The 57,671-nt window shown below is 60.2% G+C and carries 43 protein-coding genes and 5 tRNA genes (1 of these 48 running past the window's edge); 6 read left to right on the forward strand and 42 right to left on the reverse strand.

What is annotated here, in order from left to right; all coding sequences use genetic code 11:
• Window positions 1-398: 398 nt before the first annotated feature.
• Both DWZ01_RS06870 and DWZ01_RS06875 read right to left on the reverse strand, forming a co-directional pair.
• Window positions 399-7,001 carry a leucine-rich repeat protein gene (locus DWZ01_RS06870; RefSeq protein ID WP_117769749.1) on the reverse strand — a complete coding sequence of 2,201 codons (6,603 nt, stop codon included), beginning with the start codon at window positions 6,999-7,001 and terminating at the stop codon, window positions 399-401.
• Between the two features lie 336 nt (window positions 7,002-7,337).
• Window positions 7,338-9,731 (reverse strand): LPXTG cell wall anchor domain-containing protein, encoded by a 2,394-nt coding sequence (locus DWZ01_RS06875; protein ID WP_117769748.1) that lies wholly within the window; start codon window positions 9,729-9,731, stop codon window positions 7,338-7,340.
• Window positions 9,732-9,955: 224 nt separating this feature from the next.
• Between DWZ01_RS06875 and DWZ01_RS06880 the strand changes: the two genes are divergently transcribed.
• A complete protein-coding gene (locus DWZ01_RS06880; protein WP_117848437.1) occupies window positions 9,956-11,359 on the forward strand; it encodes a helix-turn-helix transcriptional regulator in 1,404 nt (467 codons plus the stop codon).
• 165 nt (window positions 11,360-11,524) lie between these two features.
• Here the strand turns inward: DWZ01_RS06880 and DWZ01_RS06885 are convergent, their stop codons facing one another.
• From DWZ01_RS06885 to DWZ01_RS06940, 12 genes are all read right to left on the reverse strand, one after another.
• Window positions 11,525-12,640: an AAA family ATPase gene (locus DWZ01_RS06885; protein ID WP_117769786.1), complete on the reverse strand. Its 1,116-nt coding sequence runs from the start codon at window positions 12,638-12,640 to the stop codon at window positions 11,525-11,527.
• 190 nt (window positions 12,641-12,830) lie between these two features.
• Window positions 12,831-13,454 carry an AAA family ATPase gene (locus DWZ01_RS06890; RefSeq protein ID WP_022094991.1) on the reverse strand — a complete coding sequence of 208 codons (624 nt, stop codon included), beginning with the start codon at window positions 13,452-13,454 and terminating at the stop codon, window positions 12,831-12,833.
• 171 nt (window positions 13,455-13,625) lie between these two features.
• Window positions 13,626-14,264, reverse strand: coding sequence for an amino acid ABC transporter permease (locus tag DWZ01_RS06895; protein ID WP_055285379.1), 639 nt, complete (start codon window positions 14,262-14,264; stop codon window positions 13,626-13,628).
• Window positions 14,265-14,267: 3 nt separating this feature from the next.
• Window positions 14,268-15,014: an amino acid ABC transporter permease gene (locus tag DWZ01_RS06900; RefSeq protein WP_035136546.1), complete on the reverse strand. Its 747-nt coding sequence runs from the start codon at window positions 15,012-15,014 to the stop codon at window positions 14,268-14,270.
• A gap of 25 nt (window positions 15,015-15,039) precedes the next feature.
• Window positions 15,040-15,909, reverse strand: coding sequence for a transporter substrate-binding domain-containing protein (locus tag DWZ01_RS06905; RefSeq protein WP_233506190.1), 870 nt, complete (start codon window positions 15,907-15,909; stop codon window positions 15,040-15,042).
• A 14-nt stretch (window positions 15,910-15,923) separates the two neighbouring features.
• Window positions 15,924-16,655 carry an amino acid ABC transporter ATP-binding protein gene (locus tag DWZ01_RS06910; RefSeq protein WP_022094215.1) on the reverse strand — a complete coding sequence of 244 codons (732 nt, stop codon included), beginning with the start codon at window positions 16,653-16,655 and terminating at the stop codon, window positions 15,924-15,926.
• 247 nt (window positions 16,656-16,902) lie between these two features.
• Complete coding sequence (locus DWZ01_RS06915) at window positions 16,903-17,346, reverse strand: GatB/YqeY domain-containing protein (protein WP_006235801.1); 444 nt, start codon at window positions 17,344-17,346, stop codon at window positions 16,903-16,905.
• Window positions 17,347-17,400: 54 nt separating this feature from the next.
• Window positions 17,401-18,621 carry a peptidylprolyl isomerase gene (locus tag DWZ01_RS06920; RefSeq protein WP_117848439.1) on the reverse strand — a complete coding sequence of 407 codons (1,221 nt, stop codon included), beginning with the start codon at window positions 18,619-18,621 and terminating at the stop codon, window positions 17,401-17,403.
• A 217-nt stretch (window positions 18,622-18,838) separates the two neighbouring features.
• Complete coding sequence (locus DWZ01_RS06925; protein WP_022094213.1) at window positions 18,839-19,303, reverse strand: PTS sugar transporter subunit IIA; 465 nt, start codon at window positions 19,301-19,303, stop codon at window positions 18,839-18,841.
• 152 nt (window positions 19,304-19,455) lie between these two features.
• The gene (gene purN, locus DWZ01_RS06930; protein WP_117848440.1) at window positions 19,456-20,157 is read right to left on the reverse strand and encodes a phosphoribosylglycinamide formyltransferase; all 702 of its coding nucleotides are present in this window, start codon (window positions 20,155-20,157) and stop codon (window positions 19,456-19,458) included.
• Window positions 20,147-21,250, reverse strand: a complete 1,104-nt coding sequence (gene purM / locus DWZ01_RS06935) for a phosphoribosylformylglycinamidine cyclo-ligase (protein ID WP_117848441.1) — start codon at window positions 21,248-21,250, stop codon at window positions 20,147-20,149. Before purM ends, purN begins: the two co-directional genes overlap by 11 nt.
• Before the next feature lie 157 nt (window positions 21,251-21,407).
• Window positions 21,408-23,078, reverse strand: coding sequence for an amidophosphoribosyltransferase (locus DWZ01_RS06940; protein ID WP_117848442.1), 1,671 nt, complete (start codon window positions 23,076-23,078; stop codon window positions 21,408-21,410).
• 294 nt (window positions 23,079-23,372) lie between these two features.
• Between DWZ01_RS06940 and DWZ01_RS06945 the strand changes: the two genes are divergently transcribed.
• The gene (locus DWZ01_RS06945; RefSeq protein WP_117848443.1) at window positions 23,373-24,602 is read left to right on the forward strand and encodes a putative ABC transporter permease; all 1,230 of its coding nucleotides are present in this window, start codon (window positions 23,373-23,375) and stop codon (window positions 24,600-24,602) included.
• A 90-nt stretch (window positions 24,603-24,692) separates the two neighbouring features.
• On the opposite strand, the gene DWZ01_RS06950 is transcribed toward DWZ01_RS06945, so the two are convergent.
• From DWZ01_RS06950 to rpsF, 15 genes are all read right to left on the reverse strand, one after another.
• Window positions 24,693-25,112, reverse strand: coding sequence for a molybdenum cofactor biosynthesis protein MoaE (locus DWZ01_RS06950; protein WP_117848444.1), 420 nt, complete (start codon window positions 25,110-25,112; stop codon window positions 24,693-24,695).
• Between the two features lie 64 nt (window positions 25,113-25,176).
• Window positions 25,177-26,175: a class B sortase gene (locus DWZ01_RS06955; protein ID WP_117848445.1), complete on the reverse strand. Its 999-nt coding sequence runs from the start codon at window positions 26,173-26,175 to the stop codon at window positions 25,177-25,179.
• Between the two features lie 35 nt (window positions 26,176-26,210).
• Window positions 26,211-26,675 carry a 5-(carboxyamino)imidazole ribonucleotide mutase gene (gene purE, locus DWZ01_RS06960; protein ID WP_117848446.1) on the reverse strand — a complete coding sequence of 155 codons (465 nt, stop codon included), beginning with the start codon at window positions 26,673-26,675 and terminating at the stop codon, window positions 26,211-26,213.
• A gap of 362 nt (window positions 26,676-27,037) precedes the next feature.
• Window positions 27,038-30,352, reverse strand: coding sequence for a carbamoyl-phosphate synthase large subunit (gene carB, locus DWZ01_RS06965; protein ID WP_117817449.1), 3,315 nt, complete (start codon window positions 30,350-30,352; stop codon window positions 27,038-27,040).
• Window position 30,353: 1 nt separating this feature from the next.
• Window positions 30,354-31,793, reverse strand: coding sequence for a glutamine-hydrolyzing carbamoyl-phosphate synthase small subunit (gene carA / locus DWZ01_RS06970; protein WP_117817447.1), 1,440 nt, complete (start codon window positions 31,791-31,793; stop codon window positions 30,354-30,356).
• A 206-nt stretch (window positions 31,794-31,999) separates the two neighbouring features.
• Window positions 32,000-32,965 carry a hypothetical protein gene (locus tag DWZ01_RS06975; RefSeq protein WP_117817445.1) on the reverse strand — a complete coding sequence of 322 codons (966 nt, stop codon included), beginning with the start codon at window positions 32,963-32,965 and terminating at the stop codon, window positions 32,000-32,002.
• Window positions 32,966-32,984: 19 nt separating this feature from the next.
• Window positions 32,985-34,757: an ABC transporter ATP-binding protein gene (locus tag DWZ01_RS06980; protein ID WP_117817443.1), complete on the reverse strand. Its 1,773-nt coding sequence runs from the start codon at window positions 34,755-34,757 to the stop codon at window positions 32,985-32,987.
• An 82-nt stretch (window positions 34,758-34,839) separates the two neighbouring features.
• Complete coding sequence (locus DWZ01_RS06985; protein ID WP_195568396.1) at window positions 34,840-35,535, reverse strand: NUDIX domain-containing protein; 696 nt, start codon at window positions 35,533-35,535, stop codon at window positions 34,840-34,842.
• Window positions 35,536-35,556: 21 nt separating this feature from the next.
• Window positions 35,557-36,861, reverse strand: a complete 1,305-nt coding sequence (purD, locus tag DWZ01_RS06990) for a phosphoribosylamine--glycine ligase (RefSeq protein ID WP_117817441.1) — start codon at window positions 36,859-36,861, stop codon at window positions 35,557-35,559.
• A gap of 118 nt (window positions 36,862-36,979) precedes the next feature.
• The gene (locus DWZ01_RS06995; RefSeq protein ID WP_117848447.1) at window positions 36,980-38,266 is read right to left on the reverse strand and encodes an adenylosuccinate synthase; all 1,287 of its coding nucleotides are present in this window, start codon (window positions 38,264-38,266) and stop codon (window positions 36,980-36,982) included.
• A 93-nt stretch (window positions 38,267-38,359) separates the two neighbouring features.
• Entirely contained in the window at window positions 38,360-39,757 is a 1,398-nt protein-coding gene (gene dnaB, locus DWZ01_RS07000; RefSeq protein WP_006235827.1) for a replicative DNA helicase, read from the reverse strand.
• Window positions 39,758-39,975: 218 nt separating this feature from the next.
• Window positions 39,976-40,515, reverse strand: coding sequence for a 50S ribosomal protein L9 (gene rplI, locus DWZ01_RS07005; protein ID WP_022094073.1), 540 nt, complete (start codon window positions 40,513-40,515; stop codon window positions 39,976-39,978).
• A 15-nt stretch (window positions 40,516-40,530) separates the two neighbouring features.
• On the reverse strand, window positions 40,531-40,797 hold the full coding sequence (gene rpsR / locus DWZ01_RS07010) for a 30S ribosomal protein S18 (RefSeq protein WP_006235829.1): 267 nt from the start codon (window positions 40,795-40,797) through the stop codon (window positions 40,531-40,533).
• A 71-nt stretch (window positions 40,798-40,868) separates the two neighbouring features.
• On the reverse strand, window positions 40,869-41,321 hold the full coding sequence (locus DWZ01_RS07015) for a single-stranded DNA-binding protein (protein ID WP_006235830.1): 453 nt from the start codon (window positions 41,319-41,321) through the stop codon (window positions 40,869-40,871).
• Between the two features lie 48 nt (window positions 41,322-41,369).
• Window positions 41,370-41,663, reverse strand: coding sequence for a 30S ribosomal protein S6 (rpsF, locus tag DWZ01_RS07020; RefSeq protein WP_006235831.1), 294 nt, complete (start codon window positions 41,661-41,663; stop codon window positions 41,370-41,372).
• A 504-nt stretch (window positions 41,664-42,167) separates the two neighbouring features.
• Between rpsF and DWZ01_RS07025 the strand changes: the two genes are divergently transcribed.
• The 4 genes from DWZ01_RS07025 to DWZ01_RS07040 all read left to right on the forward strand — a co-directional run bounded on the left by DWZ01_RS07025 (window position 42,168) and on the right by DWZ01_RS07040 (window position 44,768).
• Window positions 42,168-42,258, forward strand: a tRNA-Ser gene (locus DWZ01_RS07025).
• Between the two features lie 48 nt (window positions 42,259-42,306).
• A tRNA-Ser gene (locus DWZ01_RS07030) sits at window positions 42,307-42,397 on the forward strand.
• Between the two features lie 426 nt (window positions 42,398-42,823).
• Window positions 42,824-43,513: a trimeric intracellular cation channel family protein gene (locus DWZ01_RS07035; RefSeq protein ID WP_233506191.1), complete on the forward strand. Its 690-nt coding sequence runs from the start codon at window positions 42,824-42,826 to the stop codon at window positions 43,511-43,513.
• Between the two features lie 106 nt (window positions 43,514-43,619).
• On the forward strand, window positions 43,620-44,768 hold the full coding sequence (locus DWZ01_RS07040; protein WP_117848448.1) for a polymer-forming cytoskeletal protein: 1,149 nt from the start codon (window positions 43,620-43,622) through the stop codon (window positions 44,766-44,768).
• A gap of 129 nt (window positions 44,769-44,897) precedes the next feature.
• On the opposite strand, the gene typA is transcribed toward DWZ01_RS07040, so the two are convergent.
• From typA to DWZ01_RS07105, 13 genes are all read right to left on the reverse strand, one after another.
• Window positions 44,898-46,736 (reverse strand): translational GTPase TypA, encoded by a 1,839-nt coding sequence (typA, locus tag DWZ01_RS07045; RefSeq protein ID WP_117848449.1) that lies wholly within the window; start codon window positions 46,734-46,736, stop codon window positions 44,898-44,900.
• A 117-nt stretch (window positions 46,737-46,853) separates the two neighbouring features.
• Window positions 46,854-47,303 (reverse strand): hypothetical protein, encoded by a 450-nt coding sequence (locus DWZ01_RS07050; protein ID WP_089572580.1) that lies wholly within the window; start codon window positions 47,301-47,303, stop codon window positions 46,854-46,856.
• 30 nt (window positions 47,304-47,333) lie between these two features.
• Window positions 47,334-47,678: a hypothetical protein gene (locus DWZ01_RS07055; protein ID WP_147356438.1), complete on the reverse strand. Its 345-nt coding sequence runs from the start codon at window positions 47,676-47,678 to the stop codon at window positions 47,334-47,336.
• Between the two features lie 45 nt (window positions 47,679-47,723).
• A complete protein-coding gene (locus DWZ01_RS07060; protein WP_117848451.1) occupies window positions 47,724-48,224 on the reverse strand; it encodes a bifunctional nuclease family protein in 501 nt (166 codons plus the stop codon).
• Between the two features lie 158 nt (window positions 48,225-48,382).
• Window positions 48,383-48,459, reverse strand: a tRNA-Ile gene (locus tag DWZ01_RS07065).
• A gap of 4 nt (window positions 48,460-48,463) precedes the next feature.
• Window positions 48,464-48,539: transfer RNA gene (locus DWZ01_RS07070), tRNA-Ala, on the reverse strand.
• Window positions 48,540-48,606: 67 nt separating this feature from the next.
• Window positions 48,607-48,683: transfer RNA gene (locus DWZ01_RS07075), tRNA-Ile, on the reverse strand.
• A 298-nt stretch (window positions 48,684-48,981) separates the two neighbouring features.
• Window positions 48,982-51,690 (reverse strand): DNA gyrase subunit A, encoded by a 2,709-nt coding sequence (gyrA, locus tag DWZ01_RS07080; RefSeq protein ID WP_117848473.1) that lies wholly within the window; start codon window positions 51,688-51,690, stop codon window positions 48,982-48,984.
• A gap of 186 nt (window positions 51,691-51,876) precedes the next feature.
• On the reverse strand, window positions 51,877-53,907 hold the full coding sequence (gene gyrB, locus DWZ01_RS07085; RefSeq protein ID WP_117769723.1) for a DNA topoisomerase (ATP-hydrolyzing) subunit B: 2,031 nt from the start codon (window positions 53,905-53,907) through the stop codon (window positions 51,877-51,879).
• A gap of 105 nt (window positions 53,908-54,012) precedes the next feature.
• Complete coding sequence (locus DWZ01_RS07090; RefSeq protein ID WP_117848452.1) at window positions 54,013-54,576, reverse strand: DciA family protein; 564 nt, start codon at window positions 54,574-54,576, stop codon at window positions 54,013-54,015.
• Complete coding sequence (locus DWZ01_RS07095; protein ID WP_117848453.1) at window positions 54,563-55,669, reverse strand: DNA replication/repair protein RecF; 1,107 nt, start codon at window positions 55,667-55,669, stop codon at window positions 54,563-54,565. The genes DWZ01_RS07090 and DWZ01_RS07095 overlap by 14 nt, the downstream gene beginning before the upstream one ends.
• Before the next feature lie 9 nt (window positions 55,670-55,678).
• On the reverse strand, window positions 55,679-56,782 hold the full coding sequence (gene dnaN, locus DWZ01_RS07100; protein ID WP_117848454.1) for a DNA polymerase III subunit beta: 1,104 nt from the start codon (window positions 56,780-56,782) through the stop codon (window positions 55,679-55,681).
• A gap of 238 nt (window positions 56,783-57,020) precedes the next feature.
• On the reverse strand, window positions 57,021-57,671 hold the 3' end of the coding sequence (locus DWZ01_RS07105) for a DnaA ATPase domain-containing protein (protein WP_117848455.1). It continues 1,074 nt past the right edge of the window; the window shows 651 of its 1,725 coding nt (coding positions 1,075-1,725); the start codon falls outside the window, past its right edge — the gene reads right to left on this strand; the stop codon is at window positions 57,021-57,023.

Raw genomic sequence — 57,671 nt, forward strand, 5'->3', positions numbered from 1 at the left:
ATGTGCGGCGTAGGCCGCTTATTAGCCCGTCCAAGAATTGGGGCGCAGTTCAGCCCGGCGGGGACTTTTTTTATGCCGGCCGCCCGATCACCACGATGGGGACAGGCACCTTTGTGGTGGTTGGGGACTTGCCCGGTCGTTTTGTCTCAATCTGTAACAGTTAGGCCCTGTTGAGCCTTGTAGTTGTTACAGATCGAGATATTTCTCCAGCCGCCCCCCGCTTTGTCTCAATCTGTAACAGTTGGAGGCCAAATTCCTCGCTACGTGTTACAGATCGAGACGTTAGGTTGGCGGCCGAACAGTTTGTCTCAATCTGTAACACCTGGAACCCAAATATCTGGCTTGGTGTTACAGATTGAGATCTTGCAAAAGCCGAGAATGGGCGTTGTCGCCAAAACCTAACGCTTGCGACGCTTGGTCGCGGCGATGCCGGCCGCGGCAACGGTTGCGCCGGCGATGCCCAAGGCGGCGACCGTCATCGCGGTGGAGTCACCCGTGCTGGCGAGCTCCGTGCCGCCGGACTTCTTGTCGTTCTCGCCCTTACCCTTGGACTTGTTCGTCGTCACCGTGGTCGTCGTCGAAGTCGAACCGCCCGCAGGTACCCCGGTGCCGCCAGAGCCATCCGCACCGCCGCCCTGCTCGCCGTCGCCAGGCGTCGGGTCCGGATCGGGCGTCGGATCAGGCGCCGCCTCATCGGTCACCGTAATCGTAATGTTCAGACGCTCGGAATACTCGCTGTACGACATGCCAGGGCGCTGTGCCGCAATGCGCACATACATGTTGCTATCGAGCGCAATGGGCTCGGTGTACTTTACACGGCCTTCGTCACGGCAGGGGCAGGTGTCGTTGGTGGTGTACCAAATCGTCGCGCCATCCTCGGCAGAAAGCTCCAGCTTCGTGCCCTTGGGCACCGTAATGTAGTTCTCCTTGGGCGACCATGCACCAAACGTCGTCGCACCAATCGTCGCCACCGGTCGCGCCGGTCGCACTGCCTCGGCAGACACGCGAACGTCGACCTGCTTGGACAGCGCCGTGCCGCCCACCGCCGCCGTCAACGTCGTCAAACCGGGCAGAGCACCATGCAGCACAAACGTCGCCGCACCGTCCTCGCCCGTCACGGCCTGGGTGGCATCGACAGAGCAGATAGCCGAGGACTCCAGCCCAACACTAACCTTGGCGCCCGCAAACGGCTTGCCCGCCTTATCGGTCACGTGCGCCACCAGCTCAAAGTCACTGCCATCAAGCATGGTCACGGCCTGCTCCACGTTGAGTTTGAGTTTGTCGGCACGAACGCCCACGACAAGCTCGCCACTTGCCCAGCGCGCCATGGCCGTGCCGGCGTAGTTGCGAGCACCGTCGAGCTCAAACGCCACCGTCGAGCCCGCCTCACGCGCATCGGCATAGCGAATACGCAGCACGCGTGACAGCGGCTTGCCATTGGGATCGTCCTGCTTGTCGAGCCACGTATACGTCACGTCGCCCAAGCCCTGCGCGCACAATGCGACCAGGGCATCGTCGCTCGCATCCATATACTGCGCAAACTCAACCTCGATGCAATCGGTATAGGCATGGGCCGAAGCTACCTCGGGCGCCGCCGTCGACACCAAGCCAATGTTCACCTCAGTCTGAATCGGCGGCACGCGCAGCCAAGCCGAACGCGCCTCCTCATACCCGTCCTTGGTCACGCGCACTTGATACCAGCCGGTCGGCGTATTCCAGTTGTACGCACCGTCCGCACCCGTTGCAAGCGGATTGTCCTGCTCATACCCCTCGGCATCCCAACGCACCGCATTGGTACCGGCCGCATCGTCGGCGCTCCACAGCTCAACCGCCGCGCCTTCAACCGTATTGGACAGCAGGCCCTCGTACACCACGCCCGCAGGGTCGGGTGCTGCCTTGGCAGGCACATTGCGATAACGCGCCTCGAAGATCGACTGCATCTTCTCGTCCGAGATCAAGCCGTCCTTGTTGGCCTTGTAGACCTCGGCATCGGTCAGCTCGCCCCAGTTGACCGTAATGCGATTCTGGCACGCGCGCTCCACCTGCTCGCAGGCAACATCGTAGGCGCATTCGGCATTGGTCAGCTTAATCGCGCGCTCCGAACCTACGCTGGTCGAAGCTGCATCATAGGCGGCGCCCACCACGGTACCCGCCGAACCGGCCGTCAGCACGCCGGCGATTGTCATAATGGAGCCCACCGCCACATCGGTGCTGTCGTGGCAGAGCTGGCGATACAGCAGATCCTCAAACGCACGCGCCTTCTCCATGGCGTCACGCAGCGCGTAAATGCACTTCCAGTCGTCCTCGGTCTTCTCGGGCTTGGCAAGCAAGCGCGTATGCTGAAGCTCATAGCCCTCGCGCTCGCCCTTCACCTTCTGCATACGGACGTTCACGTTCTCCCAGTTCTTGCTGGCATCGTTCACGCCGTAAATGCCGGTAAAGATGCCGATACCCTGGGTCGCCGCGGGAAACGCCTGGCCGGCCGCCTTCCACGCATCGGTCTTAAAGACCTGTCCGAACATCTCGCACTCGATCTTATAGCTCTTGAGCGAACGGATCGTGCGGATGAGCTTCATATGGGCGCTCACGTCGCCGTTGAGCTTCCAGGCCATGAGCCATCCGCGCACCTTGGAGTTGTTGAGGCTATGGACCACATTCCAGTTGTCGTACAGGTCGTCCAGAATGTCGCACTGCATGGCGATCGAGTTAAACAGAAGCGCCTGGTTCTTGTTGTTATTGGAGTTCTCGATAAATTCCGACTCGATATAGGCCGTCTGCTCGCCATCGGGCGCGGCGACCTTAAAGCCCTTGACGGTATCGTCGTCAGCCGCCTTGTAGCTCAGCGAGCTGCCGAGCGCCTGGCCCAAATCGTTAAACCCGCTCGTCGACTGGCCGTTGTACTCGCTGGCCTTAATGCCCGCACACTTGTTGAGCGCCGCAGCGGTTGCGTCATTCCAGCTTCCGTATTGGTTGAGCTGGCCGATACCCATCGACTGGCCCACCAGATCCTCGGCCTGCTGGGCAATAAACTCCGCTCGCGATGCATGGTCGACGAGCTCCTTGATGGCGGCCGCATCCGCAGCGTTCGCGCCCTGGGCCGCCGCGAGTTCCTGATACCAATCCTCGCTGGTGCCGTAAGCATCCTCAAAGATCATCTTGTCCACATTGACGCCATAGCTGTCGCCCTGCTGGGTCAGCAGCGCCGCCGACCCGCCGACCGCGGCCTTGAGCTCAGCCGCAAACTGCGCGGCCTCGTCGTTGCCAGCACCATCACCCTCGCCGTCGCTGGCGGCAGGGGCGCGACGAGCCTTACGGGCAGCTCCACCTTGGGCTTCGTCCTCTTTACCGTTCTCGTCCTCCTCGGCAAACGCATCAGCGACCATCTGGTCAATCGCGTCGTTAAAGGCCTCGTCGACATCATTAAACGAGTTATCCATCATATACTCGTGCCACTGCTGCACGGCATTCGAGAACTCCTGCTGGCGCTCCTCGGCCGCGGCGGAATGCTTTTTGGCCGAAGCGTTGGCGTCAAAACTCAGCATGGTCATAAGCTGAGCATTGGAGATGCGGTAGGTCTGCGGCATAAAGATCTGCTCAAAGTTGCCGCAGTTCACATAGGTCGAGTCATTCGCCTTGTTAAACTCGTCGAGCAGCTTAAGGTAACCCTCGTCCACATACTCCGCCACATAGCGCACATGGGTGCCCTCGCGCGACTTTTGAGTCAGAGGAATCGTCACCGTCTTGCCATCCACGCAGTCCACGTACAGGTCGAGCGTGTCGGCGGCCTCTTCGTTTCCCACCTCGAGCGTGATATCGAACGTCCAGTAGGCGTTCTTCTTTTGCGGCAGATGGTGGAAGGTCCACAGACTCTTGCCGGTGTCCTTGCCGTCCTTGACCAGGCTTTGCGTACCGCCACGATACGTCACATCAAAGTTCCAGACCGAAGCGCCCGGAACATAGCGCACATAATTGCGAGCCGTTACCTCGGCAGCAGCGGCGGCAGCAGCGGTCGAGCCCACGCGCGCTTCGAGCGTCACACGCTCGGCGGCAAGCGTATCCTGCGGCAGGTCGTATTCAATCTTGGCACGGCCGAGTTTATTGGTCTTGCCGGTGTACTTTGCGGCCGAGGCGCCCACGCCCACGGTAAGCTGCACGCTTTTTCCGGGCGCTGCGTATACGTAGGCCACATTGCCCAGTAGGCTGTGAACGTCGGTGCTGTCGACCTCGATGCGCGATCCGCTAACCTCGAGTGTGGTGCTTCCCAGCGGCAACGTCACCTCGCCCAGCGTAATAAGCGGCGAGATGGCATAGATGCCCGCGGCCTTAGGCTTAAAGCGCACAAACACATCGGCGCCCATGCCCTTATTCATATTGAGAACGAGGTTGTCGCCCTCCCAAGTTGTGTCAGCCCACATGGCCTCGGAGCTGGCGCCGGCTTCGCGAGAGCCTGCGGACACATCCCCGACGGCATCCTTGGCCAGCGGAATCTCAATCTTGGCAGCCTGGCTGTCCTTGAGCTCGTAATGAATGCGCAGCTCGGTCTCCACGCCAACGACCGCGGACGAATCAGCGATAACCGAGCCCGCCGTCAGCCCGCGCTCGGCACGATACGTCTCCACGTCAAACGTGGGGACGTCGAGCGTCACGTCGAGCTGTTTGCCGTCCTCAATCTTCACCTGCTTTTGCGCGATATGCTTACCCACGGTCAGCCCTAGGCGGCTAAACGTGGAATAGCTCGTCGCTTGGATGTCGTAGCTCGTCTTGTTAAAGGCGACGATGGTGTACGAACCGGCCTTAAGGCGCGGCGTCTCGGCCTTCATGATAGGCGTGGTGCCATCGTCTTCGTAACCCATCAGATAGGTGACGCCGTCGGCGACCAGCTTGCCGTCGGACGTACGGAACACCAGCACGCGGTTAGCGCCCTGGTAGTCGCCCTTGGTCGCGACCGTCGCCGTGCCCCAGGGCTTCAAGTCGATATCGACCTTGCCGGCCGAGGGCTTCACCGTCGCCGTCGTCCCACCCAGCTTGAGGCTGTCTTTGGGCTCGAGCGTTATCTCCAGATCCTGGTCCGCGTCGGCAATGGCCTGCGACACCACGAGCGCTGTGCCCTGGATACGGAAGTCGTTTTCCTTGTCACCCTTGGCAGGCTTAAGCGTCTTGCCGCCGTTCTTCACCGTCAGATCGATGTTATCGAGACTATCGAGCTCAATGCGTTCGGTCTTATCCTGGCCCATAATCGGTTCAAGATAGCCCACGTTGAGCTCAATCGCGCGCGAAGCCGGAATCTTGGTAAAGTCCTCCGCCTTAATCTCTCCGATATTCCATGTGCCCGTCATCTGGTCGCCCGGGCGCGCCAGCACCATGTCATAGTAACCGCTGAGCGAAATGCGCAGCGTTGCTGCCGTCTTGGAGAGGACGTTGGCAGCAACGGAGCCGTCGTCGCCAACCGTCAACGGCGTGGACTGCCCCGCCTGCAAGAGCACGGCCGCCGCGCTCTGGGGAAGTTTGCCCGTCACCTGGGCCGCCTCGCCCATCCACTCAAACGTGTAGGCAGGCTTCGAGGAATCGACGGAGTCCTTGCGATCGGCCACGGCATCGGCAAGCTTTTTGACCATCGAGGGGTTGCCAGCCGAATCGGTCGCATAGGCATAGATGGTCTGGCCTTCACCAAAGGGAATCGTATACGTTACGCCATCGATTGTCACGCGCTCATTATAGTCGCCCGGATAGCCCGCCTCACCAAACTGAAGATCGGGGTTCATCACGCGCAGGGCAACGGCATTATGGTTCGTCTCGTTTCCGTATCTCGTGTTCTCAAAAGCTCCCCACTCTATCATTTCCACGCTTTTGGGTAGCACAATCTCTTTGCCGGCAATCGCAGGATCAAGAGAGGCGAACGCGAGCGCCCCGATAGATTTGACACCATCGCCGATCGTCACCGATGACACGTGCGAGCACCCGTCAAAGGCATAGCGCTCAATCCGCTCCACCGTGCCCGGCACGTTGATCTGCGTAAAGGTGAGTACCGTTGTGTCCGAGACATAGAACTGCGGTACGCCGCAATTGGCGAAGGCGCGATAGTCGATAGTCTTAACCGAAGGTGGCAGCGTTGCCACCACATTGTCGTCAAGCTGTTCGCAGCCCTCAAAGGCCTGCTCGGGAATCGTGGTAAAGGCCGCGTTGTTGGGCCAGGTCACCGTGTGAAGTGTCTTGCTTCCAGTAAACGCATTCCAGCCCAGTTCCTCAACCGAATCGGGCAGTGCGATTTCCTTGATGCTGCTGCCGCCCAAACCGCCCACAGAGCGGATATGCGAATCGGGGGCAAACGTAATTGATGTGAGCGCAACGTTTCCCATGCCCTTAAGACTCACGACATTTTTGCCGTCGATGGTCGAGGGCACCTCCAACGTGGTAATGCCCGCGTCGCCATACTCGATAGAAATTTCGTTGGTGAGGCTATCGATCGAGAAGTAGTACTGCGCGGGAGTCTGCTCGCCGGCCACGTAGCCATCATCGTATTCGCCTTTTACGCCCGTAGCGCCCTTCGAGGTCATCCAGAGCCCAAGATCCTCATTCCAGGTTGCTTCGGCTTCGGCGGTCTCCTCCTGCTTCTGCTGCTCGGCGAGTTCCTTGCCCTCGACAAGATCAGTGGCGAGCGTACCCGCAGGTGTGCTCTCGGTCTGCCCGGCGCCCGTTAGGCCCGCCGCCGATGCAATCTCGGAGGGCGGGGGCGTAGGGGTATCACCGCTATCGAGCACTGTGGGGTCGGCGGCGCCGGCATCGGGCGCGGGGTCGGCGGAAGCAGAGTCTGACGTTTGGGCGTCAGCCGAATCGGCGGGAGCGGCGTCGGCTGCTTGGCCGTTATCCGTCTGCACAAAAGTGCCGTCGGTGTTGAGGGCCTCAGCAAACGCGCCCGCGGGAAACGAACCCGTCACCATCGCGAGGGTCACCGTGGCAACCGTCAGCCGTCGGCAAAGCGCTCGAGCAGTAGTCCACCTCATGGTCGTTCCTTTCCTGCAAACCAAAAGTCATCCAGCGTAATCGTTGTCCAAAAACAAAGCGAACGGTAGGTTCATATATACGAACCTACCGTTCTACCTGCGCAAACCACCACAAAGGGGACAGGCACCTTTACGGTGGTTCTGGACTCGGCCGGTCGGTTTGTCTCGATCTGTAACAGCTAGAGGTCAAATTCCCCGCTTGGTGTTACAGATCGAGACATTAGATTGGCGGCCATTCGGTTCATCTCAATCTGTAACATCTAGAGCCGTTTTGGGCAGTTTGGTGTTACAGATCGAGATTTTGCTGAAGCCGAGGATAGGCGCCGTCACCAAAACCTAGCGCTTGCGGCGCTTGGTCGCGGCGATGCCTGCGGCGGCAACGGTTGCGCCGGCGATGCCCAGGGCGGTGACCGTCATCGCGGTGGTGTCGCCCGTGGCGGCCAGGACGGCGGCGGACTTTTTGGCCGGCGTGGCTTTCTCAACCGTCTTGCTCACCGTGGTGGTCGTAGCCGGCTTGGCCGCGGGTTTGGTCTCGGGCTTCACTTCGGGCTTGGTCTCGGGCTTAACCTCAGGCTGCGGTGTCGGCTTGGGATCCGGCGTAGGTTGCGGATCGGGAGTCGGCGTGGCTTCAGGCGTAAAGGTCAGATCGGTGTTGAGCCACAGGGTGTAGATCCAGCCGCTGTCCTCATCGGATACGCTATCCGCGACCTGGTAGCCGCACTCCTGGCCGTTGATCATCAGCTTGGTGTCGGGCGTGAAGTAGAAGCCGCGCGCGGACTTGAGGTAGATGCCGTAGCGATAGGTCACGCCAGGCTTAAAGGCGTCGATGTGATTCGTAATGTTCTGATCCCAGAACTTCTGAGAGTTCACTTCGCTGCCATCGCTGCCCGTCCAGAACTCACACTGAGGAAGGGAGTTGGAGGCCGTCGGAACATTCGCCGTAAAGACCGGCTTGTCGCCCGCCTTAAAGATAGTCGTGGCGCCGTTGATCTCGATAACGTCGATTGCCCGCCATTCATCAATCGGCTGCTCGCACAGCATATTGTCAGTGTGTGGCGCGAAGACGCCGTTGGCGGTCTTGATGTGGTGCGCCCAATGACCGTTGACGTTCATTTCGCAGTCATCAGCCACGGTATTGTCGCCCTTGAGCCTCAGCTCAACGGAATACATGTAGAACTTGCCCTCTTCGAAGTGGTCGATCTTCTTCATGCCCGGCGTGTACATTGCGGGATCGGAATACCAGAAGGCAACGGGCTTGAGCTCCGCAGGGTCGCTGCCATCCATCTCTTCCCAGCACTCATAGGCGATCTCATACTTATCGGCATCGGCGGCAGGAATCGTCGCGGTCGCACGCGGCGCCTCGCCGGGCGCATAGTCGGTTTTCACATCGTTGACGTTTAGATTCTCAAGAGCTTCGTTTTCCGACGAAGCAGGCATCGTAATTGTTTTAATAGCAGGGACATACAGGAATTCTCCGCTTAGACTCGACTTTACGGTTTCCCCGTTTACGGTAACAACGGTTTCATCGCTGAAGGAATATCCGTCTTTTGGCTTCAGCATAAGAGAATACACGTACTCTTTCCCGCTTTTAAACTTTGTAATAGTCGGCAGGGAACCATGTGAGCCGTTATCGGAATACCAGGCAGCAACGGGTTCGTTGTTTTCAAATTCCTGCCAGCATTCATAAGCGATTTCGTATTTATCTGCATCGTAGTTAGGGACACCTGCCGTCGCCTGCGGACCAGTATCCAGCTGCCAATTGAAGTTCGTATTCTGAACATTGGCAAAGGAGATGGATTCCGATTCTGATTCCGCTGCCGGGATAACAAGGCACGCCCTCTCGTAGACATGGGTGCGGGTGTAGTAGTCATCCCGGATCTCGTTAATAGTGGGTTTCCCGGTCGCCTCGGTATCTCCTTTAAAGGCGTCGTCCGGATCACCGATGATGATATTCCCGGGCTCTGTACCCGTATACGTAAGCTTGGATCCATCATAGGTGGTCGTCATCTTGGACTTATTCTCCTTGTACTCCGTAAAGTACTTCTGCTCCTCCTTCTGTCTCTGAATCTTGCTGATATCCAGGGTAAGCGTTGTTTTATTGCTCGCACTGTCATACGCCGCATGGACGATCAAGTCCCCCAGGCCGATAAAAGTCAAAGCGCTACCATCGAGAGCAGACTGGTCTCCATCTACAAGGGCAATCCCCTTCACATACTCAATCGTTTCTTCTTTCTTGATGTCGGTGTAATTGTTCCGCACCGTAATATTGACCCTAACGCCGCTGCCGCCAACAACATCGGTCACACCGCAGGGCATGATGGCGTCATTCGCCGGCGTGGCGGCGTTGTCGCTGGGAGTATTTTGTTCAGCGGGTGCCGCATCGTTGGATTCATCGGTGGCGCCAGTCGGGGCCGTCTGCTGAGGCTCAGCGGTGGCTTGCGCCGCCGGAGCAGCATCGGCTGCAGGCACGGTCGAAGCGGCTGGTGCGGTCGTTGCGGCCGTATCCTCCGCAACCGTCGGCGTCACCGGAGCCGCGGCAACTTCATCCGTCCCAGCGGCGGGATCGGCGCATTCCGTCGCCAGCGCCACGCTCGGCAGCAGCAGCTGGCCGACCATAAGCGCACACGCGCCGGCGCAAGCTATTTTGGCACCCACACAACACCGGGTACCGTGAACCAGCGAGCAGGTGCGCTCACGCTGAGTTTGCTTATCAAAGTGGCTTCCGCACATAACGCCCTCCTTGGTCGTAGGGACACCACCACAAAGGTGCCTGTCCCCTTTGTGGTGGTCCTGTACCACCAAGATGTGTCAAATGACTCCGTATGCCTAGGTTCGTAGATGTGAACCTAGGCCTCTACCTGCGGTTTAATTCAATATGATTTCACCATCGCCACACTCGTCCCGGGAACGCTACAATCGAGGACACGATCATTCGTCCACCCAAAGGACTGTCCTTGAACCTGAGCAAGCCTAAAATTAACGCGCTTTTGGCACTCGCGCTCTTTACCTTCGTCTTCCTTGCCGCCGAGTTTCGCTTCGATATCAATATCGGGCTACTCGCCGGCGGCGAGCGCGTTGTGCTCGCACAGGGCCTTATCCTTGGCGCCAGCGTGATCGGCTTTATCGGATACGCTCCGTTGCTTGATCATGCGCAGCGCAAAGGCCAGCCTCAGGCAGTTGTCAGTGCCGCCGTCCCTATCGCCATCTTGGGGCTGATTCAGATCCAGTCCCCCACGGCCCCGCTTGCCCTCGAGATTCTGGGCTGCCTCGCATTCCTCGGACTCGGCCTGTTAGGCGCCGCAGCGCACCACGCCTTTTCGTTGGCATTCCAAGATGATCCCAAGCTCGCCACCGGTGCGGGAGCGGCCTATGCCGCGGGCATCCTGATGCAGTTCGCCGTCAACCTGCTCAATTGCGGTGGCATCGTCGAGCTCATCGTCCTTGGCGCAGCGACTATCGCCATCTCCGCCCTCAGCGTCGTTCCCCAAAAGGCCGCCGAGAGCTCCAACTCCGCCATCAATCCCTTTATTGAGCCCTCTCATGCCCTCGCCAAACAGTCATGCTGGAGCATCGCGCTCGTCATGATTCTTGCCTGCTTGTTCTCGACCCTCGACAACGTGGTCACACTCTCCAACGCCCACGGCACCATTGCCGTGCAAACCTGGCCGCGCCTCTTTTTGGCGGCAAGCGGCCTTGCCGCCGGTCTTATCTTTGACCTTGCCGAGCGCCGCTACATGGGACTTGTCATGCTCGGCATCGCCGTGCTCTCGACCATTTCCATCCTGGCCGTGGAGGCCGGCGCCGATCCCAACCTGGGCCTTGTCGTCTTTTATCTGAGTTCGGGCTTTTTTGTCACGTTCTTTACCGCCACCTTTACACAGCTGGCACCGCGCATGCATGCGCCCGCCCTCTGGGCCGGCATGGGACGCGCCGCCAACAATGTATGCGCATTCACTACATCGGGCCTCTCGCTGGCGCTCGTAACCTCGGACAACGTTGCCCTCATTATGATCGGCGCGCTCGTTTTGCTCGTCGCCGCCTGCGCGGCATTCGTGGCAGCCGGCCTGTTTCGCCTGCCCCAAACCGAGCAGGAGCGCGAGCGCGAGCAACTGGCAAAAGAAGCACTCACCGCCCCCACCATCGAAGAGCAACGCCAGGCCTTCATCGCCGACCACGCTCTCACCCCGCGCGAAGTCGACGTGCTCATAGCCGTGACCCAGGATGAACGCCCGCTCAAGCAGGTCGCCGAGGAACTCGGCATCTCGATGCGCATGGTACAGCGCCACCTGAGCTCTATCTACCAAAAGACCGACACGCAGACGCGCGCCGGTCTCGCCAAAGCCTTCCCCTCTGCCTAAAACAAAAACCACCACAAAGGCCCCCTTTGCGGTGGTTTGAGCGGAGCAGAAGGCCACTCTGCCAGTTTGTCTCAGTCTGTAACAGATAGGCCCCTAAAAGCAGGCTTATTGTTACAGATCGAGACAGTAAAGGGACACGAAGCGATCCTTCGCAGCAACGACCCTCTAGTAAAGCGATGCGACATATCGGCCAAAGCCTGGCAATGCAAACTCAAAACGTCCTTGTAGAGGCTCTTCAATTACCCCAGCCTCTACCAGACGCTTTTTATACGTTGAAATCGAACCGGAACTCTTCTTAAGCCTCGCTGCCAGCTCTTGCCTGGTCGTCGTCCCAACCGGATTCATTGCACGAAGAAATTCAAGGTCCCCTCGTGAAAGTTCCGCCGCTGTTGAAGCGAAAACTCGCGATTCCAGCTCCTCTTGCGCAAGTTTCGCGCCTCGTTCGACATCCTCAATAGAAACCTCGGAGGCTTGGCGCGAAGCATTCCATGCCCGATACCCCACCAACTGGAACATAAATGGAAAGCCATCGATCGCCTTGGCAGCGAGGTCAATCGCCTCATCAGAAATCGTCTTGCCGCCGTCCTCAATCGTTAGTCGAAACGCTTCTTTTACCTCAGTCGGTGAAATTGATCCCAGCGAATGTTGAGCCGCGCGACGAAGAAACGATGTCGATTTCCCCGTCAGCAGCGCCAGCACGCGAAACGGCAGCCCCGCCATAAGCAAAGCTACCTTTTTATTCTCGCTTACAAAGTGCTGGTAGGTAGTAACAAGCTCCGTCATTTGCGCAAACGATACATCCACTTCGTCAACGGCGATAAGCACCCCGGTGTCAGTCGCTTCAAGCTGAGCAAACAAAGCGTTCATCTTAGTACGCCAGTTAGCGCCCTCAAATTCAACATCGATGTTTTCCCAGCTCATGCTTCCTACGTGGGCAATGCCGACACTGTTCACACGCCTAGAAGCGGGCTTTTCGATCAGATGGGCGGCTGATTCGTTGAGGCGCTGCAAAATGTCTTCGAGCATCCCCTCCGAGGCCGTCACATTCGCTGTAATCCAGCCCTCTTGCTGGGCGCGGTACGACAGATATGCCAAAAGCGCCGTTTTACCTGTACCACGTGCACCATAGAAAACCGAGCAAAGATTGGGATCGGAGTCGTCATTTTCAAACGCCAGCACCATATCATCGATGATTTGCTCACGGCCGGCCATATACGCCGGTACACGTCCGAACATCGGCGTGAATGGATTTGCCTGCCTGTACGCCGTCGGTGCCGCCATAAAGCCTCCCTTGAACTCATACAACTTAATTATGCCCCTACAATCTTTAAGTATTTTGAGCATCTTTGAGTTTTTTGAGCATCTTTGAGTTCTTTGAGTGATCGGCCCCCGCAGAACCAGTTGACTTTCTCCGCCTAAAACAAAAACCACCACAAAGGTGCCTGTCCCCTTTGTGGTGGTTTTTGATCGATTAGCCTTCGAGCTGCGCCACTTTGTAGCGGTAGGCGGCGGCGATGACGTCTTTACAACCCTCGCGGCCCAGCTTGGCGCGGTTGACGACGATGTCCTTGCCGCTCGTCATCTTCCACTTGCCGGCGCTGTAGCGCTTGTAGAATGCCTCGCGCGCCTTCTGCTGCTGTTTAACTAGCTTGGCGCCCTTCTTTTTGTTGAGGCCGCGCTTTTTGCGCACGATCTCGACGCGGTCCTCAAAGGGAGCGGTCACCAATACGGCAATGTGGTTGGGGTTGTTACGCAGCAGGTAATCGGACAGGCGGCCTTCGATAATGCAGCTCTCGGTCTCACCCAGATCCAAAATCACCTGGCTCATCTTTTGGAACAACTTGTCCGAGTACGAACGCGCATCGTAACGGTCGGGCAGAAAAGCCATGTTCTCCACGGCCAGGCGCTCGTCGTAAGCGGCCATCTTGTCGAGCGACTCGCCCGCGCGCAGCGAAGCACGCACCAGCAGCTCGTTATCGTACAGCGGAATCCCCAACTCGTTGGCGAGGATGCGTCCGATCTCGTGGCCCTCGGCACCAAAGTCGCGCGCGATGGTAATGACCACGGGGCTCTTTTTGTTCTCCAGATCGCTCATCGCGATTCCTTTCTAACAAATGAGAAATAGGCGATTCCTGATTCTCATTTTGTCACTTACGACCGTCCTGGTTTCCCAAGTGCGGCAGATTGCCCCGAAAGAGGAGCGCCGCGTACTAAATGTACGCAAGCGACGATTGAGGGGCAAGATGCCGTGCTTGGGGAAGCAGGACTACGCTGCCACAATACGGCGTTGATATGCTCGGACCAGCAACGAGATACCAAAGTTGAGCACAAAGTACATCGCAAACACCAGGCCGTAGAGCATAAGCACCTGCGACAGGTCGATCGCGTGAGCCATCACAACGTTTGCCGTGTACATGAGCTCGGCCACGTTAATGCCCGAAAGATACGAGCTGTCCTTAATGACGGTCGTGCACTGGCTAAACAGCGCCGGAATGATCGTCTTAAACGTCTGCGGCAGAATGATATAGCGCATGGTGGCAAAGAAGCCGAAGCCCTGGCTCTGCGCCGCCTCAAACTGGCCGCGCGGAATCGAGTTGAGGCCGCCACGCACAATCTCGGCCATAACAGCGCTGGTAAACAGCGTAAAGGCGATGGTCGAAATCACAATGTCCAAACCCTGCACCGTAAAGTAGATAAACAGAATCCACAGCAGGTTTGGCGTACAGCGGAACAGCTCGATATAGGCGCTCACCAAAATACGGAACGGGCGGGGCGCATAGCTTTTAACGAGCGCCAGCACCGTGCCAAAGATGAGCGAGAAAAAGATCGACAGCGCCGAGATCTCGATCGTCTTAACAAAGCCGCCCCAAATGTAGAGCAGGTTGGTCGCGTTGAAGATTTCCATGCGCTAGGCCTCCTCTACGTTGTCGAGTCCCAGCTCGGCCAGGCTCACGCCGCGCGGACGCTCCTTGGAGCGGCGCTCGAGCCACTGCACCAGCATGGCGAGCGGAAAGCAGATGATGAAGTACATAAGGCAGCAGACGATGTATCCCTGCAGGTAACCGTACAGACTCACAAAGTTGTCGGAACGGTACATAAGGTCGCCGCCGGCCACAAGCGCCAGCACCGACGTGTTCTTGACCAGGTTGAGCGCCTGGTTACACAGCGGCGGCAGAATAATCTTGAATGTCTGGGGCAGCACGATGTACCAGTACGCCTGCGCACGGGTGAAGCCCTGGCTCTGGGCCGCCTCCATCTGACCGCGCGGAACCGCCTCGATACCAGTGCGGATGACCTCCGAAATGTAGGCCGCGTGATACAGGCCCACACCCAAGAAGCCCAGCACGAACGGCGCGATGCGCACCGGCTGGTCGGCACCGGTTATGGCCTGCAAAAACTGCGGACCAGCCATGTACATAAAGAGCACCTGCACGGGCAACGGGGTGTTCTGGTAAAACTCCACATACACACGGCTTATGGCGCGCAGCACGCGCGAGCGAGTGGTAGAGAACACGCCCAGCAGCGTGCCCAGCACCAGCGATAGCAGCAGGCCGGCAACGACCACCTGCAGCGTCACGCCAAAGCCCTCCCAGAAGGGCCCCATGTTTTGAAATGTCGTCGACCAGCGGTCGGCGTCAAACAATCCTTCGAGCATTTGATTCCTTCCTTGGACGATGCGCCTATACAAGACCCCAGGTCTTGACCTCTTGGTCGAGCCAGCCATCGGCCAGGCGATCGCAAACTACCTGATCGACCACAGCCGAAAGGTCGCAGCCCTTCTTGGTCGCCACGCCGTAGCCCTGCTCGCCAAACTTGACCTCGGGCTGCAGCAGCTCAACGGTCTCGTTCATGTAACCGGCCAGCGTGGAGCGGTCCATGGCAAAGACGTCGATATTGCCGGCGTCGAGCGAACTCTTGATGATGGGATAGCCGCTAAAGGCCCTAAACTCGGGCTTGCAGCTAAAGCCGTTGTCCTTGATCATCTGCTCGATCAGGCCCTGCGTGGTGGCACCCTGGCTCACGCCAATAACCTTGCCGTCCAGGTCCTCAATCGAGGTAAAGCCCGAACGTTTCTTGACCATGAGTCCCACGTAGTCGGTGCGGTACGGCGTCGAAAAATCCCAGCTCTTCTTGCGCTCGTCGGTGATGGTGTAGGTCGCCGCGACCACGTCGAGCTGGCCGTTATCGATCAGTGGGCCGCGCGTCTTGGGCGTTACGTCGGTAAACTCGACAAGCTCCTGGGCGCGGGCCTCCTTGTAGCTCACGCCGAAGACGGCAGCGGCGATCTGGTAGCACAAATCGACTTCCATGCCCTCAAAGCGGCCCTTGGCGGTGTCGTAATAGCCGTAGCCGGGAACATCCTTCTTAACGCCGGCATTCAGATGGCCACGCGACTTAATGGCCGCAAGCTTGGACCCCTTGTCGGAGCCCTCGCCACTGGTGGAGTTGCCACAACCGGTAAGCGCGGTCCCCGTCAACGCGAGCATGCCGGCGCCCGCCAGCTGCAAAAAGTGACGGCGCGACACGGCCGCCCTCGTCATATCCGTCATGTCCATCACCGCGCCTAGTGCAGAATCTTGGACAGGAACTCGCGGCAGCGCGGGTTCTCGGGGTTATCGAAGAAGTGCTCGGGCGTGCCCTCCTCCAAAATGCGGCCGTCCTCCATAAAGATGACGCGGTCGGCCACCTGGCGTGCAAAGCCCATCTCGTGCGTCACGCAGATCATGGTGATATCTTCCTGCGCAAGCTCGATCATAACGTCCAGAACCTCCTGGACCATCTCGGGGTCGAGTGCCGAGGTCGGTTCGTCAAACAGGATGATGGGCTGCTTGGTGCACAGGGCACGGGCGATGGCGATGCGCTGCTGCTGACCACCCGAGAGATTCTGCGGATACTCGCCGGCCTTATGCGCCATGCCGACGCGCTTGAGCGCAGCGATGGCGATCTCGGTCGCCTCCTCCTTGCTCTTCTTTTGCAGTTTGATGGGCGCGAGCGTCAGGTTGCCCAGCACCGTCATGTTGGGATACAGGTTGAACTGCTGAAACACCATAGAGCTATACTTGCGAGCCATCTCCAGGTGATTCTTTTTGGTGAGCGGCGTACCGTCGATGACGACCTCGCCCGACGTGGGCTCCTCCAGATAATCGACGCAACGGATGAGCGTCGACTTACCCGAACCGGAAGGCCCGATCATTACGAGCTTCTCGCCGCGCTTGACGGTGAGATTGATATCTTTGAGCACATGCAGGTCGCCAAAGTACTTGTTGAGATGCTTGATCTCGATCATGTCTGCCATGAATGTCCCTTCCCTGCGTTTACACGAGTTGAACTATTGTACGGAAAGAACCGCGTTTCCGCAGCCCACACTACATTCCCGTAAAGAACCCGCAACCTTTAACCCACTCATTGGGGACGGGCTTAAATGAGTACCCGCTCATTGGGCACTCATTTAAGCCCGTCCCCAATGATTGCCCAGCCCAGCAAAAAGGGGCGCGACCGCAATGGTCACGTCCCCTTAACATCAACTATGTACCGCTCGGCCCTTAAGCCAGCTTTGCTCCGACGATCTTTGCCGCGGCAGGCTTATCGAAGTTGCCGCCGGTGGCCTTGCCGAGTGCTCCCATGACCTGGCCCATCTGCTTCTTGGAAGTAGCGCCCAGCTCGGCGATGACCTGCTCGATCAGGGCCTCGAGCTCCTCGCCCGAAACCTGCGCGGGCAGCAGGCTCTCCAGAATCTTGACCTGCTCGGTCAGGTTGTCGGTACGCTCCTGGTCGGTGCCGGCCTTGATGGACATCTCCAGCGTCTCGCTCGTCTGCTTGATCAGACGCTTGATCATGCTGTTGACGTCTTCCTCGGTCACATCGCGGCGCTCGTTAACCTCGATATTCTTCACCTCGGCCTTGACCTGGCGAATGATGGACAGGCGAACCTTGTCCTTGGCCTTCATGGCCGCGATCATTTCTTTCTGCAGCTCTTCGTTGGTCATCTGCAAATCCTCTCTAATAGCGTGGGCGGCACTCACGCGAGCACCGCCCCATGGTTACTCAGTCTTCGACGAATCGTCGGTCGAACTCTTGGTGACACCCTTCAGACTCACGTTATAGGGTACGTCCTTGGGCATGGGGTTGACGGTGATGTCGGCATCCTTCTTGTACTGCTCCAGCCACTCGCTGTACGCGGTGCTGGCCGCTTGCGTCTTCACCACGTTGGAGACGTACTTTTTGATGTCCTTGGGCACCTGGTTGATGTCATCAACCTGATTATCGACATGGAAGTAGTCGGTGCACTTGATGATGTGGTAGCCATAGGTCGACTCGACGACTTCGCTCACGTCGCCCTTGTTGAGTCCCTCGAGCGCCGTCTGGTAGCTGTCGACGAAAGTGGTGAGCTTATCCCAGCCCACATCGCCCTTCTTCTCCTTGGAACCGGTGTCCTCGGAGTACTGCTCAACGGCGTCCTCAAAGCTCAGCTCACCGGAGTTGATCTTGTCCAGGCACTCCTGCGCCTTGACCTTGGCGGCAGCCTTGTCCTCGTCGGAAGCGTCAGAATCAACCTTGATCAGGATGTTCGACGAGCGGCGGGCGTCGTTGTAGCTGGACAGGTTTTCGTTGATGTAATCGACAATCTCGCTGTCCTTGGGCTTGCTCGTGGGCGCGACGGCATCCTTGAGTTTCTGCTGCGCCAGACTCTCCTTGAGTGAGTCCTTGTAGGTGTCCTCGGTATAGCCGTAGGTCTTGAGGGTCTTCTTAAAGGCCTTGGCGCCGCCCGCGCTCTTGCACGCGTCCTTCCAAGCCTTCTCGACCTCCTCGTCAGACACCGTCACGCCGTTCTCCTTCTGTGCCTGTTGAAGCAGAATCTGCTGCGTGTAGGAGTCGATGAGTTGCTTGCGGTACTTCTTGGGCGTGAGGTCGTTGTCAACCAGATACTGCGCCCAATCCTTATCCTTGGTGTAGCCGTAGGACGTGCGCATGCTCATGATCTGCTTGGTCACGGTGTCCTCGGTGAGGTTGGTGCCGTTGATAGTTGCAGCAACACCGCCGGTCAGCTTGTAGCCCGAGGCGTCCTCGGCCTGCGACATAAGGCCGGAGCACGCCATCGCCGAGACGGAAAGCAGCATCGCCAGCACGCCGATGACCACCAGGACGATCTTGACGGTCTTAGACACGTACGTCTTGCGCTGCTTCTTGCGAGAGCTGGAGGCAGCGCAAGCCTGCTGCTCGGGCGTCGGCTCGGGCGCAGGGTTCTTTTTCTTATTTGCCATAGTTGGCCTTTCGCATAACGAATCGAACAAACGCCATTGTGTCACAACGCGGCCCCCGCGGCACGCTTGGTGCATTGGGGGCAGGTTAATCTGCACCATTTTGGTGCAAAGGGGACAGATGTGGCACTTGGGGACGTTCTTTATATGCCGGCACTTGGGGACCGTCCCTTACTGCCGGCAGAAAAGGAACGTCCCCAAGTGCCGACTCAGCCCCACCTTAGAAGTGACGGCGGATGGCGTCGACCATACCCTGGGACGTGGTCTGGCCGAGCACGTCGGCTGCGGCATCGGCGTCCATAAAGATGTTCATGAGCGCCTGCAGGGCCTCGACCTGGCCGCCCGGCTCGGCGATGCCCAGATTGATGACGATCTGCGCCGGCACCGGAGCGCCCATGCCAGCCATAGCGTTGAATGTCACGGGCGCGGCGGGCTTCACCACCGCGATATAGGGCTTGGCCACAAACCCCGGATCGGTATGCGGAATGGCAATGTTTGCCGCCGGCATGGCAAGACCCGTGGGATAGGCATCCTCGCGCGTGCGAACGGCGTCGAGCCAACCGGATGCAATGTAGCCACGTGGTGCAAGCTCGCCCTCAAGCCGCGCGAACACCTCATCCGGCGTCGCACACTCCCAATCAAAAAACACCAGCTCAGGCGTAAACAGTGCTTCGTTATCCGCCATGCGCTCACCTCTCTCATCTAGTCACCTGCGACGTTCTTGAATGACCAGTCGTTAAAGACCGTTCCCGATGACTACCCAAAACAAAAGGTGGCCACGCGCGCCTTGGCGCCAATGACCACCCTGACTACTCGGCTAAATTGTACTGTGCGCCGCTAGCCGCGAGGCGCGTCAATTGCGACCTTGCCGCTCTCCAGCACGTGGACGCGACCGTCGGCGAGCATCTGCACGACCTCGGGATACAGCACGTGCTCAATCGCGTGGATGTGCTCCTCGAGCGTATCGACGTCCCAGCCCTCCTCAACAGCCAGCGCGCGCTGGGCGATGATGGGGCCGTTGTCGTAGATCTCGTTGGCAAAATGCACGGTCACGCCAGTTACCTTGACGCCGCGCGCAAAGGCATCGTCGATCGCATGCGCGCCGGTAAAGCTCGGCAGCAGCGCGGGATGCAGATTGACCACGCGATTGGGGAATGCCGCCAGCAGCGGCGTGTGCACCATGCGCATGTAGCCGGCCATGACCACATACTCGCAACCGCGCTCGAGCAGCTCGTGCGCAATGATCTCGTCGGCGGCGATGGGGTCGGCATAGACATCCTTGGACAGCGTGAGCGTCTGGATGCCCGCGCGCTCAGCGCGCTGCAAACCCTTAGCCGAAGGACGGCTCGACACCACAAGCTCAATCGAAGCGTTGAGCTTGCCGGCGGCGATCAGGTCGATCAGCGCCTGCAGGTTGGTACCCGAACCGCTGATGAGCACACCGATCTTGAGCGGCTCGGCCGTATCGGTGCCGGTCGGACGGGTGTAGGGCACAAAGCCCAGGCTCGCGGCAGCAGTCATCTGCTCGTTAGCGCTCATCGGAGTACACGACCTTACCGGAACCCTCGACGCACTCGCCCACGCGGAACGGCTTCTCGCCCAGCGCGACCAGAGCCTCGGTCACCGCGGCCTCGTCCTCGGGGGCGACGATCAGGCACAGGCCAACGCCCATGTTGAAGGTCTTGCATGCCTCATTGGGCGCGAGCTCGGCCTGGCGCGAGACGTAGGTGATGACGGGCGGAACGTCCCAACCCATCTCGGCGCCGTTACGGGTGACCACGGCGTCAACGTCGTCGGCAAGCGCGCGGTTGAGGTTCTCGGTGATGCCGCCGCCGGTGATGTGGGCGATGGCGTGCACCGGAGCGCCACCGCGCAGCAGCTCCAGAATCGGCTTGACATAGATGCGCGTGGGGGCCAACAGGGCGTCTGCCAGCGAAGCACCGCCGAGCTCCTCGAGCGGACGGCTCAGCTCCTCCGCCTTAGCGGCGGCCTCGGGCGTGCCCGGCTTAATGCCGTCGACGCCGATGACCTTGCGCACGAGCGAGTAGCCGTTGGAGTGCACGCCGGTGGAAGGCAGGCCCAGGATCACATCGCCCGGGCGGACGTTTGCGGGGTCGAGCATCTTGGGACGGTCGACGACGCCCACGGTAAAGCCGGCAAGGTCGTAGTCGGCCGGAGCCATGACGCCGGGGTGCTCGGCCATCTCACCGCCCACGAGCGCGCAGCCCGCGAGCTTACAGCCATCGGCCACGCCCTTGATGATCTTTGCCATGTGCCCGGCCTCGATGTGACCGATGGCAACATAGTCCAGGAAGAACAGCGGCTCGGCGCCCGAAGCCAAAATGTCGTTGACGCACATAGCGACCAGGTCCTGGCCCACCGTCTCGTGACGGTCCATGATCTGGGCAAGCACGAGCTTGGTGCCCACGCCGTCGGTACCGCTAATCAGAATCGGGTCTTCCATATCCTTAAGCGCGGCGGCCGAGAATAAGCCACCAAAGCCACCGATACCGCCGATGACCTCGGGACGGTTGGTGTCCTTAACCATCTGCTTAATAGCGTCAACGGCGCGGCCGCCCTCGGCGGTATCGACGCCGGCATCCTCATACGTCACATGCTTGCTGTCGCTCATCTGAGCCTTCCTCTCCCACTACCGTGGCGCCGCGCGGGCGCCAAACGGTGCTCATAGTTGCGTTCATTTCGGCGCGCGCCATAACAACGCGCGCCGTCATATCAACAAAACAGCAGGTAAAACCTACCAAAATAAACCTGTCCCTACATGGCAGGTTTTAGGCCTCGCCGTGTTCCTCTTCCCAGCTGCGATCGTCGTATTTCTCGACCACGGCGTCGTCATCAACGTGCAGCGGCTTGTCCAGGTTGCGGGGCTTAAAGCCCTCCATGAACTTGTCGCGGCCAAAGCTCTCGGGAATCGCCACGGGGTAGCGGCCGGTAAAGCACGCATCGCAGTAACCGCCCTTGGGCATGACCTTAAGCAGGCCCTCGACCGAAAGGAAGGCCAGCGAATCGGCGCCGATATACTCGCAAATCTCGTCGACCGTCTTGTTGGCGCTGATAAGCTGCGACTGCACGTCGGTATCGATGCCGTAGAAGCACGGCCAGATGACCTCGGGCGAGTTGATGCGGATATGAATCTCCTTGGCGCCAGCGTTGCGCAGCATCTTGACGAGCTGCACCATGGTGGTGCCGCGCACGATGGAGTCGTCGATGACGACCAGGCGCTTGCCCTCGATGTTGTCGCGCAGCGGGTTGAGTTTCATACGCACGCCCATGGCGCGCAGCTCCTGCGTGGGCTCGATAAACGTACGGCCCACGTAGCGGTTCTTGATAAGACCCTCGCCAAAGGGAATACCGCTCTCGTGCGAATACCCCTCCGCGGGCGGCAGGCCGGAGTCGGGCACGCCGATGACCAGATCGGCCTCGACGGGCTCCTCGTGTGCCAGCTGGCGACCCATGTCGTAACGGCAGGCATAGACGCTCTTGCCGTTCATGATGGAGTCGGGGCGGGCAAAGTAGACCTGCTCAAAGATGCAGTTTGCGGGCTCTTCGGCTGCAGGCACGCCCTGCTCGGATACCAGACCCTCGGCGCTGATGCGCAAGATCTCGCCGGGACGGACGTCACGGACGTACTCGGCACCCACGATGTCGAGTGCGCAGGTCTCGGAAGCAACGACCCAGCCGCCGGCGCGCGTGACACGGACGGCGGAGTCGACCGTCGCGGCGCCGTCCTGCGACGGCAGCTGCGAAACGGATGCGGCATCGGCCTGGTCCAGGCCCTCGTCCACCAGCTTGCCCAGCACGAGCGGGCGAATGCCGTGCGGATCTCGGAATGCGTAGAGTGCCTGCTCGTTGATGAGCGTCATGGCGTAGCCGCCGCGCACGAGCTCCATGGTCTTGCGAATGCCCTCGCGCAGATGGCCTGTACGCTGAGTAAAGTAGCCGATAAGCTTAGTCGCGACCTCGGAATCCGAATTGGAGAGGAACGGCACGCCCAGCTCGATCAGCTGGCGGCGCAGCTCGTCGGTGTTAACCAGAGTGCCGTTGTGAGCAAGCGCGATAATGACGCTGTTGATGGTAGAAAGATGCGGCTGCGAGGCTTCCCAGCTCTTGGCACCGGCAGTGCCATAGCGCACGTGGCCCACGGCCAGCTGGCCGGAGAGCGTCGACAGGTCGGCGTTGGAGAACACGCGATCGAGCAGTCCCAGGTCTTTGCGAACCATAACCGTGCCGCCATCACCCACGGCGATTCCCGCCGATTCCTGGCCGCGATGCTGCAGCGCGCGCAGACCAAAGTACGTCAGTCGAGCCACATCGCGATCGGGTGCCCACACACCAAAAATGCCGCATTCCTCATGCAGCTGGTCGGAGTCCGGATCATACGTCGACATGGTCTTCACCTGTCCCGCGGCACGCTCGGCCGCGCGGATGGTTTCTTGAGACATGGCATCCCCTCAGAGCCTCGTTATTTGGCGTTACCTGCCCTATTATACGCACGGCAAGACAAGCACTCCCGCGCATGAACAGCGCTTTTTAAAAGCCCACCGAGCTTATAATCCGTTTTGCAGCCAAACATTTTATTGGGCAGGCGCCTCGGGGCCGACGATCCCGCATACTTCCGTTGCGACGCGTCTTGCCCGCCGTTGGGGCTTGCATTGTTGCAATTGGGACGTTCGTCCTGTCTTTTGGCAGGTCGGCGGCGTATCCTTGTACCTACAGCAAAACGAGAAAGGTTATGTATGGATCGAAACGAACTCGACCCCAGCGTCCCCAGCGCCACGGAGGTCAAGAAGATCCCCCTCATCATTAAGGTATACGCCGTCCTGTGCATCCTGTCCGGCGTGGGCACGCTCCCGTCGGTCGGCGCCTTTATGTGGCAGGTCATCACCGCGCTCATCAACGGCAACGCCGCCGCCAAGCTCGGCGATAACACGCTCGTCGCGGTCGGACTGATTGTCGCCGGCATCATGCTCTCGGCTGCCAGTGCCGTCATCTTGATCATCTTTGGCCTTGACCTCATCAAGAACCAGCGCCGCAATGCCGCCCGTCTGTCCTATATCCTTATCGCGTTTACCGTCGTCGAGCTTTTGGTTGACGTGATGCTCCAGGGCATCGGGCCCTTCTTGCTGCGCCCTGCCATCCAGCTCGGCATCCTCGTCGCACTTTCGGCCACCGTCGACCCCACGCTGCGCCAGGAGCGCGAGCTGCAGCGCCGCCTGCAGGAGATGCTCGACCGCGACGCCGCCGCCGAGGGCATGCTCGGGCGCGATGAAACCGGCGAGGGCTACATCAAGCTCAACTACTTCAACCTGTTCTGGGTATTCTTTGTCTGCTGCGTGCTCGGCCTGGTCCTGGAGGATATCTGGCATATGACCGTCAACGATCCGGGTGTCTACCAGGACCGCGCCGGTATGCTGTTTGGCCCCTTCAGCCCCATCTACGGCTTTGGTGCCGTGCTCATGACCATGGTGCTCAACCGCTTCTATAAAAAGAACCCCATCATCATTTTCCTGGTGAGCGCCCTGCTCGGCGCCAGCTTTGAGGTGTTCGTGGGCTGGTTTATGCAGACCGCGTTTGGCGTGGTCTCGTGGAGCTACTCGCACATAACGCTGTTCGGTATGCCCGACCCGCTCGTGGTCCTCACGGGCGGACGCACCTGCACGGGCTTCGCCTGTCTGTGGGGCCTGGGTGGCCTCATCTGGATCAAGCTGCTGCTGCCGAGGCTGCTCAAGCTCATCAACATGATTCCGTGGAAGAGCCGCTACTCGGCTACCGTCATCTTCACCATCATTATGCTGGTCGATGGCGTTATGACGCTGCAGTCGCTCGATTATTGGTATCAGCGCGTCAACGGCACGGAACCGGATATTCCCGTTGCGCAGTTCTACGGCAAGTACTTCGATAATGACTTTATGGAAAACCGCTTCCAGAGCATGACCATGAGCCCCAAGGATGCGACGCGCGTGTAGCGCCCACCGCGCCCAAAACGCAAAATGCCCGCCGGTATCACACGTACCGGCGGGCATTTTTATAAACGAGCCTTCTATCGACGCAAGCCTCTACGCCTCGCGCTCGACCTCACTCACGCATTCATTCTTGATGGTGCCAACGAGCGCCTGCAGCGCATCGACCACGTGCGGGCGAATGTCCCCGCCGATGAGCACGAGCATGATGTCGTCACCTACGGCAAGCTCGCCGCTTGCCAGCCACACGCGCACATAGCCGATACCCGGCATCGCGCGCGTCGCCTCGATGGCGGCCTGTACCTTGCTGGCGTCGTAGCCGAACACCATGCTGCCCACCTTGTGGCCCGGCGCCACGCCATCGGTCTCGACACCGCGCGCCTCGGCCTTGGGCGTCGCGCGCACCACACCGTTATGTGTCAGATACATACCGCACGCAGGTGCCGACGAATCGGCCTTGGCCTCGCGCAGCCAAGCATCAATCGAAGGCATCGTTTTGCCATTCTCGAGCATCATTTCTCCCTTACCGTCGTCGAGTAGCCAATTTGGAACGGGGCTTTTTTAGCTACTCTCGAACAACTTATTCCTCGACCGGCGTGAGCACCATGACGGCACGCGTGTTGCTCAGCGATAACGAACGACAGGTCACAAGCGTTACGACCTTGGTTGCCGAAGCAGCACGATCAGTGGCATCGCTCGCCACGGCAGAGGCACCGTCGAGCATCTCGGACAGGTAGTTCTTGAGCCCGTCGTCGCCCTCAAAATTGGGCGTGCGCGCCTTGGAGTACGTATCCTCAACGACCTTGGTCGCCAGCGGACGCAGCTTATACGTAGCATCCCGTGTGATGTAGTACACATATTCAATGCTATCGAACGTTGCCTGGTCAGTCGTATCCGAAATCACGTTGAACATCGACCCATCGTTCATATGGTGGCCGTAGATCGTGGTCTGCTGGTCAACCATTCCCGGCGCGGTGTCATCGCTATCCAGGAAAATGGCCCCAGATGCATTGGCCGTACCGTCGAACAGCGTGTTGAGGTATTTGGAGTTGTTGTTGGTCTGCACGACGGGATAGTTGATGTTGGTGCCGGGCGCGTAAATCCAACCCACAACCTCGGGATTCGTCTGGGCAAGTGCATCAAAGTCGATAATCGGCACGCCGCTGGCGTCCTTGTCGCTTATATATTGCTTCTCGATTTTCTGATACGAATCGCTCGCCTGCTTATAGCCAATCTGAGCATTGATAAAGATGGCAGCGGCGGCAACAATCAGACCGATGCCCACGATAATGAGCAGAATAGGAATAATGGAGCGGCGCTTTTTGCGCGGCGGTTCGGTGTAATCCGACGGCGCGGCATGCGATGAAGACCGGGGCGGCTTCTTAGCGGTGCTATAAGACGAAGGGCGATACGCAGCCGGCGTATCCTGACGGCGATGGGACGTCGGCGTTACAGAACGCGGCGCGCGCGACTGCTGAGGAGAGGATGTCCGACCCTGCTGCGCCGCATGGGCAGCACCCGGCTTCGACGGATCGGGAATCTGAGAAGCCTTGAATCGTTTTCCCTGATAGTCGGACATGGCTCTCCTTATACTGCGGCGAAACGGCGGAACGTCTAGGCGTCGGCCATCTCCTGCTTCATCTTCTCGATAACCTTGCGGTACTCGGGGTCGCATGCGCCCAGAATCTGCGTGGCGTAGATGGCGGCGTTCTTGGCGCCGTTGATGGCAACGCAGGCCACGGGCACGCCCGAAGGCATCTGCACCATCGACAGCAGCGAATCCATGCCGCCCAGGTCACTCGTCTTCATAGGCACACCGATGACCGGCAGCGGCGTAAAGGCAGCCACGACACCACCCAGGTGAGCGGCCTTGCCGGCGGCGGCGATAATCACTTTGATACCGCGATCGGCGGCAGTCGAAGCCCACTCGTGGACCTTCGCCGGCGTGCGATGTGCGCTCGCAATGACGAGCTCATAGGGCACACCGAGCTCCTCGAGCTCGGCGGTGCAGCCTTCCATAACGCCCAGATCGGACTTGGAGCCCATAATGATCCCGACAACCGGCTTCTGATCTGCCATAAACAAAGACCTCCTGTTGAGAGCGGTGACGCGGCGGATCCGCGACCCTTAACTACTGAGAGTAGTATAGCTGCTCCCGTCCCTGCGGTCTTTGTGGCGCTTCGCGGGCGGGCCAGGCTTTATCTTCACTCCGGTTGCTTCGCAAAGTCGTTCAGATAAAGCCTGGCCCGCCCGCGAAGCGCCCTGCGACCTACCGGGAATTGCCATGACGTACGTTGGCTGAAATATTAACGTGGGATACGCCGTTCGAACGAACGGCGTATCCCACACTCACTTTTTATTCAGCCCTAGTCATCGCGCAAAGCCCCTTCCACAGCACACGGTGCACCCGAGTCACCGAAGGCCGGGACGGAGGGGTCGCACTACACCGTGTACTGCGGCAGGTCCTGCAGGGCGATGACGTCCATGCCCATGTCGTTGGCGCTGCCGTGACCCTGCTGGTCCTCACGCACCGCCTCGATGGCGCTCACGTGCGTGTTGGCGGCAGACATCGCCGTCACGCAGGTCACGCCGCGGCGCACTGCCTCGGTACGCAACAGATAGCCGTCGCCACGCGAACCTGGGCCGTACGGCGTGTTGACGATCACCGCAATCTTGCCATCGGCGATGAGGTCGCCGATGTTGGGGCGCTCGCCGTCATGCGGGCCGCTAATCTTCTCCACGACCTCGCACGTCACGTTGCCGCCACGCAGCACGCGCGCCGTACCCTCGGTGGAGCAGATGTCAAAGCCCAGGTAGCGCAGGATACGCGCGACCGAAAGGATGTGGCGCTTGTCGCGATCGCACACGCTAATGAACACCTTGCCGGCGCTCGGGTCGGGCAGCTTGTAGTCGATCGCCAGCTGCGTCTTGGCGTATGCCTCGGGATAGCTCTTGGCGATACCCATGACCTCGCCCGTCGACTTCATCTCGGGACCCAGGATAACGTCGGCGCCCGGGAAACGACCCCAGGGCATAACGGCTTCCTTCATGCAGAACCAATCGAGCTGACGCTCGTCGCTCGGCAGGCCCAGGCTGGCGATGGAATCGCCCGCCATGATACGCGCCGCACACTTGGCCAGCGGCACGCCGGTGGCCTTGGAGATAAACGGCACGGTGCGGCTGGCACGCGGGTTGGCCTCGATCACGTAAACGGTCTCGCCCTTGATGGCGTACTGCACGTTAACCAGGCCGCGTACGCCCAGCGCCATCGCGATGCGGCGCGTGGTCTCGCGAAGCTTTGCCTGCAGGCTCTCGCTAAAGCTGAACGGCGGGATGCAGGTCGCAGAGTCGCCGGAGTGAATACCGGCCTCCTCGATATGCTCCAGGATACCGCCGATATAGACCTCTTCGCCATCGCACAGGGCGTCGACATCGGACTCGATCGCGCCCTCCAAGAAGCGGTCCAGATACACCGGGTAGTCGGGGCTAATGCGCGCAGCCTCGGCCATGTAATCGCGCAGGTGCTCGGCATCGTAGGCGATCATCATGCCGCGGCCGCCCAGCACGTAGCTCGGACGTACCAGCAGCGGGTAGCCAATGTGCGCGGCGACGGCCTCGGCCTCCTCAAACGAGGTGGCCTGACCCGCCGGCGGGTACATGATGCCCAGCTTGTCGAGCAGGGCGGCAAAGCGCTCGCGGTCCTCGGCAAAGTCGATGGCATCGGGCTTGGTGCCCATGATGTTGACGCCACTCTCCTCGAGCATGCGCGCCAGCTTAAGCGGGGTCTGGCCGCCAAGCGTCACCACGACGCCGTCGGGGCGCTCAACATCGATAACGTCCATGACGTCCTCGTAGGTAAGCGGCTCAAAGTAAAGGCGGTCGGACGTGTCGTAGTCGGTCGAGACGGTCTCGGGATTGCAGTTGACCATGATGGTCTCAAATCCGCGGGCCGCCAGCGCATAGCTCGCATGCACACAGCAGTAGTCGAACTCGATACCCTGGCCGATACGGTTGGGGCCGGCGCCCAGGATCATCGCCTTGGGCTTGTCCGCCGGCGTGGTCTCGTCGGGAGCCACGCACTTCTTGGCATCCGGACTCGTGCGGTAGATGTTCTCGTACGTCTTGTAGTGGTACTCCGTGGCGCTCGAGAACTCCGCAGCGCAGGTATCGACCGTCTTCATGCTGGGAACCACGCCAAGGCCCTTGCGATAGGCGCGCACAAAGCGCTCGTCCGAGCCGGTCAGCGCGGCGATCTCGGCGTCGCTCGTGCCGTACTGCTTGAGCAAGCGCATCGCGTCGGCGTCGATATCCTCCACACGCAGGCCGCGGATGCTTTCCTGGACCTGCACCATGTCGTTGATACGGTTGAGGTACCACGGATCGATGCCGCAGATGGCATGGATGCGGGTGATGTCCCAGCCACGGCGCAGGGCCTCGACCACAAAGAAGATGCGGTGCTCGGTCGGGGTGCCCACGGCCTGGGCGAGCTCGTCGTCGCTCAGCTTGTCGGCACCCTCCTTGCCACCGGCGCAGATACCCTGGTGACCGTCCTCCAGCGAGCGCATGGCTTTGCCGAAGGCCTCCTCAAAGGTGCGGCCAATCGCCATAATCTCGCCCACTGCCTTCATGCGCGTGGTGAGCGTGGGGTCGGTACCCTTGAACTTCTCGAAGGCAAAGCGCGGCACCTTGACAACGCAGTAGTCAATCGTGGGCTCAAAGCAGGCAGGCGTTGCCTTGGTAATGTCGTTGACGATCTCGTCGAGCGTGTAGCCCACAGCCAGGCGCGCGGCGGCCTTAGCGATGGGGAAACCCGTGGCCTTGGAGGCCAGCGCGGACGAACGGCTCACGCGCGGGTTCATCTCGATGACGATCAAGCGACCGGTCTGGGGGTTCACGGCAAACTGCACGTTGGAGCCGCCGGTCTCGACGCCAATCTTCTCCAAGATGGCGAGCGACGCGACACGCATGCGCTGATACTCAAGGTCGGAGAGCGTCTGCGCCGGCGCCACAGTGATGGAGTCGCCGGTGTGCACGCCCATGGGGTCGAGGTTCTCGATGGAGCACACGATGATGCCGTTGCCGGCGTGGTCACGCATAACCTCCATCTCGTACTCTTTCCAACCCTCGATGGACTCCTCGACCAGCACCTCGTGGGCGGGCGAGAGTTCCAGGCCCTGGCTCACGATGGAGACGAGCTCCTCGTGGGTGTGAGCGATGCCGCCGCCGGCGCCGCCGAGGGTAAAGCTCGGACGCAGTACGCAAGGATATCCCACGCGCTCGGCGATGGCCTCGGCGTCTGCCACGCTGTAGGCATAGCCCGAGCGCGCGACCTCCAGGCCGATCTCGGCCATGGCCTCGTTAAAGAGCTTGCGGTCCTCGCCGCGCTCGATAGCGGCCAGGTCGCAGCCGATCATCTCGACGCCGTACTTGTCGAGCGTGCCGTCCTTTGCCAGTTCGACGGCGGCGTTCAGACCGGTCTGGCCGCCCAGCGTGGGCAGCAGCGCGTCCGGGCGCTCTTTCTTGATTACGCGCTCGATAAATTCGGCAGTGATGGGCTCGACATAGGTGCGGTCGGCCAAGCCCGGGTCGGTCATGATGGTCGCCGGGTTGGAGTTGACCAGGATGACCTCAAAGCCATCCTCCTTGAGCACCTTGCAGGCCTGGGCGCCGGAGTAGTCGAACTCACAGGCCTGGCCGATGACGATGGGGCCCGAACCAATGACGAGGATACGCTTGATGTCAGTACGTTTCGGCATGTTAGTTCTCCTCGGTCTCAGCGGTCTCGGACTCAGCAAAGTTCCAGCCGGCAAGGCGGTCCTTCGCGGGATCGATGTCCAGGTAGTTCTCCTCGCCGTCCATGAGTCGCGTAAAGGCAGTAAAGAGATAGTGGGCATCGGTGGGGCCAGGCGAAGCCTCGGGGTGGTACTGGACCGAGAAGCACGGGGCGTCGAGCAGCTGGATGCCCTCGGCGGTGCCGTCGTTGAGGTTCACATGCGTCAGGCGAATGCGACCAAAGCGCTCGTTCATCACGACCGGCGCGATTCCGCGGCGCACCCAGGCGCGCAGATCTCCATCGGCCGCATGCTCGGTCTCGCCGCCCGAAAGCTCGGGGACAAGCTTGCCCAGACTGGGGAACAGCAGGCCAAAGCCGTGGTTTTGCGCGGTGATCTCCACGCGGCGGCTCACCAGGTTCATGACCGGCTGGTTGCCACCGCGGTGACCGAACTTAAGCTTTTCCATCTGGGCGCCGCAGGCCAGGCTGATCATCTGGTGACCAAGACAAATACCAAAGACCGGCACCTTGCCGATCAGCTGCTGCACCTGCTCGTAGGTCTCCACCACGGCGTCGGGGTCGCCGGGGCCATTGGACAAAAAGACACCGTCGGGATTCATGTCGAGCACCTGCTGGGCGGGCGTATCCCACGGCACGACGGTAAGGTCGCAGCCGGCGCGGACCAGCCCCTCCAGAATACCGCGCTTCACACCGCAGTCGTAGGCGACCACCTTGTGACGGGCAGGAGCGGCAGCCGCAAGTGCAAAGTCATGCGTGGCAGGCAGGTCGACGGCGGCAAAGGCGTGGGGCTCAGGGCAGCTCACGGTCTTGACCAGGTTCTCGCCTACCAGCGTGGGCGCTGCGGCCAGACGCTCGGCAAGCTCGTCGACGTCGAAGATCTCGGTCGAGATAATGCCCATCTTGGAACCATTATCGCGCAGATGGCGCACCAGGGCGCGGGTGTCGACACCCTCGATAGCGACGATGCCGTGAGCGCGCAGGTACTCCGGCACGCTCACGGCCGAGCGCCAGTTAGAAGGCGTGGCGCACATGTCGCGAACGATCATGCCGCGCATAGCCGGAGCGCTCGCAGGGCGCACGGCGTCGCCGGGGAAGGCCGACTGGACGTCGGTCTCGTCGATACCGTAATTGCCGATCTGCGGATAGGTCATGGTTACGATTTGGCCGGCATAACTCGGGTCGGTCATGACCTCAAAGTAGCCCTCGAGCGAGGTGTTGAAGCAGACTTCGCCGGTCGCGGTGCCCTCGGCGCCGCATGCACGTCCATAAAAAATGGTCCCATCCTCAAGATACAGGATGCAGGGACCACAGGTGCCCTTGCTGGTTTTGGCCAGCATACGCTGGCAAAGCTCGCTGGGCGCGAAGGTGCGGGCGGCAGCGCCCGCGGTATGGTTGTTCGCCATAGTTCTCCTTCCCGGTCTCACAGGACCGGCTTAAAGGTGTGTAGTTAGGCCTCGCGGTATTGTAACCGTAAGCATGCCTCATGGCGTTAATTTCATCGAAATGTTTACGAAATGATAATTATGACTTTCTATGCATAATGATTTTTCTAGGACGAGGATTAAAAATCATCCCGCGGGGCTTGTGGCTCACGCGGGATGATGACGTCTTACTTTTTCTTATCCTGCTCCAGCAGTTTGGACGGTGTGCGATCGGGCTTGCCGCCGCGGAAAATCTCGCGGCCATGCAGACGATGCTCCAGGTCACGTTCGGCCTTTTCCTCGTCAATCTTGGTCTGGCTCACCACCGGGTCCTCAATCAACGACGACACCGAGTTCACCTGCTTCTGAATGCGCTCGGCGATGGTGTCATCCATACTCACGATGCGCATCTTCCAGTCGATACTCGTGGCGTTGGATGAGCTCTTGGTCCACACGAACGTCAAAATGGCGCTCTGGTGGCCGCGCGCGGGGAACATGCCAAAGAAGGAATCGTGCTGAATGTTGCTATTCTCGTCGATATAGGCGTGAACGTTATACACCACGCGGTCGATCTTATCGTTGAGCAACGCGTTGGTCGCAAGCGCCGCGGCCTGAATCTGCCCGTTGGACAGCAGCTCGAGCTCGTTGGCAGACGATGTGTCCAACACCGTCACCTCGACCGTGCCCGTGCGTTCATCGGCTTCATCGACGGTAAAATCGAGCGGGAACTGCGTAAAGCCATTGCCCCACTCAAGGCCGCCCTTCAGCGCGGTCGAAACGGTATCGACCGAAACGCTCTCGGACAGGTTGGCGGTGTTCAGGCGACGCATCACGCCGTAGCCAATCTGCATGCCCACGATCAGCACCAAAATACCGATGACCACGGCCATCGCGGTCTTCGTAATGGTATGGCTCACCTGCGAGCCCGAAGGATCGTCCTCGGACAGCGGGTCGATATGTTTTGCCTGGCTCGCGCGGTCCTCGCTGCGCAGCTGCGCTAGCGCCGCTTTGTCACCGCGCTTGACGGCGGCCTCTTTCTCGCGCATGCGCTCGGTACGCTTTTTGGCGAGCGTAGGATCCAAGACGCCGGATGCATCGATTTCGGAGAATAACTCCGTCACTTCTTCCGGAGTCAAAGGGTTCTTGTCAGCCATAAACTTCCTGTCATATCAATCAGTCGAGCTCGTGCGCACGCGCACCTTCGAACTGCATTCGATAGTAACGGGCATAGGTGCCGCCACGGGCGAGAAGCTCCTCGTGCGTGCCACGCTCCACAACGCGACCATGCTCAACGGTCGCAATCTCATCGGCATGCTTAATGGTCGAAAGACGGTGGGCGATGATAATCGTGGTGCGGCCGCGTGCCAGCTCTTCGAGCGACTCCTGCACCGCCTCCTCGCTCTCGTTATCCAAAGCACTCGTCGCCTCGTCTAAAATCAGGATCTTGGGATTCTTGAGAAACACGCGCGCGATGGCAACACGCTGCTTCTGTCCGCCCGAAAGACGGCTGCCGCGCTCGCCCACGACCGTGTCATAGCCCTGTGGAAGCGACTCGATAAAGGCATCGATGTTGGCGCGACGGGCGGCCTCGGCGATCTCTTCCGCCGTAGCGCCCGGCTTGCCGTAGGCGATGTTCTCGCCAATCGTACCGTCAAACAGATAGACATCCTGCTGCACCAGGCCGATGGCGCGGCGCAGGCTCTGCTGCGTCACATCGCGCACGTCCTGACCGTCGATGCTAATGGATCCGGCAGCCACGTCATAAAAGCGCGGCAGCAGCGAACAGGTCGTGGACTTGCCGCCGCCCGAGGGTCCAACCAGCGCGATGGTCTGGCCGGGCTTGATGGACAGATTCATATGGTCGATAACAGGGCGTCCGTCGGCGCCGCCCTCGCCCAACTCAACATCCTCGTAGCTAAAGCACACGTCGTGATACTCCACGGCGCCGGCGGTCACCCGCAGATCCGTGGCGCCCGGCTTGTCCTGGATATCCGGGGCAGTCGAGAGTACCTCGTCCATACGCTTAAAGCCGGCGATGGCCTTCTGATACGTTTCGGCCGAATTGACGAGCGTCTCGAGCGGCGTGCAGAACAGCGAAATATAGAGTGCAAAGGTCGCCATATCGACCGCCTGCAGCTGTCCCTGGGCGACCAGCCAGCCGCCCAGCAGCACCACGATCACATAGAGCACACCCGAGAGCAGGCCATACGTCGCGGTATAGACGCCCATGGCGTGATACATGTTCTCCTTGGACGAAAGATAGCGATTGTTGGAGGCGCGGAACTTGAAGCGTTCGGTCTCCTCATTGGCAAAGCTCTTGACCACGCGCATGCCCGCCAGCGAATCCTGCAGCTGCGCATTGATGCCGCTGATCTTTTTGCGGTTGTCGCTAAAAACCTCGCGCATGCGCATGTTCTGCCAAAACATGACGACCGCAAACGCCGCCGTCACCACGGCCATGGCGAGCGCGAGCACCGGGGCGATGGTAAAGAGGATCACAAACGAGCCGATAATCTCGATGCCGCAGATGATGATCCACTCGGGTACGTGATGCGCCGCCTCGCAGATATCGAACAGGTCGTTGACCACGCGGCTCATCATGTCACCCGAGCTGTTGCGGTCGAAGTACGCAAAGCTAAAGCGCTCATACTGGTCGAACAGGTCCTCGCGCATTTTGGACTCCATGCGCGCGCCCATCACGTGGCCCCAATAGCTCACAAAGTAGCGGCAGGCGCAGCGGACGGCATACATCAGCACCAAGCCCACCGCGATCATGCCGAGCGCCTGCATAATGGCAGCCTGACCCTGAGTAAATAGCCCACCGGTCAAATTACGCAGAATAATAGGAAAAGCAAGGTCAATGGCGGCAAGCACCAGAGCACAAACAGTATCAGCAACAAAAAGCCCCATCTGGGGCTCGTAATACGAAAGAAACCTCTTCAGCATGTGATCCTCAAAGAAATATCAGCAACGTAAGGCCCTGGGACAAAGCAATCAGTAGTACTTGTCCCAGGGCTATCCCCACTCGTTAAAGCTCCGTGCCCCCAAGGCGGTGTGCGATGCTGTCGCAGGCCAAGGCGCCCACGACGGTCTTGGCGTCTTCGATCTTGCCGTCGAGTACGGCGTCGATCAGCTCATGCAGCGGCACCAGGTCCACGTTGACAAACTCGTCATCATCGGGGTTGGGCGCATCAAACTCGAGCTTGGTAGCCAAGTAGATGTGGATAATCTCATCGCAAAAACCACAGGACGTGACAATCGACGTCAAAAAGCGAATGCGACCAGCCCTAAAGCCCGTCTCCTCATGCAGCTCGCGCTTGGCGCAATCGAGCGGGTCCTCGCCTGGATCGAGCTTGCCGGCGGGAATCTCGACCGTCACGCGGTCGATGGCGGTGCGGTACTGACGCACCAGTACGATCTTGCCGCTCTCGGTCAGTGCCACAACAGCCGCCGCACCCGGATGGCGAACGATATCGCGGGCGCTGCGGCGACCGTTGGGCAGCTCAACCTCAAGACGGTGGACGTCGAGGATCTTGCCCTTCCAGGCGCACTCCTCCGAAAGAATCTTCTCGTGCAGCTCGGCATCGTGCGGGTCGTCATCGCCCAGCACCAGCGCCGGCTCGTCAGCGACCTCGCCACCAGGCTCGCCCTCGGCGTGCCCATACACGCGGCTGTCCTCTTCGACGATCTGCGCGTCCACGAGCTCTTCGTTCTTCTCGTCCATCCGTCTCATTCCTCTCGGATTTTAGGCATCCCAGGCGTCGCGGCCGCGCAGCGCGCGCAGGCCGATGTCGTGACGCAGGGTCTTGCCCTCAAAATCAATCTTCTCGCAGGCCTCGTAGGCAAGGTTGCGGGCGTTCTCAAACGTATCGCCCAGCGCGGTCACGGCAAGCACGCGGCCACCATTGGTCACGAGCTGGCCGTCCACCACGGCAGTGCCCGCGTGGTACACGGTCACGTTCTCCATGGCCTCGGCATCGGCGATACCGGTAATGACCTTGCCTTTCTCGTAGCTGCCGGGATAACCCGCACTCGTCAGGACAACGGCCACGGCCCACTCGTCGCGCCAGTCGAGTTCAATCTGATCGAGCTCGCAGTTGGCGCAGGCGAGCATGACCTCGACCAGGTCGTTCTTAAGGCGCGGCAGAACGACCTGCGTCTCGGGGTCGCCAAAGCGGGCATTGAACTCCAGCACCTTGGGGCCGGCAGGCGTGAGCATAAAGCCGCCGTACAGGCAGCCGCGGTAGTCGATACCCTCGGCAGCGAGCTCGGCCACGGTCTGCTCCATGACCTTCACCATGGTGGCGTGCTCCTCGTCAGTCACGATGGGCACCGGGCTGTAGACGCCCATGCCGCCGGTGTTGGGACCAAGGTCGCCCTCAAGCGCGCGCTTGTGGTCCTGCGAGGTGGCCATGGGGCGCACGGTCTTGCCGTCGGTAAAGGCCAACAGCGAGCACTCGGGACCAACGAGCATCTCCTCGATAACCACGGTGTTGCCGGCATCGCCAAAGGTGCCGCCAAAGCACTCGCGCACGGCCTCCTCGGCCTGCTCAAGTTCGGTCGCCACGATAACGCCCTTGCCTGCGGCAAGGCCGTCGGCCTTGACGACCAGCGGGGCGCCTTGCTCGCGTACGTAGGCGAGAGCCGAAGCCTCGTCGGTAAACGAGCCGTAGGCTGCCGTCGGAATGCCCGCACGCTCCATGAGCTGCTTGGAGAACAGCTTGGAGCCCTCCATCTGGGCGCCCTCGGCACCCGGGCCAAAGCAGGGAATACCCGCCGCGCGCACGGCGTCGGCCACGCCCGCCACGAGCGGAGCCTCGGGGCCAATTACCACGAGTCCGCATCCGTGGCTCTGCGCAAACGCCGCCACGGCCGCAGGATCGCAGTCGTCGAGAACAACGTTCTCGCCGCAGCTCGCGGTGCCGCCGTTGCCCGGCGCGATGTAGAGCTTGCCGGCGCGCGGTGATGCTGCGAGCTTGGCTGCCAAAGCATGCTCACGGCCGCCGCTGCCCAACAACAGGATGTCGATGGTTTGAGTGTCCGCCTTCAAGGGTGCCTCCTCTATGGATGAATGGCCCGCTCCGCGCGAGCCCCTTGCAAGCAAATATACCCCTCGGCCGCCCACCCGGGCTGCAAAGGGGTATATCGCAATAACCAAATAGTCCCGATTACTTCCAGAATCGGTTGATAATCTGCTCGCGACCAGCGCCAACGCCAATGAACGTCACGCGGGTGTGTGCCAGATCCTCGATAAACGCCACGTAGCCCTGAGCCTCCTGCGGCAGCTCGTCAAAGCTGCGACAACCGGTGATGTCGCACTTCCAGCCAGGGAGCTCCTCGTAGATGGGCTTGGCATGCTCAAAGCGCACCTGATGCTCGGGCACGCTGGTGTAGCGCTCGCCATCGACGTCGTAGGCCACGCACACCTTGATGGTGTCGAAGGCCGAAAGCACGTCGAGCTTGGTCACGGCGATGTCGGTGAGGCCGTTGACGCACGAGGCATAGTTGGCGATAGGGCCGTCAAACCAGCCGCAACGACGACGGCGACCGGTGGTCACGCCGTACTCATAGCCCTCCTCGGTCAGCGTGTGGCCAGCCTCGGACTCATAGGAAAGCTCGGTGGGCATGGGGCCCGAACCGACGCGGGTGATATAGGCCTTCATGACGCCCAGCACGCGATCGACGTTCTTCATGCCGACGCCGGAGCCGGTAATGGCGCCGCCGGCGGTGCAGTTGGAAGACGTCACGTACGGATAGGTGCCGTGGTCGATGTCGAGCAGCGTCGCCTGGGCGCCCTCAAACAGCAGGTCCTTGCCCTCGTCGATCATGTTGTTGAGCAGCAGGCTCGTCTCGGTGATGTAGGGGCGCAGGCGCTCGGCCATCGGCAGGTACTCGTCGCAAATCTGGTCCACGGTGTAGGTGGGCAGGTTGTAGATGAGCTCGAGCTCGGGGTTCACGCGGGCGAGAGCGGTCTCCAGCTTGTCGCGGAACAGCGTCTCGTCCAGCATGTCCTGCATGCGCAGGCCAATGCGGGCCATCTTGTCCTGATAGCACGGACCGATGCCGCGCTTGGTGGTACCGATGTTCTTCTTGCCGAGCTTCTGCTCAAAGGCGCCATCCAGATCGATGTGGTACGGCATGATGACATGCGCGTTGCCACTGATCTTGAGGTTCTTGGTGGTGATGCCGTCGGCCTCGAACATGTCAATCTCCTCAAGGACAACCTTGGGGTTGACGACGCAGCCGTTACCGATCACCGACACGTGGCCGGAATACATGATGCCGGAAGGCACCTGGTGCAGGCCGTACTTCTTGCCGTTGACGACGATGGTGTGACCGGCGTTGTTGCCGCCCGAGTAGCGCACGACAGCATCGAAGTCGCCGGCGACCAGGTCGCAAATCTTACCCTTGCCCTCATCGCCCCACTGGGCACCGACCAAAACGGTTGACGGCATGTTTACTCCTTACATTCATGGCCTGTCTACGCGCCACGCCGGCACGCAGAAGCACAAAACATTCCCAGTATACCCGTGCAACGGGCACCTGTCCTACTCCTCGGCATGTGCCCCATCAAGCTCATAGAACTTGGTGGATGCCGGCAGGAACATCAGGTCGACGTCGCCGATCGGGCCCGAACGGTTCTTGGCCACGACGATACGCGTAACGCCCTCGTCGGGTCGATCGTCGCGCGAGGCCTCGGCCTCGTCCGCGGAGCGGTCCAAGAACATAACGATATCGGCGTCCTGCTCGATGGAGCCCGATTCACGAAGGTCGGAAAGCTGCGGGCGCTTGCCGGTACGGGATTCGACCTGACGCGAGAGCTGCGACAGCGCGATGAGTGGGATCTTGAGCTCCTTGGCCATGATCTTCAGACCACGCGACATCTCCGAAACCTCGACGGTACGGCTCTCGGAGCGGCGTCCCGGCGGAGGACTCACCAGCTGCAGGTAGTCCAGGATGATGATGGCCTTCTCCTTGTTATGGAGCATGCGACGGCTCTTGGCGCGAATCTCGGTCACTGTGGTGCCGGGCGTATCGTCAATCAGAATATCCAGCTTGGATAAGGTCTGCGTGGCCTCGTTGATATTGGCCCACTGCTCGGGGCTAATGCGGCCCATGCGGAAATCACTGATCGAGATCATGGCATAGGCGCAAATCAGACGCTGGGCAATTTCCTTGCCCGACATCTCCAGCGAGAAGAAGCCGACGGTATAACCAGCAGCGGCAGCGTTAAGTGCCAGGTTCAGAGCGAACGACGTCTTACCTACAGCAGGACGGGCGCCGATGATGATGAGCTGGCCCTCGCGGAAGCCCATGAGCATGCGGTCGAGCGACGGGAAGCCCGTGGGCACGCCCGCAGCCTGGCCACCGGCCTGGCACACTTCCTCGGCCTCGTTATAGGCCTCGACCATAAACTCGGTCAGCGTCTTGTAGCTCGACTTGACCTCGCGCGCCGTAACCTTGAGCAGCTTGCTCTCGGCCAGCTCGACAACCTCTTTGGTGTCGGTGGGGGCGTTATATGCCAGCGCGTTGATCTCGTTGGTGGCGCCGATCAGCTCACGCAGCATCGAATCGCGGCGAACGATGGCGGCATGGTGCTGCCAGTTGACGAGCGACAGGGTCTGACCCATCAACTCCAAAATGTACGCTTCGCCGCCCACGGCATCGAGCTTATTGATGCTTCGCAGGTAATCGATCAGCGAGATGGAGTCGATGGGAATGCGGCTGTTGTACATATCGACCATCGCGGTATAGATGGTCTTATGAATGGGCCGGTAGAAGTCATCAGGCTGCAGCTCGACCTGGGCCTCTTCGACCACCTCGGGCGATAGCAGCATAGCGGCCAGTACATTGGCCTCTGCATCTTGGTTTTGGGGAAGACCCAACTTTGAGCCGCGGTCCTCAACCGTCAGCCCGGTCTCCCTATCGTCATATGCCATGAGCATCCTCATTCATATCGCTTGCGAGCATCCATAGTATCAGCCACGGTCCCAAAACGCGCCGCGCGCCGCCAATCATCACCGAACCAAACGGATGAACGGTCCTGTATATAGGACTTCGACGCAACGTCCACCATGACACTCACTCAGCGCAAAAAACAAAAGGGCGCCCTGGTTTCCCAGAGCGCCCTTCTTAGAACAAGATTGTTGCGTTGCAGCAAATGCTACTCGGCAGCAGCCTCAGTCTCGACCTCGGCGGTCTCGGCCTCGGCGACCTCAGCGGCCTCCTCGACCTCAGCCTCGGCAGCGAGCTCCTCGGCGGTAACGCCGACGAGAACGACAACCTCGGCCTTGATCTCGCGGTACAGCGAGATGGCAACGGTGTGGGCACCGGCAACCTTGATGGGCTTACCGAGCTCGACGCGCTTGCGGTCGATGTCCATACCGAGCTGAGCCTTGATGGCGTCAGCGATCATAGCGGCGGTAACGGAGCCAAAGAGGATGCCCTCGTCGCCGACCTTGACGTCAACGGTGACCGTCTTGCCCTCGAAGGCAGCCTTGGTCTCGTTGGCAGTAGCCAGACGGACGGCCTCGCGCTTGGCGATGTTGTTGCGACGCTCGTCAAGCTGCTTGAGGTTGCCCTTGGTGGCGGCAACAGCGAGCTTCTTGGGGAAGAGGAAGTTCTCAGCGTAACCCTGAGCGACCTCTACGACGTCACCCTCGCCGCCCTTGCCCTTGATCTCATCGAGAAGAATAACCTTCATGATGCGTCTCCCTTCTTAGCCGCGGTCGCGGTTGCCACGAGAGGAAACCACGGGGACGGTGTACGGCAGGAGAGCCATCTCGCGGGCGCGCTTGATGGCGTTGGCGATGTCATGCTGATGCTGCGTGCAAGCGCCAGTGACGCGACGGGGCTTGATCTTGCCACGGTCGGTCATGTACTTACGGAGAAGCTGAGTGTCCTTATAGTCGATGAACTCAGTGTTCTCCTTGCAGAACTGGCAGTACTTACGACGCGGCTGACGTGCAGAAAAATCATTAGCCATGTCAAAATACCTTTCATTTGGCAACTTCGGCGAACCGAAGCCGCCTCTCACTCAAAAATAGGTGAACACCCTTAGAACGGGATGTCCTCATCGTAGACGTCGACCGCGGGAGGTGTGGCCACCGGTGCGGCAGGACGTGCTGCGGGCGCGGGAGCTGCGGGGGCGTAACCGCCCTGATCGTAGCCACCCTGGCCACCACGGGAGCTCATAAACTCGATCTCATCGACGATGACCTCAAGCTTGCTCCGGCGCTGGCCGTCGCGCTCCCAAGAGCTGTAGCGCAGCTTGCCCTCGATCGCGACCTTGTTTCCCTTTGCCAGGAAACGGCTCACGGCCTCGGCGCGGGTGCCGAACATAGTGCAGTCGACAAAGTTGGGATAGTCCTCCCACTCGCCAGTCTGCGCGTTACGGCGACGATCGTTGACGGCGACGCCAAAGGACAGAACCTGGGTTCCGCCGGCGGTGGCGCGCAGCTCGGGATCGCGGGTGAGGTTACCGGTGATGTTCACTCGATTGATGCTCATAACTCACTACTTCCTCTTGGGGCACAAGCCCAGTCCAAAACGACAGTCTTACTCCTGGTCGTCGCGACGGACGATCATGTGGCGGACCACAGCGTCGGTGATGCGCAGGACGCGATCAAGCTCGGCGATCTGGGTAGGATCTGCGTGGAAGTTGATGAGGGTGTAGTCACCATCGGTGAGGTCGTTGATCTCGTAGGCGAGCTTGCGCTTGCCCCACTCGTCAACGGAGTCGACCTTGCCAGCGCCCTCAGCGATCGTGGTATCGATACGCTTCATAACAGCGAGACGAGTCTCGGGGTCGAGCGACGGGTCAACAAAGAACAGCAGTTCATAAGCCTTCATATTGTCACCTCCTCTGGGCAAATGTGGCTTCAGGTCGTGAAGGTGCGCCTGAAGCAGGAAAAGACTTGGTAATAATATCTTTCAACCTCCTAGGCTGCAAGAATATGCAGCTACAACCTCATGACCTCCACATATGCCCATGCTTACACAGCACTTCATGCGCGTTCTAACCAAATGCCGACCAAGAACTTGACGGATTTGTGGACAAGATACGGTGCCACGGGGACAAACTGGGTTAAGTCGCAGGTCAGCGGGCGCATGGTTGTGGTCGCAAAATACATACCAGTGGCTCACAGCACCACCCAAAGATTTTTAAATTCATTGCCGAGTCACTTATGAATACCCCTTTTGAACAATTGAGTTAATCAACCACGCTGGTCGGAAGGCGTTTTTTGGTACCTCAAACCCCACTGCAACGCCAAGCGCGGTCAAGCGCTTTAAAAAATGCCAACTTTTCTGTTTGCACTTTGCGATTCCTCGTGTATACTGACTTTCGCATTTAACGGAGAGTTGTCCGAGTGGCCGAAGGAGCACGATTGGAAATCGTGTAGGCGTCAAAAGCGTCTCCAGGGTTCAAATCCCTGACTCTCCGCCAGTTAATTCCAAAGCAGGCCTTTGAGCCTGCTTTGTTTTTACCCCACGCGGAGGGGTGGCAGAGTGGTTGAATGCGGCGGTCTCGAAAACCGTTTGGCCTGTATAAGGTCACGAGGGTTCGAATCCCTCCTCCTCCGCCATTTTGGTTGAAAAAGCTCCCAACAACGGGAGCTTTTTTGTTTTGAGTCCCTAACAAGCAAATACGGCGGAGGAGGAGGGATTCGAACCCGCCAGGGCGCGGAGCGTAAAGAAAACGCGCCTGTGGCGCGTTTTTAGCGCAGCGCGGTCGGCGTAAGCCGACCGGATAAATTTTGAGCTTCGCTCAAAATTTGGACATCCCTCCTATTCAGCCACGCCCCCATCGCGGTCGATCCCAGCCCCAAATCTCAAACGCGTACATCACCCTCCAAAACCGACATTTTTGACATCTTTGGAGGCTGACGTACATGTTTGGCCCTACGCCCGCATCCAGTCCCGACCGTTTACCGAGCAATAGGGTCGCCAGACCCGTCAACCATGTACTATGTACGGGCATTATCTAAACCCGCAATCAGAAGGACCCTATCTTGCCCATCGTCGCCGCTATGACCGTTACCTCACATGCCTCGGATGCCATGGTCGCTATTCCGTTTTGGCTTGAGATGTTCGCTGTTGTCGCGGCATCGATCTCAGGAGTTCTGGTTGCGCGCGAGCACAAGCTCGACCTGGTGGGCGCCGTCGCGCTCGCCGTGGTCTGTGGCCTGGGCGGCGGTCTTTTGCGCGATATGACGCTGCAGGTGGGCAACGTCTACATCCTCAACCAACCGATGGCGCTCCCGCTTTCCATTGCCACGGCAGCCATCATCTACATTTTCCCGGCAATCGTCGACAAGCCCGAAAAACTCATCCCCCTGCTCGACATCATCTCGGTCGGCATCTATGCCGCCACTGGAGCAGACAAGGCGCTGGTCTACGGCTTTGCGCCGGCGGTGTGCATCATGATGGGCTTTTTCACCGCGGTGGGCGGCGGCATGCTGCGTGACAGCTTTATGGGCGTGGTGCCGGGCATTTTCCAGCGCACCAACTTCTATGCCATCGCAGCCATTGCCGGCTCTGCAAGCTATGTATGCCTTGTCATGAGCGGCGTCGTCAGCAACATCACCGCGTTAATCGTATGCGTTGCGATAACCATGGGACTGCGCTGGCTGTCGCTGCGCTTCGACATCAAAAGCCCCACCGAGGAAGACATCGCACGTTTTTTGCACCGCAAAAAGTAGATTGCGCGGCCTCATCCTTCGAAATACAACCGAGAGGTTCTTTTAGAGCGCCCACGCGTTGGGTACCCTGTTAGGTGCATGTCGAGCATCTGACGAAGGATTCACTATGCCCTGCAATCAATTCCCGTCGACCCAGCGCCATAAAGCGTGGGGCCGCATCACCATCCTATTCGCGCTCATCGTGCTGGCGCTCACCGCACTTCCCACGGCGTCGTTCGCCGGCACGGACACCGCAGGAAACATACTTGCGACCGACAATGACGCCAATCCGTCCGGCGTCGAGGGTGACCTGTACTGGGCAGGCCAGGCTCTCAACTTGGACGATGCGTCCATCGACCGCGATATCATCGCCGCGGGCGATACCCTCTCGATCCGCGACTGCACGGTGGGCGGCGCCGTCCGTCTGGCGGCACGCACTATCGATATCGCCAAAACCACGGTTAATGGCAGCGTCACGGTGGCCGGTCAGCACGTTGTGCTCAATTCCGACAGCGCCGCCAACTGTTTTTACGCGATGGGCGAGACGGTTGCCCTGCGAGGCTCCGCCAAGTCGGCAGCGCTTGCAGGCGATACGGTGACCATCGACGGCACCGTCGAGGGCGATGTCGAGGTTTGGGCCGATAAGCTCGTCTTGGGCAAGAATGCCCGTATTACCGGCACCGTGAACGCGCACGTCTCCGAGGACCCCGAGCGTGCCGCAGGAGCCGAGGTAGGCGCACTCAAGATCGACCGCACCGAGAACGAGAGCGCGGCCACGACCGCTAACAACATCATCGGCGGCATCGTCGCCGCGGCGCTCTCGACCTGCTTTGTCGCCCTGCTGCTCGAGCTCGTCTTTCCGCGTGCAACCGCCAGCGCCGCTGGCATGCTCCACCAGCGCCCCACGCCCCTGTGGGTGAGCGGTCTTCTGGGTACGATTGCTGTCGTCCCCGCCGTCCTACTGCTGATTATCTCTATCGCTGGCCTGTCGCTTGCCGGAACCCTCTTGTGCGGCGTTATCGGCATCGCATTGGTGTCGAGTGCCTTTGCGGGGTGCGCAATCGCCCGCATGGTCGGACACAGCCAGAACCGTTACGCCATGGCGGCCGTGGGCGGCATCGCCGCGGGCGCGCTTACGGCAATCCCCCTCGTAGGCGACTTCATCAGCGGCGTAGCCTTTGTCTTTATGCTCGGCTACATCATCCAAATCATCTGGCGCAACGCCCACCTCAAGCCGCAGCAGGCAGCCAACACACCGGGACTCCCCACCGCTTAGCCGCCAACCGCCACAAAGGGGCCAGGCACCCTTATGGCGGTGCAGACCAGCTCAATCCCCTTGCACCAAAAAGGGCGCCGACCATTGCGGTCGACGCCCTTTCTTGTTAGTCGCTATAAAGCCCAGCGCTTATTTGTTGACCTGGCCGGCGCGGACGGCAGCCTTCTTGCGGTCGGTGGCGTTGAGCAGACGCTTGCGCAGGCGAATGTTCTTGGGAGTGATCTCGACCAGCTCGTCGTCGGCGATGTACTCCAGCGCTTCCTCCAGCGAGAAAGTGCGGGGCGGCACCAGCTGGACGGAGATATCGGAGGTCGAGGAACGCTGGTTGCCCAGGTTCTTGGTACGGGCGATGTTGACGACCATGTCGCCGGCCTTGCTGCGCTCGCCCACGATCATGCCCTCATAGCACTCGGTGCCCGGCTCAACAAACAGCTGGCCGCGCTCCTGCAGCGTACCCAGAGCATAGGCAACGGCCTTCTCGGTGGTCATGGAGATCATGGCGCCGTTCTGACGGTTACCGATCTCGCCGGCGTAAGGACCATACTCCAGGAAGGTGTGGTAGAACACGCCCTCGCCGTGGGTAACGTTCATAATGCGGTTCTTAAGACCCATGATGCCGCGGGTCGGGATCTTAAACTCGAGGTGCGTCACGATGCCCGAGGTATCCATGCTCGTCATGATGCCGCCGGAGGTGCCGAAGACCTCAACGACCTTGCCCGAGTACTCGTCCGGGCACTCGACGACGGCCTGCTCGACAGGCTCCATCTTGTTGCCGTTCTCGTCCTTCTTAAACAGAACGCGGGGACGGCCGACCTGGAACTCAAAGCCCTCGCGGCGCATGGACTCCATCAGAACGGATAGGTGCAGAATGCCGCGGCCCGAGACCTCGACGCCGCTCTTGTCCTCGAGCTCCTCGATCTTCATGGTCACGTTGTTCTCGGCCTCGTTGAACAGGCGCTCCTTGAGCTGACGGGCGCCCACGATGTCGCCGTCGCGACCGACGAGCGGGGAGGTCGACGCCTCAAAGACGATGGACATGGTCGGCGGGTCGATCTCGATGGGCTCGAGCTCAACGGGGTTCTCGGGATCGGTGTAGACATCGCCGATATCGGTGCGGTCGATGCCCACGACGGCAGCGATGTCGCCGGCGCCGACTTCCTGGCACTCGGTGCGGCCCAGGTAGTCGAAGGTAAAGAGCTGTTTGACGGTAGCGGTGGCGCTGGAGCCGTCGTTCTTCACAACCAAAATCTGGTCGCCCTGGTGGATGGTGCCGGAGTACACGCGACCGATGCCGATACGGCCAACGAAGTTGGAGTGGTCAATGGTCACGCACTGCATGGCCAGCGGGGCGTTCTCGTCAACCTCGGGCGCGGGCATGTCGTCGATGATCATATCGAGCAGCGGATACATGTCCATGTTGCCGTCGTTGGGGTCAAGGCGAGCAAAGCCATTCATGGCGCTGGCGTAGACCACGTGCTCCATGGCGAACTCGAGCTGGTCGTCGGTTGCGCCCAGGTCGGCCATGAGGTCCAGGCAGTCGTTGTAGGCCTTCTCGGGGTTGGCGCCCGGACGATCGATCTTGTTGATGACGATCATGATCTTAAGGCCGGTGTCGATAGCGTGACGCAGCACGAAGCGGGTCTGGGGCATGGGGCCCTCAAAAGCGTCGACCAGCAGCAGGGCGCCGTCGGCCATACGCAGCACGCGCTCGACCTCGCCGCCAAAGTCGGCGTGGCCCGGGGTATCGATGACGTTGATCTTAACGTCCTTGTACTCGATAGAGATGTTCTTGGCGAGAATCGTAATGCCGCGCTCGCGCTCCTGGTCGTTGGAATCCAGGACGCGGTCCTCGACCTGCTGGTTGGCACGGAAGGCGTCCGTGGCACGCAGGAGCTTGTCGACCATCGTCGTCTTGCCGTGGTCGACGTGAGCGATGATGGCGATGTTCCTCAGATTGTCTACGCGCATGTAGTTCCCCTATCTTCTATCCATATACAAACGGCACGCGTATGCGACCCGCCCAGCGATACAACGCTCGGCGGGAATATTGAGCCTTTTACCGAAAACTCGTTTATTTTAGCGATTTTAGATGAGAGGGGTTTCCTCACCTGCAGGTTCAGGGTCGCTCCACATAAAACCATCGCCGGCGCCCATGCCCTCATACAGTACATATGCCGAAAAACCGCTCTCGAGCGTCGTCTCAAAAAAGCTCACGAGCAGAGCGTCATGGTAGCCGCCGTCAATCTCGACGCAGCCGGTATAGCCGATGGCATAGCGGGCGATACGGCCCAGGCCCTCGTCCTTAAGACCCATCTTGTGCTCGGAGATAAAGTTGGTGGCCGCCTCGAGGCACGCCTCTTCGCCATCCTCATCGAGCGCCGCCAGATAACGGTTGGAAGCGGCGTCCTCAATTGCCACGACCACGCCGGGGTTTTCACCGGCGGCAAGGTCATCCAAGAACGCGCCGATTAGATCGCACACCATGGCGTCGAGCTCGGCGGAGACGTTACCGGCGTCCTGCATATCCTGTGCCATCTTTAGACCTTCCCATCGAGTCTGGCGTCGTTACAGTTCTTGCGCCTCGGCGGCGATCTTAGCGGCGGCATCGCGGGCGCGCGTCATGTCCGACGCGCGCTTGTCGAGCACCTTGATCTGGCTGGTCAGCATGACCGCATCGACCACGCCCCAAATCACCAGGCCCGTAGAGATCGAAAACCCAAGCGCACCAACTGTACCACGAAGGCGCGAGCAGATTGCCGCGACAAGGGCGGAGATGACAACCATCTTGATAAACGAGCTGCGGCGTTCACGAAGCGTGCGGGCCTGCGTCACATAGGCAATGCGAGCCGCCTCAGAAGCCTCCGAGCGCATCTGGGCCTCGCGGGCGATTGCAGCCGCTTCAGCCGACATCCCGCCGGCCATCAGCGAACGCTCCGCAACCTGGACGCCCCGCATTTAGAAGTCATCGGGGGAGAGCGTATGGACGAACTCGTCGAACTTCTCGAACTCCTGCTCGTCGTCGACTTCCTCGGCGTGGGTAGAAACAGTGCCCAGGCGATTCATGATGTCGTCCTCCACAAACATGGGGGCATTGCTGCGCACGGCAAGGGCAATGGCATCACTGGGGCGGGCGTCGATCTTGCGCTCGTCACCATCGGCCAGTACGACGATCGTCGCGTAGAACACCGGCGGCTCGGCGCGAACGATCTCGATGCGCTCGAGCTTGGCGCCCAGGGCGCCAACAGTATCGAGCAACAGGTCATGGGTAATCGGGCGCTCGGCGCGACCGCTATCGATGCCGCGGCTGATGGCAGCAGCTTCAAACGAACCAGTCTGAATGGAAAGGGAACGCAGCGGCGCGGGCGAGTCCGATTTGCTGCTGCGCTCACGAAGTACGATAAGCGATGGCACGGGACCGGCGGCCATGACGATGGTCTCTATGTCGACGCGAACCATGGAACACCTCCGGTACGTAGCGGTTAACACGCGGCAGCGCGCCGCATTGAATAGCTATACTACCCAATCTTTCGCACAGCACACAAAACCAAAATGAGATTTATCGCAGACAAGAAAAAAGCCCTGAGGCAACGCCCCAAGGCTCTTCACAGTTTTGATGGTGGACCTGACAAGATTCGAACTTGTGACCTCCCGGTTATCAGCCGGACGCTCTAACCAACTGAGCTACAGGTCCATCATGGTGGAGGTTAGGGGGATCGAACCCCTGACCTCAGGCTTGCAAAGCCCGCGCTCTCCCAGCTGAGCTAAACCCCCACGGAGACAGTAATAAACACCCCAGCGGCGACTCGGCTCTCGCTGGGGTGTTTATTGCGAAAGAAAGTGGTGGACCTGACAAGATTCGAACTTGTGACCTCCCGGTTATCAGCCGGACGCTCTAACCAACTGAGCTACAGGTCCATCGCGCAAGGGATATATTAGACGAGTCGTTACGCGCACGTCAACAACTTTTTTGAAAATCTTTGAGAGGGGTGGTCGCCGGGCTGACGAGATGGTTTTGGTTTGCTGCTCGGACAGTCCTGCGCAAGACGAAGGCCACATTAAGTGGCCTTCTTTGCGTGCGGAACTCGCGACAAACCAAAACCATCTCGTCAGCCCGGCGACCATGGGGTCCCAAGGTTTTCAAAAAAGCGGTCGGCGCGCAGGTGCGCCGACCGCCGATATATGGGGTCTGATATTTTCTACCAGCTAGGGCCTCTTACTCGTCTAGGAGATCCTCTGGCATGTCGTTGCCGTCGCCTAGATCGACAGGGGTTTCTTCGGGGGCAGAGCCGTCTTCTGTGGCTTCGCCTTCGGGCTTCTCCTTGGCGGCCGTCATGCGGGCTACGGCGCAGATGCGGTCGTTGTCGTCGACGGTCATCATCTTGACGCCCTGGGTGGCGCGGCCAGTCTGGCTGATCTCGTCGGTCTTGACGCGAATGACCGTCGCGCCCTCCGTCACGATGAACAGCTCGTGCTGCGGGCCCACCGTCTTCATGGCCGCGAGGTTGCCCTTACGCTCGGTCATTTGGATGGTGTAGACGCCCTGGCCGCCGCGATTCTGCTCCGGGTAGTCCGCGACCGGCGTGCGCTTGCCGTAGCCGCGCTCGGTGATGACGAATAGATCGCCGTTGCCGTTAGTGACTTCCATGCCCAGAACGCTCACGCCGTCCTTCATACCGATACCGCGAACGCCGCTAGTATCGCGGCCGGTGGCGCGCACCTGCTCCTCGGAGAACATGATCGTCTTGCCCGCGGTGGTGGCCAGGATAATCTTGTCGCCCTCGCGCACGCGGCGCACGTTCAGCAGCGCGTCGTCGTCACGCAGGTTGATAGCGATCAGGCCGTCGCGGCGGCTGCGGTCATATGCGCTCATTACGGTCTTCTTGACCATGCCGCTCTTGGTGGCAAACATCAGGTACTCGTCGGCAGGGAACTCGCGGCAGCTGATGACGCTCGCGATCTTCTCGCCCTCCTCGAAGGGCAGCAGGTTGACGATCGCGGTACCGCGTGCCTGGCGCGTACCTACCGGCAGCTCGTGCACCTTCAGGCGATAGACCTTGCCCTTGCTCGAGAAGAACAGCACGTACTCGTGCGTGGACGCGATGAACATCTCATCGATGACATCGTCCTCTTTGAGGTTGACGCCCGACACGCCCTTGCCACCGCGCTTCTGGGCACGGTAGGCGGCCACCGGAATGCGCTTGACATAGCCGGTGTGGGTGATGGTCACGACCATATCCTCGTCGGCAATGAGGTCCTCGACGTCCAAGTCCTTCTCAACCTGGCTGATCTCGGTGCGGCGCTTGTCGCCAAACTTCTTGGAGATCTCGCGCATCTCTTCCTTGATGACGCCCAGAATCTTCTCCTCGTGCGCCAGCAGGTCCTCGTAGTAGGCGATGGCGCGGCGCAGGCCGTCCAACTCTTCTTGGATCTTGTCGCGCTCCAGGCCGGTCAGGCGGCGCAGCTTCATCTCGAGGATGGCCGTGGTCTGCTCGGGCGTAAAGCCAAAGCGTTCGATCAGTCGGCTGCTGGCCTCGGAGTCGGTCTGCGAGGAGCGGATGATGCTGATGACCTCGTCGATATGGTCAAGGGCCATCAGGTAGCCCTCGAGGATATGCGCGCGGGCCTGGGCCTTCTTAAGGTCGAAGCGGGTGCGGCGGGTGACGACGTCGACCTGGTGGTCGATGTAGTGCTGCAGCATCTCGCGCAGGCTCAGGCATTTGGGAACGCCGTTGACGAGTGCCAGGTTGTTGGCGCCAAAGGTCGTCTGCAGCGAGGTGTACTTATACAGATTGTTGAGCACGACCTGCGGAATGACGCCCTTCTTGAGCTCGATGACCAGACGGATGCCCTTCTGGTTGGACTCATCGCGCATATCCGAGATGCCCTCGATGCGCTTGTCGTTGACGAGCTGGGCGATCTTCTCCTGCAGGGTGCCCTTGTTGACCATGTAGGGAATCTCGGTAAAGACCAGGCGGCTGCGGCCGGTCTTGGTGGACTCCACGTGTGCCTTGGCACGCACGGTAATGGAGCCGCGGCCGGTCTCGTAGCTCTGCTTAATGCCGGCGCTGCCCATGATGATGGCGCCGGTGGGGAAGTCCGGACCGGGCATGATCTGCATGAGCTCGTCGACGGTGGCGTCGGGGTTGTCGATCAGGTAGCAGGTGGCCTCGATCGCCTCGGTGAGGTTATGCGGAGCGATGTTGGTGGCCATGCCGACGGCGATGCCCTGGCTGCCGTTGACCAGCAGGTTGGGGAAGCGCGCAGGCAGCGCCACGGGCTCGGCGAGCGATTCGTCGTAGTTGGGCTGCCAGTCGACGGTATCCTTCTGCAAGTCACGCAGCAGTTCCATGGCGGGCTTTGCCAAGCGGCTCTCGGTGTAACGCATGGCCGCCGCGCCGTCGCCGTCGATGTTACCGAAGTTACCGTGACCGTCGATGAGCGGCGTGCGCATGGAGAACCACTGCGCCAGGCGGACCATGGCCTCGTAGACCGCGAAATCGCCATGCGGGTGGTACTTACCGATAACTTCGCCGACCGTCCAAGCTGACTTCTTGTGCGGGCGGTTGGGGTAGATGCCGCTCTCGTTCATCGCGTACAGGATGCGGCGGTGCACCGGCTTTAAGCCGTCGCGCACGTCCGGCAGGGCGCGCGCCGTGATGACCGACATCGAATACTCGATGAACGACTGCTTCATCTCGCGGCCAAACTCCGAAATCTGGAGCTGGCCGCCGTTGATATCCTCGCCGGCCGAGGCGCCACGGTCGACTTCGCCAAAGCTCTCCTCGAGCTCGGCGTCGTCTTCTTCCTCATCATCATCGGCATCGGGGTTATAGGCGTCCGGGTCGCCGTCCTCGCCCTGCTCAGCACGGGCAAGCAGGCGCTTCAGATCGTCGGGCATACCGGCATCGCCGGCCTCGTCCATACCCTCGTTATTGTTGATATCGTCTGCCACGTTACCTCCTCATGGTTTGCGTGGTCTAATTAGTTCCCTACCACGGAGACGGCTTTCCCAGGTGCCGCAGATTCGCCCGAAAGAGGAGGGAAACGTACTTGGGTACGCGACCGACGATTGAGGGCGAAGGTGCGGTGGCTGGGAAAGCCGAACAGGTTAGGCATCTAAGAATCGTGCATCATGTGCATGCTTCTCGATGTACTCGCGGCGATAGCCGACCTCGGAACCCATCAGCTCGCGCACGGCGCGGTCCGCCACCACGGCGTCCTCGATCGACACACGCTGCAGGATGCGGGTCTTGGGGTCCATCGTCGTCGAGGCAAGCTGCTTGGGGTCCATCTCGCCCAGGCCCTTGTAGCGCTGGACGGTATAGCCCTTGCGCTTTTTGGTGATCTTGCCGTCCTTGGCCTTGCCGTCCTCGTCGTTATCGTCGGGGTTCAGGCCCAGACTCTGGATGGTGTCGCGCAGGATCTCGTCTTCGGGCTGGCGGCCGTTGGGATACACGTAGTGGATCTTGTTGCGCACCTTAATGCCAAAGATGGGCGGGCAGGCAACATAGACGTAGCCGGCATCGATCAGCGGACGCATGTACTTGTAGAAGAACGTCAGCAGCAGGATGCGGATATGCGCACCGTCGACGTCTGCATCGGTCATGATGATGATCTTGTGGTAGCGCGCCTTGGTGATATCGAAGTCGCCGCCGTCGCCGGCACTCGTCGTGACGCCGCAGCCGATCGCGGTAATCAGCGACTGGATGGTGTCACTCGAGAACGCTCGATGGTCACCAACGCGTTCGACGTTCAAAATCTTGCCGCGCAGGGGCAGAATCGCCTGGATGTCTCGGCGACGGCCGTCCTTGGCCGAACCGCCTGCCGAGTCGCCCTCTACGATGAAGAGCTCGGTCAGCTCGGCATCGCGCACCGAGCAGTCAGCGAGCTTACCGGGCAGGGACGCCGTCTCGAGCAGGCTCTTGCGGCGGGTCGCCTCGCGCGCCTTGCGGGCGGCATTGCGCGCCTTGCAGGCCTGCTGCGCCTTCTTGACGATCTCGCGAGCGGGCTTGGGATGCTCCTCCAAGTAATCGGCGAGGCCGTCGGTCACAATCTTGAGCGTGAGCGCTCGCATATAGGAGCTGCCGAGCTTTGCCTTGGTCTGGCCCTCAAACTGCGGATCGGGCAGCTTGACCGAGATAACGGCCGAAAGGCCCTCGCGCACATCGTCGCCGGTCAGGTTGGCGTCTTTTTCCTTGAGCAGGTTCTGCTTGCGCGCGTAATCGTTGATCACGCGGGTGAGCGCGGTACGGAAGCCCTCAAGGTGCATGCCGCCTTCGGGGGTGTAGATGTCGTTGGCAAACGACATGACGTTCTCGCCGTAGCCGCTATTCCACTGCAGGGAAACCTCGACCTCGCCCATCTTGGCCACAGGCGCGTCCGGGTCCGATTTGCCCTCGATGTAGATGGGCTCCTTAAAGGCCTCGGGGACGTCCTTGCCCTCGTTGAGGAACTTGACGAAGTCGATGATGCCGCCCTCGTAGCAAAACTCCTCCACGTGGGGAGTCGCTTCGCGCTCGTCGGTCAGCACGATTTTGAGGTTCTTATTGAGGAACGCCGTCTCCTGCAGACGGTTATGCAGCGTATCGAAATCGTAGATGCAGGTCTCGAAGATCTCGTCGTCGGGCCAGAAGGTGACGGTGGTGCCCGTCGAATCCGAGGTGCCCACGACCTCCATCTTCTTGACGGTCTTGCCGCGCGAGAACTCCATCTCGTAGGTGTTGCCATCGCGACGAACCTGAACGACCACACGCTTGGACAGTGCGTTGACGACGGAGATGCCCACGCCGTGCAGGCCGCCCGAGACCTTATAGGCCGAGTTATCGAACTTACCGCCGGCGTGCAAGATCGTCATGACGACCTCGAGCGTCGGGATCTTTTTAACAGGGTGCTCGTCGACGGGGATGCCGCGCCCGTTGTCGACGACCGTGATGGAGTTGTCGGCGTGGACCGTCACCTGGATCTCGGTGCAGAAACCGGCCATGGCCTCGTCGACAGAGTTGTCAACGATCTCCCACACCAGGTGATGCAGACCGCTGGCGCTCGTCGAGCCGATATACATGCCCGGGCGCTTACGAACGGCCTCGAGACCTTCGAGAATCTTAATCTCGCCGCCATCGTAATCGTTTTCGTTTGCCACACGTCCTCCTTCAGTCAAGAAAATGTGTACAGCCTTACTAGTTTATCGTAAAAAAATACCCTCGGGAACGAGGGTATTTGGCTCTACAAGGCCACCAGATGCGATTTAAGGCTCTTTTTTGCTTTGCACGCCCTTGGCCCACTCGGCACTGGCTCTCATGGCGTTCTCGAGGGCCTCGCGCAGTTTTTGGTCTTCGATGGGCGCCACTTGGCGCTCAATCTCGGTGCGCTCGGCATCGCTGAGGTCGGCGTGTGGGGCCGGCGGGCGCTCGGTCGTCGCTGGGCGAAGGCGCTCCTTGGCGGCGGGCGGCATGTGACCGGGCGCGGTGGTTTTGAACACCAGGCCGTCCACATGCGCACCGGCGCGCTCCATGCGCGCGCGGATGATCTCGCGCAACAACGTCATTTCCTGCGTCCACGAGGGCGAGTCGAGATATACCAGCAGCTCATTGGACTCGGGCAGGTAGCGCAGGCCCGTCACATGCCGCCCCTCGCGCGTGCCCGAGCACACCGCGTTCCACGCGCGATAGACCGCGCGCGACTCCTCGGCGGCCTCCATCTGCGCACGGCGCTCAGGGGTCGCAGCCGCCAGGATGCGCTGGCGCTCTGCGTTCAAAAAGCCACTGAAGGCGACCGTTTCGCTCTCGCGCTCGTAATTAGCACGTCTCACCCATGCTCACCACCTTGGCTCGATCAAGCAGGTCATCGGTAAAGTACCCCAGGTTGGTCGTGGTTATGACCGTCTGGATATCATCGCCGATCAGCCGCAGGAAAGCGCCGCGACGCTCGCCGTCGAGCTCGCTCATCACGTCGTCCAGAAGCAACAGCGGAGCAGTACCCAGAACATCGCGAGCCACGGCCACCTCGGCCACCTTCCAGGACAGTACCAACGTTCGCTGCTGTCCTTGGCTGGCAAATGAACGGGCGGAGCGACCCGCCACGGTAAATTCAATCTCGTCGCGATGCGGCCCCACCAACGTCACGCCGCGGCGAATTTCCTCGCCGGCGTGCTCATCAAGGGCGGCCAGCATGCGCTCGTACGCCCAGCCCTTCAGCTCTTCGCGATCCTCGACCTGGGGCAAATCCCCCAGCGTGGACGCATAGGACACGTTGGCGGCTTCACCGGACGCCACTTGCCCGTAGGCAGTACGCACATGGCCCGCCAGCCGGTCGAGCAGGGCCAACCGGTGCACGAGCAGAGCCGCGCCCGCGCGGGCAATCGAATCGTTCCACGCGCCGAGCATCTCACGGCAGCACCAGGTCTCCTTGAGCAAGGCGTTGCGCTGGGTCACGCAGCGCCCATAGGCGCTCGCAAGATCGGCATAGCGTGCGCTCAGTTGCATGCCAAAGTCATCGAGGGCGGCGCGGCGCACACTGGCGCCCCGCTTAACCATGTCCAGATGGTCGGGGCAAAACAGCACGCTCGGCAGAACCCCGCGCACACCGGCGGCAGAGCATCTCTTGCCGTTGCGGCTAAACGAGCGCTTACCGTCCTCCGCGCTCAATCCCATATCAAGCACGCGGCCGTCGCCCTCGAGCCTCAGCTCGACCCTGCACGAGCCCACGCCGTCATGAACGAGCTCGGCTGCGGTCGGATGCCTAAACGAGGCGCCGCTCGTCAGCAGCTGCAGCGCCTCTATGAGATTGGTCTTTCCCGCCGCGTTGGGTCCTGCAAGTATCGTCACGCCCTCGTCCAGGGCAAGGCGATAGCTATCGAAGCTGCGGTAGTGCGCGACGGAAAGATCGCGGGCGAACATGGTCATGGCGCAACGCTAGATGCGGACCGGCATGACCAGGTACAGGTAGTTGATCTTGTCGTAGGACTTGAAGATGCCCGCCTGCGAGTAGCTCTTGAGCTCCAGCGTGATCTCCTTCTCCTTGGATAGGGCATTGAGGCAGCCGAAGATGTAGTGGTAGTTGAAGGCGATGGTGCCCGACTCGCCCTCGGCCTCGACATCGATCGTCTCCTGCGCAAGGTCCTGGTCATTGGAGATGGAGGACAGGCCCATCTGCCCGTTCTCGACATCGATCTCGAACTTGACGGCGGGGTTGGCGCTCGCGATAACAGCCACGCGCTTGAGGGCGGCGTTAAGGGCGGCGACGTCGATCTTGACGCTCGTCACGCACGAATCGGGGATGAGCTGCTTGTAGTTGGGGTACACGCCCTCGATACGACGCGACACGTAGGTGGTGTTGCCGGCCTCGAAGACGACTTGGGTGTCGGTAGCCCCGATCATGATGGTCGCCTGGCTGGCCATGATGTTCAGCGCGTCGTTAAAGGCGTCAGCCGGAACGTTGAGTTCAAAGGAACCCTCGAGGGTCGAGGTCTCGACCTGCGTATCGCACACGGCCAAACGGAAGGAATCGGTCGCCACCAGGCGAACGGTGTTGTTCTCGACCTTCATGTGCACGCCGCCCAGGATGGGGCGGGCCTTGTCGGTCGAGGTGACGCGCCACACGCGGCCGACCATCTCGGACAAGATATCGGTCGGCAGCTCCACGGCACTCTCGATGGCATAGGCCGGAAACTCGGGGAAGTCATTAGCATCAAGCGTGTTCAGGCGGAACGAGCTCTTCTCGCAACCAATCAGCACCTGGCGCTCGGACAGCTCAAAGGTGACCGGGGCATCGGGGAGGGTCTTGGTGATATTGGAGAGCATCTTACAGGGGATAACCATCTCGCCCTCTTCTTCGACATGCGCCGCGATGCGATGACGGATCGAGATGGTGTAGTTAGAGGTCTGGAATTCCAAGATGCCGTCTTGCGCCTTGACGAGCACGCCCGACAGGATGGGAAGGGTGGATGCCGAAGCGACACCCTTCATAACGACGCCGATGGCTTGTGTGAGCGAGCTCTGGCTGACGGTGAACTTCATCTTTTAATACCTTTCTATAGATATAAATATCTTAATAATAGTAATAGCACTGACGAAACTGTTGATTATTCCCAAAGACGCAGGTCAGACCCAGAAAGAGAATCGACAGCAACCTGTGTGCAACAGGGGTGGTTTTCCACGTTCAAAATCTGCGCAAAACTTTTCATCACCGCGGGTTGGGTTTTAGACACCTTATGCCCGTGGTTTCGACAAGTTTTCAACAGGTGTCTCTATTTCCCTACGAGCGCAGTGTAATTTTATCGCGCAGCGACTTGAGGTCTTCGGTGACGGTGCGGTCTTCCTGGATCATCTTCTGGACCTTTTTGTAGCTCGTGCTGACGGTCGAGTGGTTGCGGTTGCCAAATTCGGCGCCCACCGCCGTGGTCGTCATTTCGCACATCTCGATGGCCAGGTAGATAGCGATATGGCGTGCTTTGGCGATATTGGCGTTGCGACGCGGGCCGATGAGCTCCTCGTGTGTCACGCCGTACTGCTCTTCGATGACGGACTGAACCGTCTGGACGTTGATCTTTTTGGCCGATGTGTCGAAGTACTGGCTGGCGATGGCGTCGATATCGTCAAAGGTGAGCTCTCCGCCCTCGCGCTCGCGGTCGCCCGCCTCGCCGGCGCAGCGCTCGCAAAAGCTCTCGAGTTCGCGGATGTTGGTGCCCGAGACCTCGGCCATGTGTTTAAAGTGCTCGTCGGTCAGGTGCCCGCCGTCGCCCCCATAGGCCGCCAGCAGTGAGTCGTCGCCCGCCTCGGGAGCGGCGACGATGGTGTTCTCGTAATAGCGCTGCAAGATCTTGTATTTCATCTCGTAGCTGGGCTCTGCGACCAGGCAGAGCATTCCGGCGTTGAAGCGGCTGGTCAGACGCTCGTCCATGCTCAG

This window comes from Collinsella sp. AF28-5AC (assembly GCF_003457875.1).
Taxonomy (GTDB): domain Bacteria; phylum Actinomycetota; class Coriobacteriia; order Coriobacteriales; family Coriobacteriaceae; genus Collinsella.

Coding starts and splice junctions, on each gene's coding strand:
- DWZ01_RS06870 (WP_117769749.1), bottom strand. CDS start 7,001: ATGAGGTGGACTACTGCTCGAGCGCTTTGCCGACGGCTGACGGTTGCC.
- DWZ01_RS06875 (WP_117769748.1), bottom strand. CDS start 9,731: ATGTGCGGAAGCCACTTTGATAAGCAAACTCAGCGTGAGCGCACCTGC.
- DWZ01_RS06885 (WP_117769786.1), bottom strand. CDS start 12,640: ATGGCGGCACCGACGGCGTACAGGCAGGCAAATCCATTCACGCCGATG.
- DWZ01_RS06890 (WP_022094991.1), bottom strand. CDS start 13,454: ATGAGCGATCTGGAGAACAAAAAGAGCCCCGTGGTCATTACCATCGCG.
- DWZ01_RS06895 (WP_055285379.1), bottom strand. CDS start 14,264: ATGGAAATCTTCAACGCGACCAACCTGCTCTACATTTGGGGCGGCTTT.
- DWZ01_RS06900 (WP_035136546.1), bottom strand. CDS start 15,014: ATGCTCGAAGGATTGTTTGACGCCGACCGCTGGTCGACGACATTTCAA.
- DWZ01_RS06905 (WP_233506190.1), bottom strand. CDS start 15,909: ATGACGGATATGACGAGGGCGGCCGTGTCGCGCCGTCACTTTTTGCAG.
- DWZ01_RS06910 (WP_022094215.1), bottom strand. CDS start 16,655: ATGGCAGACATGATCGAGATCAAGCATCTCAACAAGTACTTTGGCGAC.
- DWZ01_RS06915 (WP_006235801.1), bottom strand. CDS start 17,346: ATGACCAACGAAGAGCTGCAGAAAGAAATGATCGCGGCCATGAAGGCC.
- DWZ01_RS06920 (WP_117848439.1), bottom strand. CDS start 18,621: ATGGCAAATAAGAAAAAGAACCCTGCGCCCGAGCCGACGCCCGAGCAG.
- DWZ01_RS06925 (WP_022094213.1), bottom strand. CDS start 19,303: ATGGCGGATAACGAAGCACTGTTTACGCCTGAGCTGGTGTTTTTTGAT.
- purN (WP_117848440.1), bottom strand. CDS start 20,157: ATGAGCGCTAACGAGCAGATGACTGCTGCCGCGAGCCTGGGCTTTGTG.
- purM (WP_117848441.1), bottom strand. CDS start 21,250: ATGAGCGACAGCAAGCATGTGACGTATGAGGATGCCGGCGTCGATACC.
- DWZ01_RS06940 (WP_117848442.1), bottom strand. CDS start 23,078: ATGTCTCAAGAAACCATCCGCGCGGCCGAGCGTGCCGCGGGACAGGTG.
- DWZ01_RS06945 (WP_117848443.1), top strand. CDS start 23,373: ATGGATCGAAACGAACTCGACCCCAGCGTCCCCAGCGCCACGGAGGTC.
- DWZ01_RS06950 (WP_117848444.1), bottom strand. CDS start 25,112: ATGATGCTCGAGAATGGCAAAACGATGCCTTCGATTGATGCTTGGCTG.
- DWZ01_RS06955 (WP_117848445.1), bottom strand. CDS start 26,175: ATGTCCGACTATCAGGGAAAACGATTCAAGGCTTCTCAGATTCCCGAT.
- purE (WP_117848446.1), bottom strand. CDS start 26,675: ATGGCAGATCAGAAGCCGGTTGTCGGGATCATTATGGGCTCCAAGTCC.
- carB (WP_117817449.1), bottom strand. CDS start 30,352: ATGCCGAAACGTACTGACATCAAGCGTATCCTCGTCATTGGTTCGGGC.
- carA (WP_117817447.1), bottom strand. CDS start 31,793: ATGGCGAACAACCATACCGCGGGCGCTGCCGCCCGCACCTTCGCGCCC.
- DWZ01_RS06975 (WP_117817445.1), bottom strand. CDS start 32,965: ATGGCTGACAAGAACCCTTTGACTCCGGAAGAAGTGACGGAGTTATTC.
- DWZ01_RS06980 (WP_117817443.1), bottom strand. CDS start 34,757: ATGCTGAAGAGGTTTCTTTCGTATTACGAGCCCCAGATGGGGCTTTTT.
- DWZ01_RS06985 (WP_195568396.1), bottom strand. CDS start 35,535: ATGGACGAGAAGAACGAAGAGCTCGTGGACGCGCAGATCGTCGAAGAG.
- DWZ01_RS06995 (WP_117848447.1), bottom strand. CDS start 38,266: ATGCCGTCAACCGTTTTGGTCGGTGCCCAGTGGGGCGATGAGGGCAAG.
- dnaB (WP_006235827.1), bottom strand. CDS start 39,757: ATGCTCATGGCATATGACGATAGGGAGACCGGGCTGACGGTTGAGGAC.
- rplI (WP_022094073.1), bottom strand. CDS start 40,515: ATGAAGGTTATTCTTCTCGATGAGATCAAGGGCAAGGGCGGCGAGGGT.
- rpsR (WP_006235829.1), bottom strand. CDS start 40,797: ATGGCTAATGATTTTTCTGCACGTCAGCCGCGTCGTAAGTACTGCCAG.
- DWZ01_RS07015 (WP_006235830.1), bottom strand. CDS start 41,321: ATGAGCATCAATCGAGTGAACATCACCGGTAACCTCACCCGCGATCCC.
- rpsF (WP_006235831.1), bottom strand. CDS start 41,663: ATGAAGGCTTATGAACTGCTGTTCTTTGTTGACCCGTCGCTCGACCCC.
- DWZ01_RS07040 (WP_117848448.1), top strand. CDS start 43,620: ATGCCCTGCAATCAATTCCCGTCGACCCAGCGCCATAAAGCGTGGGGC.
- typA (WP_117848449.1), bottom strand. CDS start 46,736: ATGCGCGTAGACAATCTGAGGAACATCGCCATCATCGCTCACGTCGAC.
- DWZ01_RS07050 (WP_089572580.1), bottom strand. CDS start 47,303: ATGGCACAGGATATGCAGGACGCCGGTAACGTCTCCGCCGAGCTCGAC.
- DWZ01_RS07055 (WP_147356438.1), bottom strand. CDS start 47,678: ATGTCGGCTGAAGCGGCTGCAATCGCCCGCGAGGCCCAGATGCGCTCG.
- DWZ01_RS07060 (WP_117848451.1), bottom strand. CDS start 48,224: ATGGTTCGCGTCGACATAGAGACCATCGTCATGGCCGCCGGTCCCGTG.
- gyrA (WP_117848473.1), bottom strand. CDS start 51,690: ATGGACGAGGCCGGCGATGCCGGTATGCCCGACGATCTGAAGCGCCTG.
- DWZ01_RS07095 (WP_117848453.1), bottom strand. CDS start 55,669: ATGACCATGTTCGCCCGCGATCTTTCCGTCGCGCACTACCGCAGCTTC.
- dnaN (WP_117848454.1), bottom strand. CDS start 56,782: ATGAAGTTCACCGTCAGCCAGAGCTCGCTCACACAAGCCATCGGCGTC.